This is a genomic window from Acidaminobacter hydrogenoformans DSM 2784 (genome assembly GCF_900103005.1).
Classification (GTDB): Bacteria; Bacillota; Clostridia; order Peptostreptococcales; family Acidaminobacteraceae; genus Acidaminobacter; species Acidaminobacter hydrogenoformans.
Genome location: NZ_FMWL01000010.1, coordinates 1 through 57,671, shown reverse-complemented (window position 1 = coordinate 57,671; position 57,671 = coordinate 1). Strand labels below are relative to the sequence as shown.

Sequence of the window (57,671 nt, the reverse complement as noted above, 5' to 3'; positions counted from 1 at the left end):
GTCAGTACTTTCCGATTCCGCATGATCACTTTTCCGTTGACCACCATATCCGCCACATCATTGGCACATACGGTCTCCAGAAGCGTGTGCGCGAGGTTGTTTGTCGGCATAATATGCGGCTGATTGAGGTCGATCGAAATCAGGTCCGCCACTTTTCCTTTGCCGATGGTCCCAAGACGGTCCACCATGCCCAAAGCGGCAGCGCCACCGGTTGTCGCCATTTTAAGTATAGATTTCGCCGGCAAAATGACGGGATTCGACTGCGTCGACCCTATGTGCGCGTTGATCACCGACCGCATAATTTTCATCTCATTCCACAAACTCAGTCCTCCGTGCGCAGCACCATCTGTGCCAAGAGCGACCGGAACCTTCTGCTGAAGCAGTCTTGGCGTCTGAGGCACCCCTTTGCCTGAATTGGAGAATGGACAGTGAACAACAGATACCCCACGTTCCCGAATCATATCAATTTCTTCGTCCGAGGTCAAAATGCAATGAGCCGCGTGAAAATTTTGCTGGAGCACACCCAAGTCATCCAAGTACTGAAACGGCCTCTTTCCATGATGTTCTAAGCTGAAATTCACTTCATTAGGATACTCATTCATGTGCATATGGAGTTTTGTGTCAGCTTCGAGCGCCGCTTCTGACGCCAATCGAATCAGGTCTTCCGAACAGGACAATATAGAACGGATGGAGAAATGGACTGATAATTGTCCATCTCCCGCACCGTGGTAGTTCTCATACAAAGCCATATTCTGTGAAATCGCTTCTTTCGCTGAGTGTGTCATGTTGCTGGGCATTACCTCTGAATCTATGGTCGAACAGGTCAGCGCACCTCGTAAGCCAGACTCAAGGATCTGCGCTGCAATCGCCTCCATATGCCTGCCGCCAGCTTCAACAAAGGATGTCGTCCCCGACTTGATCATTTCAAGCGAAGCAAGCTGTGCGCTCAGTTCTGCCATTTCTTTGGTTAAACCATTTTCATAGGGCAGCATGATCCGAGTCCAAATCATTGGCAGTTCATCCAGAATTTTTCCCCGAAGAAGCTGCTGCGTGATATGTGTGTGCGCGTCCACGAGACCGGGCATCCACAGCTTATCTTTGCCCTCTATGATCTCCTTGCCTTCTGAACTGTCAATCTGTTCCTCTGGTGCGACCTCTACAATGAGATTATTTTTGATCACAATGGAGTGATTCTTACAAATTTCAAGATGCTCATTCAATACCATTCCGCCACGAATTATCAAGTCATATTTTTTCTCCATAGTCATCCCCTAAATCACGTTGGTAAATTTCAATACATAGTGTGAAATAGTCGCAGAAGCGATAAACGTACCCGTCATGACAAGCAGACCAATGACAATCATCTTCCAGCCTTGCTTTGCGAAGGTCTTGACTTCATTGCCTATGGAAATGCCTGCGAAAGCGCCAACAATGGTCAGAGGTGCGGCGAAGTTGACCTTGGATGCGTAATTCAGAATTGCACCTGAAACTGGTGAAATTGGGCTGGCGAGCAGCATCCCGATCAAAGAGCAGTAGGCAACGACAGGCAGCTTGATTGGGATAATCTTGCTGGCGGCAACGGCCAGCAATGTGATGCCAAGCAATATCAGCACGCCAGGCAAAGACTCGATAAATGAGGTTTTATATCCGACGAAGTTTGCGGTTAGGATGCCTAAACCGACAATCGGCAAAAGTATAATCCATTCCCTGTACCTGATCATCATTTGACTGCCTCCTCTGCAGGAATTTGATTATGGGTATCCGTTGACTTTGAACGACCAAGCGCGAATTTTCCAAGTGTTGGCTCAAGCTTGTTATACAGCCAATTCGTGATTGGAAGCGCCAGAAAGAGTCCAATGTAAATGCCATCAATGCCGGATAAAGTTTCGCTGGTACCGGCAAAAGCCATGATCTGATCTGCCAATTCCGGATAGATGGCTGCGAGGCTTGCGGATGCGGACGCCATCATAATACCCGCACCGACTCCGGAAGCCATTGCCAAGGCAAAGGGATGCCATAGCCCTGTGGCGGCACACATTGTGGCCATGAAGCCAAAATAAATGGTTCCCACCATGCCCCCAACAACATAGATGGATAAGCTGCCTCGGGTCTCGGCAGAATCAGGGCCATAGACGTCATTGACTAAAGCCAGACTCGTTTCGCGGTTTATGGAGTGACAGGCACCAATAGACTCTCTTTTCAGGCCAAGCAAAATTGCGATAGGCAGCGCTATGAAAATTGTGCCCAGGTTGCCGAGCTCCTGCAGGAATAAAGCGGGACCCGCAGAAATGACCTTCATGATGTTGCCGCCCGCTGAGATGCCCAGCTTTGCTATGAATGGGCCAATTGCTACGAGCACCAATCCCGAAGCCGCTTTGACTTCCTTCTCCTTAAAAAACTTAACAGCGTGAGGCCCCATGACCACACCCATGATCAATGCATAGAAGATTGGGAATAAGATCAGCATTCCCGGGCCAACAGGAAATCTTTTCTGACCAATGAGATCAGCTATAATGACGAAAACAATTGCTACCAAATAAATACGCCACTCACTTTTAAAGCGTTCTCCAACCGATGTGTACCTGTACTGGTTTCTGTGATCCATGAATCCATACCTCCTTGTTATTAGGTTGAAATAAAAATAACACAGACCATCGTTTAAAAAAAAGGACAATTGTACATTTTTACTCAGGTTAAATGGATATATAATGATGGTGAGCGTTTGAGAAAAGGAGGGACCACGCTTTGAAATTCGAAGATATTGTAAATAAGTATCCCGAGCTTAGTCAATACGTTTCGCGGATACCTTCTGATCTGAAGACGGCTTTCACATTAAGAAGCTATCCCGCAGGCTGCGTCATCCATCAAAAGGATGATGCGCTGGATACCATCGGCATTCTATTAAACGGCACACTCAAAGTTATTAATGAATTCGACACTGGAAACGCTTATATGATCGAATATAATCACCCTATTGACTTCATTGGGGATGTCACCGTACTGGCTGAAAAATGCTGCACCTCCGTGACTATTGAAGCTGTTTCAAAGTGTACCGTCATTCATTTTTCGCGGTCTGATTTCGAGTCCTGGTTAGTTCAAGATCCTGAGCTCCTGAGAATACTCGCGAGAAATGTAGCTTGTAAATTGTATAATTCCTCATACCGGCATGGCACTGAGCTGTTCTATAAATCGCCCCGTCTGTTGCTCGAATTCATCAAGAGTTATGCGGAGGGGGCGACGCCAGATTCCGAGGGCGTCTATAGAATAACCGAAACACGGCAACAGCTGTCAGAGCAGCTTGGAATGATTCAAAAGACCCTCGACAGGACGGTCAACCGTCTCAAAGAAGATGGGCTCATTTACTTAAACAAAGGGAAAATTTGTTTTACTGAGAAACAGTTAAGTAAAATTCGAAATCAGATCTATTAAGATGAGACAGCTTGGTTGGGGACAGGCACCGCCAGACGTTCAGGCGGTGCCTGTCCCCAACCAAAAACTCAGGAAGTGCCTGTCCCCAACCAAACTGTAATCTTTTATAAACACCAAGCTAATATTTGTCTGATAAGATAGTCTTCGGTAAGATCTAAAGTCAACAAAAAAAAGGAGACTATTCCAATGATGCATGACATTCACATAAAAAATCGGTCAAACTATCTAAAAAGCACCCTAATCCTTTTATCGGCCTCAGGTTTTGTTTTCATTACGGGAACGGTACACCTGCTAAAACACCTCACAAACATCCTGAGAACTGTTTCATTATATAACGCGATTGGTTTAAGCCAAACTGAAGTCCTTGAGCATCTCGTGCACAGCTACAGCTTGTTGATCCTTGTCCAAACTTTAGCGGTCTACATAGGGCTCTCTTCCCTGTTGTTCGCCGCGGCAATAATCAACCAGAAGCTGGCCTCACCCGCCTTTGAAGCCACAGCTTCCGCACGGGCGGAAAAGGATGCCCTTGAGGCCGCGACCGTAATCCTGGCACTGGATAAATTTGAATAAAACGTGATCGCAAAACCTTAATTGTTAACAATAATAGAAGCGCCAATACCTCCATTTAGCTTGGAGATACTGGCGCTTTTGATATTTGAATAACAGACTCATCTCACGCTCAAAATATCACGACGCTTTTACAACAACGTTTTCGACATCTCATCCAACGCGTCCGGATTATTGACCTTTATCTCAATGGTGTAATAAGCTGAAAGGTGCTCCAGCAGCGCTTTATACGCATGGAAAATCCTTACGGATGGCACGCATTCCTGGACCTCAGCTACGCTAACGCCATTTTGCTCCAGAAGGATCATAAGCTCATTGGTGATATAGCCAAGATCCAATAGATATCTTCTATTAAGCAATAACAGTTCATCTGGTTTTACGGCTTTGATTATTTTACGTATGATTTCAGCAACTGTGTAAAACTCAATAGACTTAAGGCTGTCAACCTCAATAGTAATTTTTCGCTGTTGATTCTTTTGATCAGAGCTCTCTTTTGAAACCTGATCTGCAGAAGTCATGAGTCTCAGATAATATTTTTTCAGTGCCTCTTCTGGTGAAATATTTAAATTGCGTCTTAATTGAGCCTCGAATTGCTTGTAATAGTGTATCGCAGCAACGCGATTTCCCATTTTACAATATGTATCCAAAGTTTTAATGGCAAAGTGGTCATTGTAGGGTTCGATCACAGAAAGTTCATTCAGAATCTGAAGCATATTGGCATAATCTTTCATCTCTTCATACATTTCAAGCAGCGCTTTCAAAACCTCAAGCTGCCTGTTTTGACAAACCACGCGTTCAAAGAGAATCATTTCGTTAAACTCATTGCAATTTCTAAGATAAAGGCCCTCTAAAAAATCACCTCTAATGAGCTTTCGAAATTCAATCAGTTCATCCAGTGTATGGGCTTCCCTGGGGTTGAATTGGTCCAAACGGATGCGATCACAGTCAAATTCAATGCTTTCATTGAGCCTGCAATACTCTTTTTTTGACAAGATCAAGCCTTCGCCGGATTCCTTCAAGGACAGCATTTTGCCAATGGTCCACAGATTGTAGCGCAAATTATATTTAGCAGCTTCTTCACTGCTGTCTGGCCATAAATAGGACGCCAGTTTTTCTTTACTCATTTCATAGCCTTTGCTTAACATCAGCAGGCAGATTAGAGCCGTCTGCTTTGTGCTCATTTGATCCTCGAAATTTTCACCATTGAAAATGATATGGACTTTTCCAAGCAGCTGAATGGTCAACATTTGTCCTGACCTTCTGCGCTGAAAACGACGCGCCCTTTCTTAATGGTATTCCTTACTCGAATGTCTTTAATTTGAGCTTCTGAACAACGAATAATGTCCTGACTCAAAATCACCAAATCCGCAAGTTTACCAATTTCTATGGTGCCCTTTCGAGATTCCTCAAAAATTGCAAAAGCAGCATTTGTCGTGAACAATTTAATCGCTTCATAGACATTTAATCGATGCCGTTTTACAGGATGATTCACTGCAGCGTGAATCCCTTGAATTGGATCTGCGGGCGTTACGTCACAGTCTGATCCACCACAGATTAAAACCTCCTGATCCGTAATTTCTCGAAACGGATTTGTGATCAAGCAGCGTTGCCCCAGACGCGCTTCATACATTTTACCTTGACCACCCCAGATACTTTCATAGGATGGAGACATTGAAAAAATTATGCCCAGGTTTTTGGCGCGCTTAATCTGTTCCTCACTGGGAAGCTCAACATGTTCGAGCCTATGCCGCAATCCCAAAACCCCTGTTTTATGACTGGCAAACTCATGGGCTGTAATGGCCTGCTCAATAGCCCTTCCACCAACGGCATAAAGCGCAAGCTGCAGACGGTTCTGATAACACTCAAGGACAAACTGGTTCAGCTCCTCCTGAGTCACATTCAGGCTGCCACGATTACCTGGCGCGTCTGTGTAATCATGAAACAGCGCGGCTGTCCGGGCGTTAAAAGTCCCATCCAGATACATGCCGCCTGCGATCCGTTTTAAGCCAAGGGAGACGACCTTCTGGACATCCATGGTTTGATAGTATAAAACCAGATCAATATCAAAATGGTCTGCATACTCATAGATGAAGTCCGCATCCTTGTCGCTGTATAGTCGTCCGCCCTCCATAGCATGGATGGTGGTGATTCCATTTTTCAAAACACATTTCAAGAAATTTTCAACCGCTTTTACCCTGAGTGTACTTGGAATATCGTTCAAGATATTTTCTCTCAGCCGGGCGTTGGCGAAATGCGTTATGACACCTGTAGGCATTTTTTTCTGATCGAAATGTATCCCTTCAAGGGTAAAAGGAATCTTGTAATACAGCAGCGCATAGGTGTTCAACATACTCACTTGATAGTCAATGCTGTCAATCAGCAGGGGCACATCATTGCAAAGCTTATCCAGAACATTCCGGTCGGGAAACGCTTTTTCTCTAAGCCTATTTCTGTCCAGCTGGATCCCATGAATGGCTTTTCCCGGGTTAGCCCGGTTTTTTTCTTTTACAAGCTTCCCAATTTCCTCGAAGGAAGTCACTTCACTCAAATCCAGGCTCAATGCGTTAAGGGCAGCTTGAACCACATGGAAATGTGAATCGATAAACCCAGGAAGCACAGAACCACCCTGAGCGTCGATCTGAACAGTTGTTTTAGTGATGTGCTTTTTATAATCGTCTCCATTGCCGAGATCGTTGATTTTATCGCCAAGAATATGTACCCAATCATAAACACGCGTCTCCACCATTGTCAGGCAACGCGCATTATGAATCAGAAGGTCTTTGGTCATGCCTTACGCCCTCTTTCATAGCGGATTCTTATGGTTGACGGCCTTAGTGTCCTGCATCCGGTATGACCCCAGAGTCGAATACCCACTCTCCGGCAACCATGGTTCTTAAGATTTTAAGCTTTAAGATTTCCGGTGCTTCAATTTCAAAAGGATCACGGTCTATCACAACGAGATCACTGAATTTCCCCGTTTCAAGCGTCCCAAGCAACGCCTGTTCGCCATTGGCATAAGGGATATTTTTCGAAAAGAGGCAGAACGCATCATAAACCGACAGCTTTTCATGGGGCTGCCATCCTCCAGGCGGATAACCGCTTAGGTCCTGTCTGGCAACCGCCGCGAAGATTCCCGGAAGAGGGTCATAGGCTTCGACAGGACAGTCAGAACCACCCGTCATCATTATGCCCTCATCCCTCATACTTTTCCATCTGTATGCTATACCCAGCCGTTCGGAGCCCAATCTGTCTTCGATCCAGTATAAATCCGTAGAGAGGAAAATGGGTTGGATGTCCAAGACAATCGGCAAAGCTTTGAGTCTTTGTAAGTGTTCATTGGTCACCATTTGCGCGTGAATAATTCTGAATGGCGGTCTTTCAGGCGACGTTAAAAGCTCCGGGCAAACCTTGACCGCATTTTCAATCGCGTCCAGTGTGGCTTCCATTGCCCGGTCGCCAATGGCATGAATCGCTGGCTGCATCCCCCTGAGACAGGCATTCGCAACGGTTTCTTTCAGCACCTCAGGATCGCACAGAATCCCTGTGTTTCCGGGATCGTCTGAATAAGGCACTGTCAGCGCAGCAGTTCTGGCGCCCAGGGACCCATCCGTGAATATTTTGTAGGCGCCGTACATGGTTTTGTCACCCGGCTTCCTATCCTGAGGACCGATCTGAGCCTTTTCAAAGAATTCATCTTTACAGACCGTTACCCTGATTGGCAAGCGCCCCTCTTCTTCCAGCTCACGATAAAGATCAATGCTCTCCTCATAGCGCCACAGCTTGGCCGCATAGGTATGAATGGTGGTGATCCCTTTGGAGGCCATATCTTGCAGGACCTGAGCCATGACGCGCTTTTTTACGTCAGCGGTTTTAAGCGGGTCCGGCATTATATCGTCAAAGAGCTTTGCCGATTGTTCCCTAAACACACCCGTCAAATCTCCTTTTTCATCTCTCTCAATCATACCAGGGAATGCCTGATCGGTTTGGTCATTGATCTTCGCAAGCTCAATGGCCGCGGAGTTGGCCACGAGGACGTGCAGGCAACAGCGCCGCACGACAATTGGATGGTCCGTGCTGACCTGATCCAGGTCGTGGCGCGTTGGCATGCGATTCTCCACGAATTTTGTCTGATCGAACCCAGCGCCGCGAATCCACTCTCCAGGCTCTGTTTTTTTGGCTTTTTCGATCAATTTCGCTTTAAACGCTTCCATGCTCCTGGTCTCATCCAGGGCCACATAAGTTTGATTCTGACAATAGGCATAAAGGTGAAGGTGCGAATCCCCCAGCCCCGGAATAACTGTTTTCCCTTTAAGGTCACAGGTTTCTTTTATATCATGCTTTAACGCTTCCTCAAGACGTCCGGCGAAAACAATCCTGCCCGCCTTGATTCCCAAAGCTTCAACCGTATCGCCTTCTTCTTTGAAGGTGTAGATACGGCCCCCCATCAACAGTAAATCCATGGCTTCTCTCTGCATCTGTAATCCCCCTTATTTCAGCATAGAAAGCCAGGAGCATTTGCCCTGGCTTGTCTATCTCTATTCATTTGTGTATTTTTCAGCGTGAGTGAGCAAATCCACTCAATGGTCAATGGAAAGTGTATCCACCAGGTATTGATAAATGACCTGTGCGGTTTGGACAACAGACTCTATATCGACATATTCATCCGGTCCATGAAAATTTCCGCCTGAAGGCCCAAAGATGATGGTTGGCGCGTTGAGACGGGTGCCAAGATAGTTGAAGTCGCCAATGCTTTGGAAATAATCAATTTCATAATCGGTATCCAAAGTCTGTTTTATGGACTTTAGGAATTTCGCGACCATCGGCTGAGTCTCTGAAACGGTAAAGGGCATGAAGCCTTTTGACCCCTCGCTTGGCGCCTCCCGAAAGTTGATCTTCCAGGTTGAGCGGATGCTGGCCCTGTCTATGGCTTTCTCAATTTCTTCCCGGATGGTATCCTCATTCTCACCGACGACAATATGCCAGAAAAGCTTGATTTTCGCGTAATCCGGCACGCTGCAAGCGCCACCGTCACTTTCCAGACCGACGACACAGGCAGCCCCTGTCCCCAAATGTGGATCTACCCTGTACTCGACGTCTTCCAAAGCCGCGACGACTTTTGCCGCATCCAGAGCGGCGCTGACGCCTTCGCTGGGTAGCGCGGCATGAGCAGCTTTTCCGAAGAATTCGATTTCAAGCCCATAGCCGCCTCTCGCGCCCAAACAAACCACGGGAAACGGTTTATGGGTAAATCCAGCTGAGGGCTCAGTGACTATGGATATATCCACACCTTCAAGCAGGCCTTCTTCAATCAGGGCGTTGGTTCCCATCCCATAGGGGCCTTCCTCGACAGACACATAGGTGCTGATAATTTTCCCCTTGAAATCTTGGTGCTGGGCTTTAAAGGCTTTCAGGGCGATCATGGTCGCTGCACATCCGGATTTCATGTCCAAGGCGCCAAGCCCGTACAACCGGTCTCCCTCACGGTCTCCCGCATAGGGGTCTTTGGTCCAGCCGCTGCTGAGCTGGACTGAATCCAGGTGTCCGTTAAAGCAAATGGTTGGTCCCGGCTGACTGCCTTGCAGTGTCACAATTAAATTCTTTCCGTGAAAATCCGTCACTTGGTCTTCATGATAGTCATGAACGACAGGTTTAAAGCCATTTGAAATAAACCAGTCATTTACCAATGCCATGATCTGCTCTTCTTTGAAATATGGGCTTGGCACAGCGACAAGCGCCTGGAGCAATGTAATGACTTCATTTTGTTCCATTTTCATTCCGGCCTCTCCTATCGTTGTTAGCTCGTCAGGGAATTGTACTCCTTGTTAATTTCCTCCTGCTCCTCTTTGGTGTTATACCATATGAATTTTCCAGTCACGGCGTAAAGAATTGAGACCAAAGGCGTGAAAAGCGCCAGATAGGTAAATGGAAGGTAATCTAAGGTCGCCACACCCAAGGTGCCTGCGAAAAAGACACCACACAGGCCCCATGGAACAAGTGGAGAGGTAACTGTTCCAGAGTCTTCGCAAGTTCTTGACGCAACATACCTTTTTATGCCAAGTCGGTCATAGGATGACAAATACATTCTGCCCGGAATCAGAATGGCGACATATTGGCTGGCAGACAGCATATTGACGGCTATTGAAGAGAATACATGCGTGATAATAAGGTTTCTGGCATTCCTTGTGATGACAGCCATCTTGCCAAGCAGCGCATCCAGAGTGCCGGTTTTTTCAAGAATGCCGCCATAGCTGAGCCCCAAGTAGCCCAGCGAGACTGTCCACATCATAGACTGTAATCCGCCGCGGTTTAAAAGTCGGTTGACATCCGCAATCCCAGTATCAATTGAAAATCCGTAGTTCATATAGCCCATCATCTCATAAAGCGAATAGCCATTGATCACAATAGCCAAAACCATACCCACTAATGAAGCAATGACCATGGCGGCAATGGCGCTGACTTGCTTAAATGCCATTACGACAACGAGTACGAGCGGGATCAAGGTGACGAGGGCAATGCCTGGCGTCACATTAAAGTTCGCGGATAGTCCGGAAAGTATGGTCTCAACGGCTGTTGTGTCCACAGAGGTTGCATTGTAGCCCATCCCAAGAATAAAGTAGATTATCAGGGAGATTACAAATGCAGGAAGAGTCGTATACAGCATACTCTTGATGTGTTTAAATAAATCTGTTTCACACACACCTGCGGCGAGGTTCGTTGAATCTGAAAGCGGCGAAAGCTTGTCGCCAATAATTGCGCCTGATATTATTGCACCTGCAGCCATAGGGCCTGGGATGCCAAGTCCAAGGCCAATCCCCATGAAGGCAACGCCAAAGGTTGCGCCCGTCGTCCAGCTGCTTCCTGTAGACAGAGAAGCAATCGTGCAAATCAAAGCTGCCGTCACAAGAAACATAGAGGGTGAGATCAGCTGAAGTCCATAATACATTAGGACTGGAATTGTGCCTGAAGCAATCCAGGCAGGAATCAGCATACCAATAAACATCAAAATCAGCATTGGAATAGTCGCAATTTTACAGCCATGGACAATGCCGTCCTGGATCTGCGACCAAGGTGTTCCCGTTGCCATCAATAATATTGCAGCAAAGCTTATGGCAAAAACGAGTGTCATATGTATGTCCGGTGAGCCAATTTGCAAAACTTGAATAATGAGCAAGGCGAATAGGAACACGACAATTAATAGCGAAATGGCAAACGACGGTTGAGACTTGGATAATTTGTTTTTTTCCATAACACGACCTCCATAATAGAATGATAAGAACGATTTCTTTCGCGTCAAGCACGTTGCTTAATATCATTTTACACAGAAGCCGTTTAAAAAGTGTTTATAGATGTTTTATTTTCTGAATATTTTGAATATGTATGAGAATTTTTGTTTATTTTACTTTTCAAAAGTTCAAAGTACATACTCCAGCTGAAGGTCCCGTGGATCCCCGTCGAACAGCTCAGGATTAATTTCCACTGCGGCGACACACCCTACCGCATGGTAAAAAGCAATGGTCTCCTCCGCGGACCCAGCGCAAATGTAGAGCTTTTCTGCCCCAAGGCCCCTCGCGGTCTCAGCAGCGATCCCAAACAGCTGCCGTCCAAGCCCCTTTCCCCTGGCCTCCCGCGTGATGAAGAGCTGGTCCAGAAGCATGTAACGCGCCGTTTCACCAAATAACTGACCTTTCAGCGCGACAAACCCAAGCATTTTATCCTGCGGGTCAAAGGCCCCTACCGCGGCACCATCCCCTTCAACCGCTTCAAGCAAATTATTATAGTGGGTCTCATAGCCGTTAGGCCAGCTCGGATCCAAATAATCGATCTTAACAAGCTGCAGCTGCCCCTCTACTTTACGCCAGGCTCTGCCTATATACTGAGAGGCGTCAATGTCTTTAATTTTGCTGCAGTCCTTTTGTTCCAAGGTTCTATATTCGATCATTTTCCCTTCGCCCCCATCTTTTTGTCTCTTTTAATAATACCTTATTGATCCGTCCCTGTCCCCAACCAGATTTTTGGTCTGTCCCTGTCCCCCACCAGCGTCAATTCCCGTCACACACGAACAAAGGCCGCTCCCCCGCAGTTCAGGGGGAGCGGCCTTCCTTTTATTAAACTCTAACTGTAAGTTACCATCCTATCTTCATCCAGCATACACTAAAACTTAACCGGGAACACCGTCTGCTCGCGAACATCAGCAGTAAGAGCATCCAGGGCTACGCCAACCCTATGGTAGCGAAGCTTGTACTGGGCTTCCTTCGTCGTCGAAGGATCTCCAAGCGGATAAGGGATTGAAATCGTAGGAACGATTTTGTTACTGCCCACTGTCTTAGCGACCGGAATCAGGTTGCACATTTGAACAATTGGGAAACCGGCTTTTTCAATTTCTTTAACCATCGTTGCACCGCAACGTGTACAAGTGCCTCACGTCGAGGTGAGAATAACGCCATCCACGCCAGCTTCGCGAAGATACGGGATCATCTCTTTGGCCATTCTGGCCGCTTCAGCTTCAGTTGTACCTGTACCTACCGTGCTATAGAAGAATTCGTGAAGCTTGCCAATCTTGCCTTCCTTCTCATAAGCTCTGAGTGCGTCAATCGGAACTATGACATCCGGATCCGCATCTGCCGCTGCAGGGTCAAAGCCAGCGTGGATCGTCTTGAAGACGCCAGTTTCCAGATCAAGGAGTTCAGAAATGTCATAACGGCCCCAACGGGTTGCGGACGCAGACTGAATTCTGTCTGGGTTAGCAACCGGTACAATACCGCCGCTGGTGATGATCGCGATAGTCGCTTTGGAAAGATCTTCAATTGGAGGCGCTATGTCGACGCGATCTATCTTAGGAATTGGAAGCTCCGTCTGGAAAGGCTCTCCAGCAAGCTTTTTGATAAGCATCTCAACCACGCGATCCGCAGCTGGCTTTTGGTCTTCACGCCAGATCTGGTGACGGACGCCTCTTGGATAGAAGCCTTCCTCAGCTGCCAGGAACATAGGCTTTTCGCCTTCAGGAAGCGCGAGGAGCTTGTCGCCGAACGCCGCCATTTTCTGCGTATCCGCCTTCATAGCTGCAGCACTCTTGCCACCTGGGAAGATGTAAACTTCTTTCTTAAACATCTCGACACCAGGGTTTTCTTCATTCATGGAAGTGACGGCAACGACGCCATACTTGTCCTGGACAAATTTGCTGACAACGCCGCAGGCATTTCCGTAGCGGCCTGCCTGAAATGCCGGACCTGCGAAGAAAATGTCAAATTCCTTGTCTGCCAGGAAGCCTTCAATCGCTGCAATGGCTTCGTCTTGACGTGAGCCCATAAAGTTGTCGCCGCAAATGATCGTGTGTGTAATTTCGGCATTTTTGAGAGCTGCCGCCAGGGCAAGGCCTGGTCCGACCAAACCTTCACGAATTTCAGGCGCGTGGTCAGCCTTTTCCTCTCCGCCGATCCCTGCGAAAAACTGATTGATATACAAAATCGCTTTTTTCACGATGATCTCCCCCCTCTAAAATTCTGCCATGGTCTTTGGTGACCATCCGCATACCTGATCGCCGCAGAACATTGAGTTGTTCTCAAGGATGATGGAGCCATCCTCACGTACTGAAGGCCCGAGTTTTTCATCGTCCTCCCAGCCGCCGGACAAGCCATCTCTGCCAAGCGCTGCCAGTTCGCCAATGACTACGTCCATCGGCGGAAGCTTTATAAGCTCTGAAACGTTGCCGCAGGAAACAATGGCATTCGCCTTGTCATCCAGTGTAACGAGTGGCTGGGACTTGCCATCACGGCCGGTACACTCGTTGGTGATGCCGACGGTCTTAACGCCTGCATTTTCAAGTTCTACGAAGCACTCAATAAAGTCCGCATCCGGATTGCCGTAGCCTTCCTCCGCCAGGACAGCGCCATCAGCGCCCAGCAGCTTCGCCATTTTCGCCACGAATTGTGCCGAACGTCGCTTTTGCTCCAGGGAAACGTTGAGGTTGCTCATGATGACGCCAAGGAAGTTCAGGGACTTGCCATGCTCGTCATAAAGGCGTTTGATGGTTGGATTGTTCTGGAAGTCATAAGTCGCCCATTTAGAGGAACAAGGCATGAAAGAGCCTGAAATCAACGCGCCGTCAAGGACTTCATTTGGATGCATGAACGTAGGGATGAAGTGGTTGAGGTCCCAGCCATAGAGAAGGTCATTGTAGCCCATTTCTTCCATTTGGGATTGCGGCTGCATGACGTAGACTACCGACGGAAGCGCGTTCATTTCAGTGCTGCGCTTTGTAACAGGCTCGAGCTCAAAGACTTCAACGCTCTCAGGCGTCTGCTCCTTAACGGTATTTCCAAGGTATTCTGCAAGTCGATGGGCTGCCCAGCGAAGTGCGTGGTTCTTCTTTTGCTGCTCGTTTCTCTCAAAGGCTTCGTCCGTATCCGCGACGAGGCAAAGGTTGACCAATTGTGAATAATAAGTGAACTTAGCGCCTTCTCCAGCCATGTCGATCAAGCCATCCCCGAAGCTGCCCCAGTGTTTGCCTACAGCCAGAACGCTCATGCCTTTTAAAGCGTGGGTTCTGCCTTCGCCTACCTGGAAGACCTCGCCAGTGACGCCCGGGAAAACAGGGTGCTCAGCGCCAACGCGTGTTCTTGGCTCGATAGCCTCTTTGACCGGTACAATGCGTACAGATTCTCCTGGTCTTGCAACTTGAAGATCCACTTCTGTCAAATGCTCATCAGCATCCTTCAAAAATGCGATGGCCTCTTCCTTGTTGATGGTGAGGACGCCGTTCTCAAACACAGTGCTTGCGCCGAACTGGATGTCGCGTACTAAGAAATTTCCGATTTCCAATCTCACTTCAATTTCACCCCTTGTCAGAATGCGTGCCTTGGTTGATTGTTAATAATTTATTAATTACATATATAGTATATTCGAATGGATTTATTTTGTAAATAGATTTATTTAATAATCGCGTTTATATTTTTCGATCATTTAGAAGCTTTTGCCATTTCCTCTGTTGAGTTATACTAAGTTATTGTGCTATTATGATAACAACACAGACATAAATGAGGTGAAGTAATGACCCAATTCGCAATGGCCAAGAAGGATCTTCAGAAGAGTCGTATTATGAAATATTTCATAGAAGCTGCCCATAAGTTACTTATAGATGAAGGCATTGAAAAGATCACGGCCAGAAAAGTCGCAGATCTGGCCGGCTACAACAGTGCGACGCTTTACAACTACTTCAGCAATTTAGACCATCTGATCTGCTATGCTTCCATGACCTATTTGAAATCGTATTATGCTGAGCTGGATGATTTTGTGGCAGGTACAGATGTACCTCGAGAGATCTTTCTCAAAACATGGGAGCTTTTTTCAAAGCATTCCTTTGAGAATCCAAAGATCTTCAAACTGATCTTTTTCAGTCCTCATAAAAATGAGCTCAAGCAAATGATCGAAACCTATTTCGACATTTTTCCGGAAAACTTTGGGGAGCACAGGGTTGATTTGATTCCCATGCTGAGGGAGGGTGACCTGAAGAAGAGGAATATGGCTATTATGAGCAAGAAGCTTGGCTCGGAGATCCCTGAGGACCAGCTTGAAACGATCAATGAGATAATGATCAATCTCTACCGTGCAACCCTGGACGCCGTTATCTCAGGGGAATTTGAAAACGTGGATGACGCGGTCAGCTATAACATGAGGCTCATAGACTTTACGCTGGATTTGTCCTGTGCGTCTAAGAAATCCAGGAGAACGAAGAAAAAATTATAACTAACAATAAAGGAAGGCTCAGCGTATTGAGCCTTCCTTCTGTGTCTGTATGGTTTTTTATCTGTTTACAGTTGCCATCACCTGTTTATCTTCAAATGCTGACAGCGCTATAGCTTTTGACATTTCAAACAATAATAGATACTGCCCCCCAGGTACGCTTCTTTAGAAATAGTTCCGCCACACATCGCACAGCCTTCCGCTGCGTGTAGCTTGCTCATGTGTGTATAATATCCACCGTTTTTTCCAAATAGATCTTTTTCAGTATCCCTGCCGCCCAAAGATAACATTTGTCCAAGGACTTCTCTGATGCTGTGATACAAAAGATCTTTTTCAGAGAGGTCCAATGAATGAACTTTTCTTTTTGGATGAATATGGGCAGACCACAAGACATCCTGCAGCACACCATTCCCAAATCCCGGAACGCGTTGCTCAGTTGCCAGAAACGCTTTTACGCTTAACTTTTGAACGTTTTCAAGCCCGATCAGCGCTTGGAAATAATCTTTGCTGAAGGCAGAGGTCAAAGGTGATGGCTTTTCCAATGCCGCCTTTCTATACGCATTTTCAAAGGTGCTCTCCTTGAAACACCATAAACCACCATACATCTGTACAACACCACTCAAAGCGGTGCCATCAGAAAACTCAATAAGCATTTGATGCTTATGGGGTCTTTGAACACCCTTATCATGTAATCTAAGATTGGCGCCGTCAGAAAACACCATTCTGATATCATGTGACCTCAGTTCTACCATACCGCCATAGGCGAGCGCGGTCTCAAAGCGCTGACCTTTAAGCAAGCTTTGATAATGTATTGGATCTCCTGAATAGAATGCAAATTTATGTGGCGCGTTATTCATCACCACAGTTATGATTTCACGACCACAGACCGTTTCCCCAAGCTGCCTTGCTATTATCTTGGCTTCAGGCAGTTCCAGCATTATAAACACCTCCAAAATGGTTTAAAGAATTGCTTCCGCTGCGCTATTCTTACCCATTATTCCCTGAATATTTCAGGGCGGCCCAGTCCCCTCCTGCAGCATCGGATGGTCTCTAAGTTGATAGCCCTTCTTTCCCGGATGGTTCCGCCATGTCCAAACTATGCGCTTCCGTTATTTCTTGGATTTCCAACTCTACCCTAGGCGGATGGCCTTCATATGAAGTTTTCTGCAGCCGTTGTTTTTGACTTGAGGAATTCATCGGTATTCACCTCGCGGAGAACACCCTTGCTCTTGGCTAATGGTTGGCACTACCAGACCACGTATCGGACTTTCACCGACGAGCGTGCGCCCATGCCAGGCGCACCACAAAAACGGAAGGCTCGGCAAGCCTTCCGTTTTTTAGTGACATTCACTTGGAATTCGACTACTGCTCCTTTTTACTGCGCTACTGTCGCAAGCACTTCGTCTATGACCTCATCCCCGCAAAGGGCGCGCGCTTCGTCAAAGACCGGCTGAGCAGCTTCCTTCATCTTAGCGAAATCTTCTTCTGTAAATTCAATGATTTCAAGGCCTTCATTCACAAGGTTCTCTTCAAAAGCGACCAACGAGGTATCCGTTGTTTCACGGACCCACTTCTCAAGGTCAACCACAGTTTCTGTAATCAGCGTCTGATATTCAGGCGGCATGCTGGCCCAGATGTCCTTGTTGATGGTATAGGCATTGTAGAACATGACGTGATTGGACTTAACAATGTACTTCTGCTGCTCATAGATCTTGCTGTTGTAAATAGTATCAAGCGGGTTTTCCTGAGCATCTACGAGACCTTGCTGAAGCGCGACATAGAGCTCGCTGAACGCCAGTGGCGTTGGGTTGGCGTCAATCGCTTGCCAGAACATCATGTGAAGCGGATTTTCCATAGTTCTGATCTTGAGACCCGCGAAGTCTTCAAAGCTGCGAACCTCTTTATTGCTGCTGGTTACTCTGTATGTGATTGGCATGATGCTGAGAACTTTGACATTAAGATTGCCGTACTCCTGGTCGATCAGCGCGCGAGCCTTAGTGCCCTCTGCTACAACGGCCGTCGCTTTCTCTATATCTCCATAAAGCGCAGGGAGGTCCAGGAACGCAAGCGCTTTAGAAGTGGAGCCGCCAGCCGTACCCACCGTCATGGCAATTTGCCCTGATTTCTGGTTTTGAATCAACTCGCCAACGCTGCCAAGCTGGAACCCCGGATAAGACTCTACCGTGATTTTGCCGCCGGAACGTGCTTCAATGAGCTCTTTGAAGTAGAGTGTGCCTTTGTGGCCATCCGACTGCTCAGGCGCGCCATGTGCCAAAATCAGATTGAAAGTTGGACCATCCGCTGGGAGCACAGCTTCAGATTCAGGTGCTTCTGCCGATGGATTCTCAGCCGGCACCTCAGCAGCAGGGGCTTTAGCAGTTCCACCACATGCTGTAGCAGAAAAAGCGAGGATCAAAATTAATATTAAGCTCAGTAATTTCTTCATTCGTATGACCTCCTCATAATATTTATTCAAACGGCAAAGCCGCCTAAACACATTCCTTTGATTGATGCCAGTGCCTTACTAAATCAAAGTGCCGAGAATCAGTGAAATTTGAGGAATATAAGTGATCAACGCCAGCGCTATTATGTAAACTCCGCAAAAGGCGAGCGCTTTTTTGCCCAGAACACTGACGGACACCTCTGCCATAGGACTGGCCACAAACAGGTTGAGGCCAAAGGGCGGCGAAATGAATCCAATTGCCAGGTTGAAGACCATGACAATGCCAAAATGAACCGGATCAATGCCAAACTGTGTCAGGATGGCCATGAGCATAGGCGACAGGATCGCAACCGCAGGGCCTGCATCCATAAACATACCTATAATCAAGACTATGACGTTAAAGAGCATCAGGAACATGATGCCACTTGAAAAAGACGTCGTGAAATACTCAGCCAATATTTGAGGCGCCCTCAGTAACGTCAGCACCCTTGAAAACGCTATGGCGAATCCCAAGAGAAGGGCTATAGGTGCATAGGCTTGAACCGCGCCGTCCAGGAAGGACGGAATTTCCCGCACTTTAATAATCTTGTAAGCGAAGACGCTGACCAAAAGCGCGTAAAATACGGACAGGACTGCGGCTTCTGTCGGTGTTACAACCCCGGCATAGATACCGCCAAGAATAATCACCGGCGTCAGGAGCGCCCAGAAGCCTTCTTTCATAACGCCCAGGAAACCCTTTGCCTTAAGCTTTTCATAGTTGGCAGCAATCTTTTCTTTATCCTCACCCTTGACTTTACAGTAGATGTAAACATAGGTCATGAGCATGGCCGCGATCATAATCCCGGGAATAAAGCCTGCTGTAAAAAGCGCGCCAACAGAAGTGCCTGTCATCATGCCATACATAATGAAGGGAATACTTGGTGGAATAATAATGCCTATCCCGCCTGCAGCCGCAACCAGCGCTGCGGAAAAAACTTTGTCATAACCCAGGGAAACGAGGATTGGAATAGTCATTGCCCCCACAGCCGCAGTGGTTGCCGGGCCTGATCCACTGATAGCACCGTAGAATACAGCGGTGATGACCACGGCCATTGGAATGCCAGCAGTTCTTTTGCCCACGAGAAACGCAAACACATTAAACAGCCTCTCTGATATTCCACCGCGGGACATGATAATCCCTGAAAGCATGAACAGTGGGATCGCCAGAATGGGTGTGCTGTCGACCCCGCCTATCATAGATCTTAAAACATAAAGGGCGTTGGCCGGAAAAGCGGGATTGATCATGCCTGGCAGAAATGTTGTGAAGCCTATGGCCATGGCAATAGGAAAGCCTATGACCAGAAGTACGACAAATAAGATCAGGACAATAGACAACATCTCTATGCTCCTTTCGCGTCAGAAATTTCTTCGACGTCAGCTTCTCTTTGAATCTCAGGTTTTTGAACGATGATTCTGATCAGGTACTGGATGCTTCTATACATTGCGAGGGCCATACCAAGGGTTGCGAATGCATATATGTAACCCGTTTTGATTTCTAAAGCCGGACTAAACGTGTTGGATTCAAAGGCAAGCTGGGTCACTATGACCGAGTAATAAGTACAGTAAATGAAAAAGGCCACGGTCACTGTCCACATCAGAATATCCAGCCCTTTTCTCAATACCTTTGGCAAAAGGTTAAACAAGACATCAATCCTGAACAGCAAGTCCTTCTTTATGCAGTAGCCTATACACATATAAGCTGAAACTATAAAGCAATACCTGGCAAGCTCTTCGGCCCAGGCCAAAGCATTCCCGAAAACATAACGCATTATGATCTGATACATTAAAAGACACGACATCACGGCGAGCAGAAAAACCAACATGACGCGTTCAAAATTTTGATCCAGCCACTTCAAAGCTTTCATCATGCGTCCTCCCTTCTACAGCATTCCAAATTCTCGTTTAAAAGTCCTGTAGATCGCTTCTCGAATCCAGTCTGTCAACGGTGCTGAAATCAAATCAAAGCCGTGAGGCACGCGTGGCAAGGAATAAAGCTCCGTAGGCACTGCGAACGACATTAATCGCCTTGCGTAATCAATGCCTTCATCCCTTAGGGGATCATATTCATTGACGATCATACAGGTCGGCGGCAGTTCGGACAGGTCTCTGGCAAGTGCTGGAACCGCGTAGTACGATGGTATTTCGCCCTTGAAGCCTCCCAAATATAATTTCCATACGTTGGACAAACCATCACCCTGGACAAGCGGCGCGTCGTCATAAAACTGAAGGGCTGAAGTGGACGTCGCAAGATAATCCAGTGCCGGGAAATTGAGTACCTGCGCAGAAATTTTTGGTCCGCCATGGTCTCTGAGGTAAAGACATAGACCCGCTGAAATACAGCCCCCTGCGCTTGTACCAAACACACCAATCTTTTCAGGGTTGATACCGAGACTATCGGCATGGGTAATGGCGTACTCAAGTGCCGCCAGGGCATCCTCCAGCTGAGCTGGAAAAACTGCTTGCGGCGCCAGTCTATAACCCACTGAGACCACGGTACAACCTACATGCTTCGCAATTTTCGAAGCTCTGATGTTGTCATTGTCAAGGTCCCCGCTGACAAAACCGCCACCATGGATATTGAGCACCATAGGGACTTTTTTCTCATCCTTATTCCTGTAAACCCTGACAGGAACTTCAGGTGCACCGTTTTTACCAGGGACCTTGAAATCCAAAATCTCAATCCCCTCCGGAGCTTTAAAGTTCATCATCAATTCACGGATGATAGGAGCATTTTCAACAGGTTTATCCTGATCCACCGGTTCAAAATCCATCTTCACCTTCCAGAGGGATTCATAGCCTGGATGCGGCTTATAATTCATGCCTTCTCCTCCTCAAAATATTTTCGAGCATCCGCCATGTCAAAACTATGCGTCAACTTCAGCTCTGTTCAAATTAAGTCAAGTTGCAGGTCAATTCATTTTCGTGATCAATGTCATTGCACTTTTCATACTTTCGGTATTTTTCTGAAAAATACTCCGGGTATGTTTTATAATAAATGCATTTTAACTGAGTGTCAACGCCTTTTAACCAAGAAAAAAATATATTTCTTTTTGTCTAAATTTCTTGATGCCAAGCCTTGACGAATCTCAAAACATTTGCTCAAATGGAAAAAAGATGACCGATGGATTCATAATGATTCAAATTGATTCAAAGGAGGCAGCCCATGGAGATCCAAACTAATAAGCGCGTTCCTCGCGGTGCCAGGACAAAAAAGAAAATTTTTGACGCGGCTATAGAGCTGATCAAAACCAAAGGTTATCAAAATGTCACTATAGACGAAATCTGTGCTGCTTGCAATGTTACAAAGGGCGCATTTTATTACCACTTCAGCACGAAAGAGTCCGTCATTGAGCAGATTCATTTGGACACAGACCAAATCGTCGAAAGAAAAATTGCCCAGCTGTTAAAAATGCCGCCTTCGCTGAAAATTTTTCAGGATATGTCGTATTTTTACGGCGAAATTACTGTGGAAAGAGGCGTAGAAGTTATGCGGCACAAGCTCCACAGCAGTCTTGACTCAGATCCTTTATCAGGTGGATATCACAACTTTTTTGATCCGGAAAAGCGACCTGTACTTAAACTTTTCAAATCGATTTTTCAAGAAATTCAAAAAAACGGAGAGGTTATTCAAGAGGTCACTTTCGAATACTTTTTCAGACACTTGATCATCACTTACAACGGCGTCGTTTTGGATTGGTGTTGCAGTGACGGCAGCTACGATTTGCCCTCTGAAATTGAAATGGCCACCCAGCGGTACTTAAAATCCTTCCAGACAAAATATCAGGATTAAAAAACGCCAAAGGAGGATTAAATCAATGATGCTTGAAACGGACTTAATCATGACCTTAAAAGTGGACATTGGCGCGCATCAGATCGTCGGTGACACAGTTAAGGGACACCTGAAGGTCATCCCAATTACGGGCGGCTCCTTTGAAGGGCCAGGCATGAAGGGCAGAGTCATTCCAGGCGGCGCAGACTGGAACAGTCTGATTGGCGGCAAGCTCCGTCATGTCTTCGCTAAGTACACTATTGAAACGGATGACGGAGAGTTGATTTCTATTGAAAACGAAGGCTACGGTGAAGATACTGAACCAAAGCCATTTATTCGAACCGTCCCCCGTTTTACAGTTCGGGAAGGCAGCCCCTATGACTATCTCAGAAGCGGGGTCTTTGTTGGCAGTTTGAAAAAAGGAGACGGAGAGTTTGTTGAAATCCAGATTTTTAAACTTAGATGACAAGTTCAACGCACATAAAAACCGCCTCTTAATCGCCTTGTACAGGGCGAAAAAGAGGCGGTTTTTTTACGGATTAAATCAACGGTGTGTCCCAGTCCCCAATGGTGCGTCCCTGTCCCCTCCTGAATGTTGCGAGGAAAATGCAGGTATGGGACCATCGGCAAAAATCTTTGCTTTTTAAGTCGTCCACTCACCGTTGGCAATGCCTACAAGGTAGTAGTCGCCGTTGTAGAGCTCAAAGACGAGATAGAGGCTGCGCCAATCCATGCCGCCATACTGCGGGTCAATGCCGTTCAGATAGAGCTCCACGAAGATTCCGCTGGTGTAATAGTTCGGGATGTTGTTGATCATGTTGCCCCGGGAAACGACTGTGTTATAGACGGTCTGGTCCGGAGTGGTGAAATCCCGGGCGTTGACATAACGGTCAAAATAATCCTGCGGCGTCTCGTCAATGTTGAAGCCGCTCCCATCCTGAATGCCCCAGAAATAAACGGTGTTGTCAGCAAGAAGGCCGGGAAGCGCTGCCGCGGAAACCACTTTGTGGGTGTTGTCAATATAATAGTACGGCGAGAACCGGACACCCAGGACCGGGTGAACGTGGGTTGCCAGCTGAGTCATGTCCTCATCCTTAAGGATCTGGGCTATGGTCAGCGCCTTTGCCTGAAGCATGGTTGGAACTACGAAAGGTGGATGGATGGCTTTGGCCATAAATACAGAAAATTCAGCTCTGGTCATGGCGTTATTGGGCTTGAATGTCCCATCCGGGTAACCTTCCGTAATATAGCCGTCAACCAGTGCCATGATGGGACCGAATGCCCAGTGACTGGCGGTCACGTCACTAAACGGAGACGTCGCAGAGCTTTGGGTAAACCCGTAAGCACTTGACAGAACAGACGCGATTTCCGCCCGGTTCATAGCCTGATCCGGTTTAAAGGTGCCATCCAAATAACCGTTCATGGTACCATGTGCCGCAATTGCGCCTACCGCGCCGTTTGCCCAGTGGCTCGCGGGCACATCCGGGAAAGCTGCCGCTTGCGCTGTCAAGCCCAGCTCATTGGCCAGGATCGAGGCCACCTGAGCGCGGGTTATGATTTGGTTAGGCTTGAATGTCCCATCCGGGAAGCCGCTGATCAGATTGAGACCCAGCAAGTGTTCAATGTGGGGCTGGGCCCAGTGTCCGTTGATATCAGGAAAAGTTGAGGCCGCAAACGCGGGTGCCGGTGCCGCGGCCAGTAAAAACAGCGTCATAAGGATTAAAAGATATTTTTTCATTGAGTTTCACCTCCATTATCTTTATACCTTATTGTAGGTATAGCAAACGTGAACACTATAACCAAAATTGTTATCATTACACACAAAGAGGCAACGGATGTCGAAAGGTGGCACCCGCAGATCTCTCGTCCTACAGGAGAGGAGAAAAGCGGTGTCAGCGGATAGCACTCATCACGCCATTTCCCCTTGATCATTTGCAGCGCGGCCCAGTCGCCTCTGGTGTGTCCCTGTCCCCTATGGTATGTCCCTGTCCCCAACCAAGTTTTTCCCTTCAATTTCCGTTTTCGTCGGTCACATTCCACACATTTGTGATAGAATAGAATCCACTTGAACAAACACCGCCAATAATTGGCAGCATAGCACGCTTCACCATCTCACGATACGGAGTGACCTTTATGCAGAATTTTTTAATCCATCGATTCGTCAAGAACCATGAAAACACAAAAAGTCCTGACGTCAGGCAAGCTTATGGCACTATGACCAGCATTGTCGGCATAGTTGTCAATTTTTTTCTGTTTGCCATAAAATTTGTTGCGGGCACCTTGTCCGGCAGTATAGCGATTACGGGCGACGCCATCAACAACTTGTCTGACGCAGGGTCTTCTGTCATTTCGTTGATCAGCTTCAAACTATCGAATAAACCCGCTGACCTTGAGCATCCCTTTGGCCATGCGAGGATTGAATACATTGCTGCTTCCACGGTGGCTATCATCATACTGCTGATTGGCGTGGAGCTGATTCAGACCTCTATAGGCAAAATACGGCAGCCTTCAGAGGTGGATTTCACCTGGCTCACCGCGGGGATTCTGGTCTTCTCGATCTTTGTCAAGCTTTGGCTGACACGCTTCAATGCCAGCCTGGGCAAGCGCATTGGTTCCTCCGTGATGAAAGCCACCGCGGCAGACAGTCTCGCAGATGTCTTGGCGACTACGGTTGTCCTGATCTCAGCGGTCCTCAGCCCAGTGATTGGCTTTCAGCTGGATGGCTACATGGGGATCGCGGTGGCGCTGTTCATCATGAATTCCGGCCTGGGCATCCTTAAGGAAACGCTGGACAGCATTTTGGGACAGGGCCCAACCGAAGAACTCGCAGAGCAAATTGAGAATTATATCGACCGCTATCCAGGGATCAGCGGCATTCACGACCTCGTCGCCCACAACTATGGTCCTAACCGCTGGTTCGCCTCCGTCCACGTGGAGGTAGACGCCGCCGTGGACATCCTTGTCAGCCACGACCTGATAGATACCATTGAGCGGGATATCATGTCCGAGCTGGGGATCCACCTCGTGATCCACATGGACCCTGTGGTTAAAGATGATCCGCTGATCAACGAGTATTGCCAGCTGACAGAAGAAATTGTCACTGCAGTGGATGACTCTCTGACACTGCACGACTTCAGGCTGGTTCGGGGCTCTGCCTTCAAAAAAATCGTCTTTGACGTCACCGTGCCGTATAACTGCAAAAAAAGTGATCAGCGTATTTTGGATGAAATCGAAGCCGCAATGAAAGCGAGGCAAATCAATGCTGTTATCACTATTGACCGCTCGTTTCTGACAAAATCGAATTATAAAATAAAAAAGAGCAGGACTCTTTAAAGCCCTGCAGTTTGCGACATGACGTGATGTGACTTCAGATGACCATTGGCAAAGTCTTAAGAGAGGACTTGATGCCGATGGTCATTTCTATTTTCAAAGCAACAGCACTTGAAATTCAACTTAGAACCCCCGGGTCTGCCCCTCCCAAGGCGGCTGAACGCCATGAGCGAATTCGTGAGCGCCTGGCCCGCCGAGCTGATGGAGCCGCCTGAGGCCGTAAAGGTAGCTGATGACAAGCACCGTCAGCGTCACAGGCGTACCCAGCAAAAGATTTGCCCAGGCCATCCGGGCGAGATCCGCGCTGAAATAAAGATTGATTTGAATCACAAGGCGCATCAGAAAGAGCGCTGCCCAAAGCCAAGTGACCTCTCTATAGGCTGGCTTAACATCCGCACGCCAGTACCAGTCGAGATTCCACCCCCGGGACAAGTGACTGGCCAGAGCGGCCAGGGGCTTGCCGGCAATGAGACTCACCAGGGAAACAGCCAGCATGGCTGCGCTGCTTAGAATTCTGGGGAGAAAATAGTTTTCCGCACGGCCCGCAAAGAGCGCGAAGCCCGAGGCAACGAGGACACCGGCGAGACCGCCAAAAGCATATTTCAGCGGCTGCCTGCGAAGGGCCCTGACAAGGCTGAGCAACAGCGCGGCCGCCACAGAGATGATGACTGCCGTCGTTAAACCCGCCGCACCATTAACTACGACAAAAATAAGCGGTGGAAGCAAAGCATCCAAAGTCTTTGACGAGACCACCAGTTTGAGCTCCTCCATAATTTCCGCGCTTCGATTATGCATGGGCTTTCACCTCGATTCGTTGATGTAGGCTGACTGCAGAAATTGACTGCAAAAGTCGACTTCAGCAGCCAGTCACAGCTGCTGCTTTTTTGTAACAAAGGATCCTGTGCGCCAGAGCTTAACGCTTCGCCATTTCCATCAGCTTCGCCTTATGGTGCCCAAGGTAAAAGTCCAGCCAGCTGCCTTTGGATTGATAGAGCGCCAGAAGGACATAAAGGGCACCAGCGAAAAATCCCAGGATCATCATAAGGATGACCCAAACAGCAGCCAGGACCTTGCTGCTTTCCCTGAACACAATCCACATGGAAAAGAGGACAAAGCCTGTGTAGAGGTCCACCATGGAGACAATGCCCCATGGGTTCGCCAGAAGCTTCGAGCCATCTGCGAAAAAATCTCCGTTGGTAAAGCCGTGAAAAAGTGCAGCGGTCATGGCGAAAAGACCAAGCCATGCTATGACTTTGGCAAGTTTCATTTTGACACCTCCAGCAGAAACGTGTATACCGTTTTTGGTTGTGTTTTCTGGCTATATTTACCCCGAATTGAAAACAACTATCACTTAGCCAATAATCAGCGAATTAATGTTTCTACCGAAAAGTTAAAAGTCCTTCAGCACCGCTTAGGCTTCCTGGATTCTGCGCGTCAGCAGCCAGCAAAGCCCAAGCGCCAGGATGCCAATCCCAATCAGCACATAAAAGCTGGTCTGGTAACTGCCGGTGCTGCTTTGAAGGCTCGCCGCCACCGTAGGCCCAATCAGCGCCGCAAAAAGCAGGTTTGTGACTGCAACGCTGAAATTGCCCGAAAAGTTTTGATGTCCAAAGAGCTTGTGAACCACAGCGGAGGTCGACACCGGACTGCCGCCATAGCTGATCCCCATAAAAGCGCAGCCAAGAAGCAGGAGACCAATGTTAGAGATACTCACCGCAAACGACAGCAGCAGCCCTGCTGTCAGCAAGCAAAAATTGATCAGCCACAGCGTCTTTTTCATGCCAATCCGGTCAAAACCGAGACCAAATACAACACGCCCAACGCCATTCGAAACGGAAACCACACCCACAGCCATTGCCGCCGTGGCAGGCTCAGCACCGAGCTCAAGAATACTTGGCGCGACGTGACCAATAATCATCAGGCCTGCTGAGCTAAGGAGCACCAGCCAGGCGAACAGGATCAAAAAAGATGGACTTTTCATCATTTCACTGACGGCGTACTCCTTAGCGGAAATTTCTTTTTCTGACTTACCGCCGCCCGCCACAGCATGAACAGGCAGCTGAGATGAAAGCTTTTTCCCGGCTATGTCGATCACGACAGACCCTACAATCACAATCAAACCTATCAGAATTCCAATGATTTTAAATGTACTCCGCCAGCCCAAACTGATCAGCAGCGAGGCGCACAGAGATCCCAGCACCAGTCCGCCAAAACCAAAGCTCATCATGAGAATGCCTGAAATAAAGCCTTGCTTTCCCGGAAACAATTTTGTGACAGCACTGATCAGCAAGTTATAGCTCACACCTACACCAAAGCCGCAAAACACGCCATAAAATATGTAAAAATGCGCCAGCTGCTCTGAGTAGCTTGCGGCATAAAACCCGCCCAGAAGCAACACGCCGGCAGAAACCATCAAATAACTTCTCTTGACGCCCCGCATCAGCAGCATCCCAGCGGCCAGCCCACCAATACAAAACATAGCCATGGAAATTGTAAACGTCAATGACGTCTGAGCTCTGACCCAGCCAAACTCCGCTTCAAGGGGCGCGACAAAGATAGACCATCCGTAAATAAGGCCAAGGCACAGCAGCATCAGCATGCTGGTTAGTACAGTCAATGTTCTTGCAATTTTCAAGTTCAACCACGTCCTCTCTCTTAATAAGCCTTAAGCATATTTCGTATAGTGTATCCTATATGCAAAAGACTTGTCTATGCACAGTTTATTGAACCTTTACACAATTTGAACTATTCATTGTGAACATGCCAACAAAGAAGAAATCCACTGACAGCCTTCTCAGACACCATCAGTGGATTTGGACCCATCAGTTATTGGTATTTCACGTCAGCCGGTGAAGCAAGTCTTATTCACGAATGACAAACACCGGTACACTGGAATGATGGACGACCTTATTCGTTACAGAACCAATCAATAGTCTCTTTGCCGCGCCCATTCCATGGGTACACATCATGATCATGTGAAATCCGCCTGATTCCGCAATTTTGACTATGCTTTCTGCAGGATCTCCAGTCACAGTCATAGTTGTAATGGCATCAATTCCTGCCGCCCTTAGCTTTTCTTCAAAGCCAGCCAGCATTTCTTTGGATGGTGTTTCAAGATCCAGTGGCGGCACAGCATACACAACGCCAGCTTCATTATTGTTTCTGACGCGATCTGCAGAAATGACATTAAGGAGTGTGACCTCATAATTCATTTCTGGCACAAAATCCTTCAAATAGCTTATCACTTTCTCCGGAACAGTCTTTGAATCTATAGGTAGCAGCATTTTCCTCATAATATCTCATCTCCTTGACAGATGGATCCAAGAATAGGTTCTATACAGGCATGTTTAATGGACATGCTTCCTGTTTTACTCTTACCCTGTTTTAAGACAACTATTGGCCAATGTGAAAACATAAGCCCATAAATATTTCACCCCATATTGATGAAATTATGACGTCAGTAGTCAATTTCCTTATCCTCATCCAACAGCTTCTCCAGTAAAGCCTCATTAAGTGGCTTATCCCCTGTTCTGATGAGCATGCCATTGACGATCAGGGATAAAACAAGCAGATAGGGGATCCAGCCGTAGTTCCCCGTCAGCTCCGCCGCCAGCAGCGCCCCAGTGAACGGTCTTCTCAGAATTACCGTACTGACAAGGGCAATGCCAAGGACTATGTAAGCATTATACGCCAGCGCAGCTTCACTAAAATACTCTATTGAAACAAGCGCCGTCACACTGCCTAAAATCCCGCCTATGGCCAAAGTCGGAAGGAACACACCTGCAGGAACACCAGAACTGAGACAAAATAACGAGAAGATAATCTTTCCTGCCAATAATGCAACTGCCGTCCCAAGTAGAAGCGTCGCCCCACGCTCAGCCATTAAATCAAACAGAAGAATACCGCCACCCAAAATTTTGGGCATTGCTTTGCTGAAATAAAACGTCATTAAGAACGGCAAAAAAATCAGCGGACGCCATCTGTAAAGTCTCCCCAGCCACAACTGGGTAATTTTATAGGTCAGCCCAACCAGCAGTGATGCCGCAATTAGAAATCCCAAGCCCTGCCAGGAAGGATAAGTCTCCATCTTAAACCTCAGCGTTGGTGCAGTACCAAACAGCCAAAGCCGAATGCCCAGTGCCGTGGCCATCATAAACGTCAAACTAAAGAGCCTCTCAGCCTTGAGCTTCATCTGATACTCCTCAATCCCAAAGGCAATGGCCGCCATGGGAACGCCATACAAAACAGCGAACGCGGTCATGGCGCAGCTGAGAAGAAAATCATTGTTCTTCTTCCCCTTCAGAATAAGTTGCCCAAAATAGGCCCCCAGCTGAATTGCCGGTCCTGCGCTCCCGGCAGATAAGCCGAGGCCATTCATTAAAACAACTGAGCTGAATTTCAGTGGCAGCTCGGCAGCGGGCTTCATTTCCAGCTGATTTAAAAGGACGCCTTTAAGCTGAGGGCAACCGGAGCCACGAATCATAGGGTATTTAAGCTTAAAGTATTGCATCAAAACCGCTGAAGCCAGAAGGACGCCAACATAAAAAACTGGATCCCCCGTCGTCAAACGGGTAAAGACATCCCAATCCAGCAATAGAATCTTAAAAAGACTGATGCTCAGACCAATAAAAATGCCTGCGAGCAAACATTGATGCCACGGCTTATACGCGATCCTCATTGCCCTCACCCCATGCGAAACTGCATGTCATATTTTGAAGATTCATACCCAAATATTGTCTCTTACACACCGCCCCCAATACCCGTGGGGGGTAGACAAATTTGCAAGGATCGTGGTATGATAGCGTTTGTGAAGCATATTTACAACTGGTCATGAAAATTAGAATAAAAAGACCCATACTCATAAATTTCTTTCAGTAAAGGAGAACATTATGCCCAATCTCATGATCCCCATAGAATCCAAAGCCCATCTGACGCAGCTTCTGGAGAGTGAAGAGATCCTCGTCGTTTATTTCAGCTCAGTGGACTGTAGTGTCTGTCACTCCGTCCGACCAAAGCTTGAGGCTCTTTTATCAGAGGTTCCCGTAAAAATTGCCCAGGTAGAATCCACCAAATTTGTAGACATTGCCGGACAGCATCTCATCTTTGCCATGCCTACGGTGCTCATTTTTCAAGAAGGCAAAGAAATCCTTCGGGAAAGCCGCTTTATCGACTTTCAAAAGATCGAGCGTTTAATGAGCCTGGCTTTTGATTAGGACAATGGGGGCGACCGGCGCACGTTCCATTTCCTCAGCTCTGTACATTAGGAAGACCATCGGCAAAAAATATGCCGATGGTCTTTTTCACTTCCACTCTGCAAATGTGGGACTATTTTAAACGCTCTAACCTGATTTCAGTGCCTTCACCGTTTTTCGGATCATCACCCTAATCACATCAGACCACTCTGACCGCTTTCTTGATCGTCATCCGCTGCACGTGGCCAATCCCACCGGCCAAGGAAATGATTTTAAACAATTCGTCCTTTTGCGCCGCATCCCACCAGGCCCCTGCCAGCACCGAAACGCCCGTGCCCCGGTAGGCCTCAGGATACATGGGCGCTGAAGCGCCAACAAGAATGATGTCCCTGGCATTTGTACACATGGATAACAGCGCGTCCAGACTCTGATTGATCAGCGTCGTTCCGCTGATAATGACAATGTCGCATTTAGGCAGCAGCTCGGCCTGCTGTTCCATAGGCGCAACTTCAGCGTCGCCTTTTTCATACATGGAGATGGCCTGATCAAATACAATGAGTGACTTGGCCTGCTGGGCAAAACGCTTGGCGATGCCTGGAATCATCCCAATCATGCCAACCGTGTCCTCCGCTGTAACCTCCAGGCCAAAGAACGGATGACGGTCATTGTCAACGGGCAGACCAAGCTGACGGGAACCCGCTGTCAAAACCGCAACGCCCACACCGCGCTGTACATCATTTTGGCCCTCTTTGGCCATCAAGGCAACCTCATAGGCGTTCTTGCCAATAATCTCCTGCGCAAAGCCAAACGCTGAACAGCCAGGAGGCAGGGATTCCCTTAAAGTGTAAGCGAGGCCCAAGTCACCGTTGTCAAGCTCAATGGCCATCAAGGCAAGGCCTATGACCGCGTCTTTAATCGTGCGCATTTCGAGATAGGGCTGCGCGACTGCGAGGAGGTGGTCTATGACCATCGGCATCACATTTTTGGGGTTTTCCTCCCCAATCGAAGCCATCAGCGCCTGATGGAGCGCTTCAGCAGGCACCTGGTATTCCTCTGGCACCTCAACATGGCCCCAGCCCATGGTCATCTGGTATAAGCCGTCAAATACCAGGCTGCCGTGGTCGACAACCGTATGGGGAATGCCTTCTTCTTCGAGGATGGCCGCGAAACGGTCCGCCTCAAAGGGATTATTCAGGAAAATTTTGTGCACCCTGTACACCTCCAGTTTTCTTTATGCTGTACTGTGAACCGGCGAAGCACCACGGCTGCTAAACAGGCGTGATCAGCACCTTCATGGTACCGCCGCAGACCATGCCCTCGTCTTCGGCCACCTGACCGGTCATGTCTATGTCCAGGTATCTGAACCTGCCGTCCCGGATCACGTCCCGGGCGGTCTGAATGGCTTCTCCTTCACTGCAGCCACCGCCTATGCTGCCAATGGTTCTGCCGTCCATCCATACCACCATCTTTGCCCCTTCTCTTCGAGGAACGGAGCCTTTGGTCTCCACCACCGTCACCAATGCCCTGGTCTCCTGATCCGGTTTTGCGAGCTCACGCAGCACCGTCAAATCCAGTTCCGGCCAGTTATTGGCTTTTCTGTTCGCTTTATCACCTTTTCGCTTGTACTGAATCACCTGAGCCAGGATTGAAATTGCTATTTCCTCCGGTGTCACCGCCCCAATTTCGAGTCCAATTGGCGTGCAGACCGACGCGAGCTTATCCGGAGCCTGCCCTTCTGAAAGGAGCAAGTCCTTCAGACCGGTGACTCTGCGCCTGGAACCAATCATCCCAACATAAGCGGTTTCGTATTTGAGAACGTTTTCCAGACACACTTTGTCATAGCGGTGTCCACGGGTAACAATGACTACAAAGGTTGCTTTGTTGAGCTTAAGGCTGTCAAAGCTATTGTCGAAGCTGTCACAAATAACTTTATCCGCCGCTGGAAACCTGAAATTATTCGCGAAAAACGGCCGGTCATCTACAACAGTGACCTTAAAGCCGGCTTTGGCGCCAAATTCCGCCAAAGGGACAGCAATGTGCCCGCCGCCCAGAATCACCAGCTGCGCCTCCGGGAAATAGGGCTCTACAAGGGTTGCAGTCCCATCTTCAGCCTGCTCAAAGGTAAATTCGCCGCGCTGGAGACCGCCTTCAATGAAGGCGGAAAGTTCCAGCGCATCATCAGACAGCGCCTCACTTTCGTTAGGCTCGCTATTCGTAAAAAGTTTTTTCGCGAGAACATTCCCCTCTGACGCCTGGTTTAAAGTCGTCGCCAGGACAGCTCTGTGTCCTGATTCCAGCGCGTCCATAAGCGTCTTGAACAGCTGACAGTCATTTGCAGATGCACCGTGCGCTCCAGCTGCACCAGTTTTACCATGTGTACCAACAGTACTTTCCGAGGTCATTTATTTCAGCACCTTTCTCAGAAGCTTCAGCTGCTTCTCATTATATTTGGGGTACGCCAGCGTCACATTAAACCGCCCTTTTTTGAGGACGCTCTTACAATGGGAAAACGTCAAAAAGCTTTGTTTTCCGTGATAGCGTCCAATGCCAGACTGTCCCACGCCGCCAAACGGCAGATTGGGGTGCGCCACATGAGTAATCGTGTCATTGATCGCGACACCTCCGGATGAAATGCTTTCAAGCACCAGACGCTCCACCTTCTTATCTGTCGTGAACAGATAAAGGGCCAGAGGTTTTGGATGATGGTTGATGTCGTCAATCACCTGCCCCAGATCCCTGTAGGTCATAATGGGCAGGAGCGGCCCAAAGATTTCCTCCTGCATCACGGCGGCCTCCCGCCCGGGCACATGCAGCAAGGTCGGCTCAATATGTCTGTGCGCTTCGTCGTGGCCACCGCCCCAGATCACATGAGGCTGATCTTTTGCCATCATTTCTGTAAGCCGCTTAAAATGCCTGTGATTTACAATTTTCCCATAGCCATTTCTTTTGTAATGCTCATGACCCCACATAGCCTGCAAGCTGTCCTTCATGGCAAGGACGAGGGCCGCTTTGACATCCTCATGTACATAAATGTAGTCCGGCGCCACACAAGTCTGGCCGGCGTTTATGGTCTTCCCCCACATAATCCTTTGGGCAGCTTCTTTAATATGGGCCGTCTTGTCCACGATCACGGGACTCTTTCCGCCCAGCTCCAGAGTCACCGGCGTCAGATGCTTCGCAGCCGCCTCCATGACTATTTTCCCCACTTTTGCGCTTCCGGTGAAAAAAATGTAGTCAAAAGTCGATTGCAGCAGCGCCGTGTTGGTCTCCTGCCCACCCTCCACACACGCGACGTACTTTCTGTCAAAAGCGCCCTCAATCACCTTCTTGATGACGCTTGAAACAGCCGGTGTCAGCTCAGAGGGCTTCACCACCGCGCAGTTTCCAGCCGCCAGAGCGCCAATCAGCGGTTCGATCACCAGCTGAAACGGATAATTGAATGGCCCAATGACCAGCACGCTGCCATAGGGCTCACGAACAATAAAGCCCCTGGACGGCTGAAGATACAGCGGCGTCCGCACCTTTTGCGGCTTTGCCCAGCGTTTCAAATGCTTTATATAGTCTGAAAGACTCTTGTAGATGAAGCCAATTTCAGTGGCGTAGGCCTCAACCGGACTTTTGCCGAGGTCTTCTGCCAGCGCCGCCATCAATTCAGCTTCGTGCTTCTCAATGGATGCCCTCAGCCGCTTCAGCTGCCTGACCCTGAAGTCTGACGGCCTGGTCTCCAAGGTACCAAAGTACTGTCTCTGAGCTTCAAGAAGCAGTCCTACTTCTTTGCCAGTCATTTCAAGATCTGTCACGCGCCTCACTCCCCAAAGTGCTTTGCCGATGGTCACCATTACCCCAGCCTCTCCATCAGCCAAATACCATAGTCATCAACAATCATTTTTCATTCTCTCACGATTTAACTTCCTTTCAATTTTATCACGTTCTCCCAGCCTTTGTCCTTCACATGATGCGCAATAGTTGCGAAATAGTTAGAATGTTCAGATTCTCATTGCTAACAAGATTTTAACATTGTATAATTATTCCTGTACAGAGAGATAAGGGTTAGGGGAAGCTTTGTCACACAAAAACACACTTTGGAGGGATTTTAAATGAAGAAGGCAACAACACTGTTACTTATTTTAGTCATGATTTTGTCGCTCTTTACCGGCTGTGCAGGTGAGCCGGCAGCAGACGCAGAAAAGGTCATCAAGATTGGCGTTTTCGAGCCTCAAACAGGTGAAAACGGCGGCGGTGGCTTCCAGGAAGTTCTGGGAATCCGCTATGCCAACACCGTTTACCCAACCGTGGACATCAACGGTGAAACTTACAAAGTTGAGCTCGTCGAAGTCGACAACAAATCAGACAAAACTGAGGGCGTTACGGCTGCCCAAAGCCTCGTCAGCGCTGGCGTATCCGCTGTCATAGGCTCTTATGGCTCCGGTGTTTCCATTGCTGCCGGCCCAATTTTCGCAGATGCTCAAATTCCTGCTGTTGCACCTTCAGCTACGAACCCACAGGTTACAGAAGGCAACGAATACTACTTCCGCGTTTGCTTCCTGGATCCATTCCAAGGTACAGTCATGGCGAACTACGCGATCAAAAACGGCGCTAAAACCGCAGCCGTCATCACGCAGCTCGGTGACGACTATTCTTCCGGTCTCGGCTCCTTCTTCGTCACAGCTTTCAACGAGCTTGGCGGCGCTGGCTCAGTCATCGCTGAAGAGCAGTTCCAGACTAATCAGACAGACTTCAAAGCAATCCTGACGAACATCAAAGCTAAAAACCCTGATGTCATCTTCGCCCCTTCCTCTATCACCACCGCACCGCTCCTGATCAAGCAAGCCCGCGAACTTGGCATCACAGTGCCAATCATGGGCGGCGACACTTGGGAAAACGCTACTATCATTGAGAATGCAGGCGCTGACGCTGAAGGCATCGTTCTCTCCACTTTCTTCGACGAAGCTGAACCCGCAACGGACGAAGCAGCCTCCTTCATCACAGGCTTCAAAGAGTATCTCAAGGCTAACAATCAAGGCGAAATCATCCCTGCGGTTTCCGCACTTGGCTATGATGCCTACATTACAGTTCTCGAAGCCGTTAAAGCTGCAAACTCCACTGAAGGTCCTGCCATTAAGGACGCACTTAAAGGCGTCAGCGTTGTTGGCGTCACAGGCTCCATTACCTTCAATGAAACCGGCGACGCCAACAAGGACATGGCTTTCATCAAAATTGTTGAAAATGGCCAGTTCAAGTTCCTCGAAACTGTCACTGTAGAGTAATAGTCCATTTATAACACTTGCGCCTTGAGTGGGGGTATATGCCCCCACTCATTTACATCTTTATTTGTAATCATGCGTCTTGAGGAGGCATCTTTTAATGGACTTTGCTGTTTTTCTGCAACACTGTTTGACGGGAATCTCGCTCGGGGGTGCCTACGCGCTGATCGCGGTAGGTTATACCATGGTTTACGGTATTCTTCGCCTGATCAACTTCGCCCACGGCGACATTTTCATGATGGCAGGCTACTTCATGGTCTTTGCGTCGGCTACTATGCCATGGTACGTCGCGACCCCCCTCGTCCTTATCGCTACCGTTGCTTTAGGTGTCGTCATTGAACGCGCTGCCTATAAGCCCCTTCGGAATGCCCCGCGAATGTCCATCATGATTTCTGCGATTGGTGTTTCATATCTGCTTCAGAATTTGGCCACTTATCTCTTTACGGCTCTGCCAAGGGGTTACCCAACCCTGACTGCACTCAAGAGAATTTTTCAGATTGGGCCTTTGTCGGCTTCACTGGTGACTTTTATTACCCCAATCCTGACACTTGCTCTCGTCTATGTCCTGATCCTGCTCATCAATCACAGTAAAATAGGCATGGCTATGCGCGCTGTCTCCAAAGACTTTGAAACTGCACAGCTTATGGGCATCAAGATCAACCGGGTCATCAGCTTCACTTTTGCAATTGGCTCACTTCTGGCGGCGATAGGTTCCATTCTGTACTTTACGGACAGAATGACAGTGTTTCCATTCAGCGGAGCGCTGCCTGGCCTCAAGTGCTTTGTTGCCGCAGTTCTGGGCGGCATTGGAAGCATCCCGGGCGCCATGGTAGGTGGCTTCATCCTGGGACTTGGGGAAACAGCCCTGGTCGCCATGGGGTATTCCACTTTCAGTGATGCCTTTACTTTCGTATTGCTGATCATAATGCTTATCATACGCCCAACAGGTATTTTCGGCGAGAAAGTGACGGACAAGGTATGATGAAGATGAATAAGAAACTAAAAGTCGTTTTTTCGGTGCTCCTGCTTTTAATTGCGCTTGCTGCTCTGTGGTATCTGGACGCCAACCGGAATCAGTACAGCTACGCGATCTCGATCCTGCAAAGAAGCGCCATTTACGCCATAGCGGCGGTGGCCATGAACATGCTGACTGGCTTTACAGGCCTGTTTTCCCTGGGACAAGCGGGTTTTATGGCTATAGGGGCATACACCGTAGCCATTCTCACCATTCCCGTTGAAATGCGGGCTAATGTTTACTACATAAACGGGATTGCGGACACACTGGCGAATCTGTCACTGCCTTTCTGGGCAGCGCTGATTCTGGGGGGCGTCCTGGCGGCACTGGTCGGGTTCCTCGTTGGAATCCCTGTCCTGAGACTTAAAAGTGATTATCTGGCAATCGCGACACTGGGATTTTCTGAAATTATTCGCGCCATTATTGCGGCGCCGCAAATGGACAGAATCACTAACGGGTCCTACGGACTCAAGAGCATCCCTGCTTTTGGCTCTATTTTCGAAGTCTTTTTTATTGCAGGGCTTTGTATTTTGCTGATGATTCTGATCATCAACTCCTCCTACGGCCGTGCGTTCAAGGCGATCAAAGAAGACGAAACCGCAGCTCAAGCTATGGGGATCAACCTGTTTAAGCACAAGAGCATGTCCTTTATCATCAGCTGCTTTTTCACGGGCGTCGCCGGGGGACTGCTGGCAGTCTTTATGAGATCCATAGACTCCAAAACGTTCCAAATAGCACTAACCTATGATATCCTTCTGATTGTGGTTCTCGGAGGCCTGGGCAGTATCACAGGCAGCGTCATAGGCGCCTTCCTGATGACCGCAGGCAGAGAATGGCTGAGGTTCTTTGACAATCCCCTCATGATTGGCGGATTCCAGGTGCCACTCTTTAGAACAGGCTTCAGGATGGTCATTTTCTCTTTGATCCTCATGGCAGTGGTCCTCTACTATCGGAAAGGGCTCTTTGGAGATAAGGAGTTCACCTGGGACAGGGTCTACAATTATTACCTTCGGTTGAGGAATCGAATACGTAGGAAGACGCCGGGAAGGGAGGACAAAGGCAATGTCTGATCGAGTTTTGAGCCTTGAAAACGTGACCATGCAGTTTGGCGGCGTCGTCGCGGTCAACAACCTCTCCCTGGAGGTCAACAAAGGTGAAATTGTGGCTCTTATAGGTCCAAACGGCGCCGGCAAAACCACTGCGTTCAACGTGATCACCGGTGTTTACGCCCCAACCAACGGCATGGTGTATTTTAAAGAGAAACCCATCATCAGCAACTTTCCGCAAGGAAAGATGAAAAAGCTGTATTCGGGCGAAAATATGGGGAAATATAGCGAGGTCATTCGAAAGACGCCGGATGTCATCACCAAGCTGGGCGTCGCCAGGACCTTTCAAAATATTCGTCTCTTTAAAAACCTGACGGTCTTTGACAACGTTCTGATCGCCAAGCACATGAACATCCAGTCAAATGTCTTCTCCGCGACCCTGAGACTGAATCGAAAAGAAGAAGCCAACATGCGCAAAGAATCCATGGAGCTCCTGGAGATTCTGGGTCTTGCGCACCTTAAGGATGAGATCTCCTCTTCACTGCCCTATGGACAGCAAAGAAAGCTTGAGATCGCCCGGGCGCTGGCGACCAAGCCAAGTCTGCTTCTCCTTGACGAACCTGCAGCCGGCATGAACCCACATGAGACACACGACCTCACTCAGTTCATTCGGCTGCTGAAAGATGATTTCAACCTGACCGTACTGATGATTGAGCATCACATGAACCTGGTCATGGAAATCTCTGACCGGATTTATGTCCTCGACTTTGGCAAGCTGATTGCCTCGGGCACACCAGCAGACATCCAGAGCAATCAGAGAGTTATAGACGCTTATTTGGGGGTGGCTGATGATGAGTAATGACATCCATCTTAAAATTTCCAACTTGAGCGTCGCCTACGGCGGCATTCAGGCCGTCAAGAATATTTCCATTGACGTACCCCGTGGGAAAATCGTGACATTGATTGGCTCCAACGGCGCTGGAAAGAGCACGACACTGCGGACAATCGCAGGCGTCGTAAAACCTAAGGAAGGCTCTATCCTCTTCAACGGGGAGGAGATCCTGGGCAAATCGCCGGATGATATCGTCACCCGGGGGATTACGCTGGTGCCTGAAGGTCGAAAAGTCTTTAGCGATCTCACAGTCTTCGAAAATCTTAAGATTGGCGCTTATGTCCACAAGCATAAGCTGGACGACGACATTGCAAAGGTCTACAAACTTTTTCCACGGCTGGAGGAGCGGGCCTGGCAGTATGCCGGCACCTTGTCCGGCGGAGAGCAGCAGATGCTCGCCGTAGGGCGGGCGCTGATGAGCCGTCCAAAGCTGATCATGATGGATGAGCCGTCTCTGGGCCTGGCCCCACTGATCGTCAAAGATATTTTCAACATCATCAAAACGGTCAATGCCGAGGGCATTACGGTTCTGCTGATCGAGCAAAATGCCAACCTGGCGCTGAAAATCGCAGACATGGCCTATGTCATGGAAACGGGTGTCATCACTATGGAAGGTACCGGTGCTGCGTTGTTGGCAGATGAAAGCGTTAAAGAAGCTTATCTTGGAAAGAGAAAAGAATAATTCCAAATTTGAGAGCCACATTAGTGGCTCTTGTTTTGTAATAAAGTTATAGTGAAAGCTATTAATTGATCCGCATCTCTGAGGATCACAAATTTAGGAGCTGAATACCAATGCCTAACGTCGCCGCATTTTTATCTTATTCCATCATTACAATTTTTACACCTGGTCCAAATAACATTATGTCCATGTCCAACGCAAGCCGCTATGGCTTTAAGAAAAGTCTGCCCTTTAACGTGGGTGTTTTCTTTGGGTTTCTTGTGATCTTAGGCCTGAGCAGTCTCTTCAGTGTCACCTTGTTTGCCCTCATTCCCAATCTCAAGCCTTTCGTCACAGTCATAGGTGCTGCGTATATTCTCTGGTTGGCCTGGAAAACCTATCACAGCAAGCCGATTGATGCTGCAAAAGACGTGAAGCACACCAGCACAGTAGGCACAGGGATCCTTCTTCAATTTGTGAATCCAAAGGCCATCCTCTTCTGCTTGACGACGCTGTCGACGTTCATTGTGCCCTATTATAATTCTTTCTATGTGGTGATGCTCTTCGCACTTTTCCTCGCCTCACTGACCTTTGTGTCGACATGCTGCTGGTCGTTGTTTGGCTCGGTATTTCAACGGGTTCTGAAGAACCACCAAAAGCTGATCAATACAGTCATGGCACTGCTTTTAGTCTATTGTGCCGCTTCGCTTTTTTTATAGTCTTTCAGGACGGGACAGGGGCGCACCATGCGGGACTGGGCCGCACCAAATTGGTCTGGGCAAAGACCATCGGCAAAATCCTCAAAAAATAACGAAGGGAGCACTCGCGTGCTCCCTCTTTCTTTGAAATTGTCGCGCCACCTTCTCGCGGATCGCCTTCGAAAACTCCTATGTGGCCGGTCGCCTAAAGCTCGAAGTCACCAGACGCCTCTGGCTGATACAGGACTTTTTCTATGCGCAACCGCACGGTCCCGGCAGGGACTTGCCATTCGACCTCATCACCCTCCTGATAGCCCAGCATAGCGGTGCCAATGGGCGCCATGACGGAAATCTTGTTTTCAAGGAAATCCGCATCCTCAGGGTAAACGAGGCTATACTCAGTAACCTCCTCTGAATCCAGATGCTTTAAAAGAAACTTGGAATTCATGGTGATGGTTCCCGCTGGGATGTGTTCCGGGGAAACCACCTGCGCGCGCTCAAGCTCCATCTGCAGGTCCTTCAGCTCTTTGGATTCTCTCGCTTTTCCGAATTCACGTTCATGGGCTGCCAGTTTTATTAAACGTTCCTGGTCTATTTTTGTCAACACGATTGCTCGACTCATGGTCTCCAGTTCCTTCCTTTCCGGATAAAATACAGGGGAGCCCCGTTAGGACTCCCTTTTTCTTTAGTATAGCTGATGTTTCTAATTTTGTAAATGGTTGGGTGTTTTTGTTTAAGCTGAGCGACGCGTCACCGTCTTAGTTTACAACGCTCCAAGTCTATTGTTTTTCATCCCCTGGCATCAGCGCAAAGGAAAACTTACGCAGCCGCCCTTCCGACTTAGCATTTGGACCAAGATATTTAACCAAAAGATCGCTAAAATCCTTAAGAAAATCATCACAAACTTCGTCCGTCATATAAATGGGATAGCTTCTGAAGCCAACGCGGTCGTTGACCAAATCATAGTTCGGCCCCGCAATATAATTTGAGAAATCCATAAGCATAGACATGGCAAAGGTGTAAAACAATTCGTAGTGGGCGTCCCTGTCTCCGGAAGCCACAGCTTCTTCTATAGCTTCAAAGGGCTGAGATCTCACTCTGTAGGTTTTTTCCACAGTTCCGCGGACGGGTGTTTCTGATATAACCTCAAGTATGCCTATTTCAAATAGCTTTTTAATATGTCGATATAGGCTGGCAATAGGCACACCGGGAACCGCCTCAGCAATTTCCTTTGACGTCGCTGTGCCCTTTTCTGAGATAACTTGAACAATTTTCATCCGTACAGGGTTCAATAATTCACTGAGTACCTTCATAGCGATCCCTCCCCGTTGGTATATTCTTTACAAGAAAAGCGGCATCAGGACGAGTTGATTGAAAACATGCGCCATGATATGCGCAAGCATGGCATAAATCAGCCCTTTCTTCCAATAGAGCCATCCAAATCCAATGCCAGCAAAACCATTCAAAAGCAGCGATCTGATCACAATGGGCACAGAAAGTCCTATCATTTGAGCCGTCGCAGGCAAATGCCCCAGTGCGAAGAGCAGCGCAGAAACCGAAATGGCAATCCAAGCCTGGAGGTCACTGACATGACGTTTTGCAGGCTCCAGCCCCTCTGCTGCATTTTGTTTTTTCTGGGATCTGGTCAGAAGCCATAGAATGACTGTCATAAGCCCCAGCCGCAAAAGGACCTCCTCAATGATACCGCCATAGAGTACAGCTGCTGCAAGATATAAAGGCGAAAAGCTGAAGCTTTCCATTGCATCAGGAAGATACTGCATAAAAACAAATTTTTCAGCTAACGTTATAACCAGTGAAGAGGCAAAGCCAATCGCCAAAGCAGCCAAAATGCCACTTTTGTCCGGGAGCTTTGCTTCAGGGAGCTCCAGCTTTGTTCTGAGCTTGAATCCAATTGCGGCTGCGACTGCCGTCAACACAGCTGTTTGAAGACCAGAGACCACAAAGAGCATTCCCAAAGAACCCAACTGGTCCATAAGAGCACTGGCCAACTCAGGCGCCATGGTCAAATACTGATAATAAGCGATCAGTATACCGGAAGCAGCGCCAATCAGGGCTAACCACACTACTTTAGTCATAGCTTTCATAACTGTACCTCCATTTTCCTGTTTCAGTATGCAGCAGCAGTTTCATTTTCATATGAGATATTATTATCATTTATGATAATAATATCTCACGAAAATTTAACAAAGTCAACTCAAAAAGTTCAAATTTTACACCTATTCATTGATTAAATCACGGCGCACACCCGTGACTTCAGTCGTGGTTCTTCAATCTTAACAACCAACGTTCATTTTTCATTATGGATTTTCGTAAGTTTAGGGTATAATACTAATAATTTACGAATATTGGAGGGAACTCTATGTCTAATACAACTGAGATCAATACGCCGCTCTACTTTAGCATAAATGAAGTAGCCCAGATCCTGGGCGTCGTCCCAGCCACTATTCGAAACTGGGAAAAACAGGGTTATTTTGTGGCGCAACGCAGCGCCAACAGCTACAGGATTTATAGTCTTGATGATATTGAACTTCTAAAAAAAATCAAACAGTACTCTATAGATGACAGGATGGGTTCAAAAGCCATAAAAAGCCTGCTGGCCTCGCAAGTCGCAACACCGCCTACCCTGTCAGGCTTTGAAGCCGCCGGAACCTCAAACCAGCCAGACAGAAAACTCATCGGCAGCAAATGGCGCCAATACCGTGACAATCAAAAGCTGACACTTGAGGATGTCGCCCGGCAGGTCGGCATTTCCATTTCCTACCTCAGCAAAATCGAAAACGGCCAAGCCAACATTTCCTACAATATTCTCGAAAGACTCGCTTCCTTCTACGGAAAAAGCGTCCTGCATTTTTTCGAACCGGAAGAAGCCCAGAGACATTTGATTGAGCATGATACCGGGGAGCCTATTCAAGCGGGAATTCCCGGGGTAACGCTGAAGTCTTTGATTTCCCAAAAAGAACATGTGCTGTTTCCGGTCATGTTCTATGTGGAGCCAGGCGCGGGCGCGCCTGAAACACATCAGCATAATGGAGAGGAATTTATTTATGTCGTCCAGGGACAGTTCAGAGTCACTCTGAACCATACCGAGGTTTACAACATGAAAGCCGGAGACGCCATGTATTTTAAATCAAGTGATTTCCATAGCTGGACCAACCCGGGAAAAAAAGTCAGCCAGGTTCTATGGGTCCACTGTCCGGTAGAGAGATAGTACATTAGTAACAATAAAACGACAAAGAGGAAGGCGTGAGCCTTCCTCTTTGTCGTTTCTATTTCTTCATTCCTTTTCCACTATCCACCTAAATCACTTGTTCAATGTATCATCAGATAGTCTTTTTCAACTTAGAATTCAGCTTATCCATAATGACGGGTTTGATTTTCGAAATTGGTTCCTTAGTCAAGTCACCCTCTTCACTATGGCTACTCATATTTTCATTCTTGGTAAACCAAAAATGACCCCAATCACTTACGCTGTGTATGGTGTAAGGAATCCCCAAAGCTTTGAGTTTATTTGAAAAAGCGATGGTTTGCTTTTCAGGTATTACAATGTCATCTTTTTCACCATATATTAGCAAAAATTCAGTGTCAAATTTATGATATCTGCTTACTTTTTCAATTTGAACCATTGGATTTGCTTCTTGGTACAAGTCAAATCCTAAAAATGAGCTTGTTCCAAACAGTTTACCAACAACAAAGTCTGTTCGCGTCCTATTTGTATATTCTTCCCACTCAACAATATCGAAAACGCCATATAACGATACAATCAGCTTTACCCTATAACTTGATATGCCACTTTTTAACGCTGCCAAAGTACTCAAATAAGCACCTGCAGAATCGCCTACAAAAGCCACATTCATTGGATCAAGCTCCCATTCATTTGCCTTGGCAACCAAATAGTTAATAGATTTTGACACATCCTCCAAAACACCCGGATATGAAGGATAGTCTGGACCAGAAAGACGGTAATTAATTGACATCGCACAAAATCCATTTTGAGCCAAATACGCGCCCCAATTTTCATACATTTCCTTTGATCCAGCCTGAAAGGCGCCACCATGAATTAGTATAACAATAGGAATACTTTTTCTGTTTAACGGCAAATAGATGTCTGCAGTCAAGTTTTCCCGTTCTGTTTCACCATATACAATGTTTTTTAGTACTTTAACAGTCTCCATATGTGTAACCACCTTCTTGCAATGAATGTTTTTCTTTATTGTACAGATAACATGCTGCTGTAATTGCATTTACTTTATTTTTTAACTTATCAGTTCTTGATGTCATGATCACAGGTGATTTAGTACCCACCAGTACTGATGCACATTCAACATTTGCATAATACATCAATGCTTTACTGAAAGTATTGGAAACCGTCAGCTCAGAAGCAACAAGTATATGTGCTTTACCCGCCACAGGAGAGGCAATTTTTTTGCGGTTTGCCGCTTCCAAACATATAGCGTTGTCAAGTGATAATGGCCCATCAACAATACAGTTCTTTATTTGTCCACGACGGTTCATTTGAGTTAATACAGCACTCTCTAATGTATCAGGCATCGATTCACTTATTGTTTCAACAGAACCGAGCAGAGCCACTAATGGTATTTCATAACCAAAATCCCTTGCAAGCTCAACCGCATTTTCAATAATGAGCTTCTTGCTCATTAAATCAGGCTTAATATTGATTGCGCAATCTGTTAAAAACTGCAGTTCACCATTGTAACCATCGAAAACCGTCACTTGTGTCATTCTTTTATTTGATCGCAAACCAATGTCCTTATCAAGCACTGCTTTCAAAAAAACCTCCGTATGCATCAGGCCTTTCATTGGAATATGCGCTTTTTTATCCTTTACCAATGTCATAGCTTGAAAAGCTGCTTGTTGGTGATCCTTCTCATTTACAATTTCAATTGAATTAAGATCAACACCATGCTTCACAATTGCTTCCCGAATTATATTTTCGTCTCCAATAAAAATGAATTTTGCAATTTCAAGATCAATCGCTTTTTTTGCTACTGCCACTTCATCTTCATCTGCACAAGCGACTACAACTGTCAATTTATCTTCATTTTTTACTTCTTCATAAATTTGATTGATACTAATAATCATCATTTCACCATCCATTTTGGATTAGTATTCTATCAGCGCCTCTTCATTGTTCAGAGCTCGTAATGCCCCCTCAGCAAGAGCCAACATTTCATCTTCGCCTGCAAATACAAAAATATTAGCAATCCAGCTAAGCTTGCATTTCAGTTTTTCAATAAAGTAATCTGAATTCGCCAATCCACCAGTAAAAATGATGGCATCTGGTTTAGATCCAAATATACTTGAAGCTGCTCCAACGCCCTTTATAACATTAAAAGCCATAGCATCATAGACTTCTTCAGCTTTTTTGTCCCCATCTTTAATCATTTTTTCAACCTCGATTGCGGAATTCGTGCCAAGATGTGCCATCATTCCACCACCGCCATTTAATATTCGCTCAAGATCAGTCCTCGTATGCTCACCGGATAAACAGAATCTCATCCAATCTCCCGCAGGCAAAGTTCCTACCCTGTCTAATCCAAATGGCGCATCTCCATCAAGTCCATTCGTAACATCAATCACTCTTCCAAAAGAATGTGATGCAACAGATATGCCGCTTCCCAAATGACAGACTACAATATTCATCTCTTCATATTTTCTATCTAATTGCATCGCTAATCTTTTCGCTACAGCTTTATGATTCAATGCTTGAAAAAAACTATGTCTCTTTATGGAGGGTAATCCGGTATATCTTGCAGCAGGGATCATTTCATCCACACAAGGTGGATCCACAGTCAATGCTAAAATTCTATTGTTTGAAATTTCCATGGCCATTTTACATCCCAATCCGCATGGATGCGTTCCGTATTTATTGCTTTCCGCATCTCTTACCATATCCTCACTAATTTTGTAGACCCCTGATTTAATTGGTTTCACAGAAGGTCCTCTTGAAACTATTGCGCCAAGGTTTTCAATATCAATTTGATTTTTCTTGCAATAGTCTAATACAGATGCTTTTCTGAACTCATACTGATCCCATATATCCTTAAATAACTTTAGCTCATCTACAGAATGCCTTATGGTATGGGCTTTTATCATCTCTTTATTATTAAACAATGCAATTTTTGTAGAAGATCCACCAATATTTATAACCAATAAATCCATTATCTGAAGCCTCCTCCGTCAGAGATTAAGACAGTTGCTATTGTCTATGAAAATAGCGGGAGGGATAACATAACCCGCTCCCGCCAGATTCATGAGTGTAATTCAAACTAAATTTTTAGGATTCCAAGATTCGAAAGGAAAATCAGTACAATAACGATCGGCACAACATACTTGACTACCGGGAACCAGATTTTAACTATGCTGCCCTGGATTGTGCCATTATTGGATACTTCAGCAACGGCCTCTTTTTCACCCCAGAACCAACCTACCAGGATTGCAGCTGCCAGACCGCCGAGCGGCAGGGAAATGTTGGAGCCAAAATAGTCGAAAAGGTCGAAGATGCCTTTTCCAAAGAAAGTGACGTCACCCCATATGCCAAAGCTGAAAGAAACAGCGATTCCAAGAACATAGGCAATGGCACCCACTAAAAGCGAAGCATTCATACGCGACAATTTAAATTTTTCAATCAAATAGGAAACTGGCATTTCCAAGATGGAGATCGAAGAGGTCAGACACGCAATAGCCAACAGTACAAAGAACATAAATGAAAATAGTGAGCCAAGCGGCATTTGCGCGAAGACAGCAGGTAGTGTGATAAAGACGAGACCAGGTCCGGCGCCTGGCTCCATGCCAAAGGAGAACACTGCCGGGAAGATGATGAGACCGGCTAACAGCGCGACTGCAGAATCCATCAATGAAACAATGAGAGAGGTCTTTGGAAGATTTTCTTTTTCATTCAGATAGCTGGCATAAGTTACCATGCCCGACATGCCAACACTTAGGCTGAAGAACACCTGGCCTAGTGCAGCAATCCAGACCCCCGCAGTCACTTTTGAAAGGTCAGGTGTCAGGTACCACTTTATGCCCTCCCATGCATTTGGAAGTGTCATCGAGCGGCCCACAAGCACAATCAGAAGGACAAATAGCATGGGCATCATGATTTTTGTGTACTTTTCAATGCCCTGAGAAATCCCTTTAATAATGATGAAGACCGTCAAGGCCATGAAAACGCCGTGATAGAGCAGGGGTTTTACTGGATCTGAGATAAACGCTCCAAAGAAATTACCCATTTGATCCGGCGCTAATCCATTAAGTCCAAAGAAAGACTGGATGGAATAGAACACCGTCCAACCGCTGACGACTGAATAGTACGATAAGAAAATAAACGCTGAGAAGAAGCCGAGAAATCCAATCCATTTTGCCCATTTTCTTATCTTTCTATAACTGTCAATAGCATTGGATTTCCCACTGCGACCAATCGTAAACTCCACCAGCAAGAGACTGACACCTATTAACAGCATGCAAATGAGATAGACCAGAACAAAAGCGCCCCCGCCATTTGTTCCTGTGATGTAAGGAAAACGCCAGATGTTCCCGAGGCCGACCGCCGAGCCAGCTGCAGCGAAGATAAATCCCAATTGAGACTTAAATTGATCTCTTGGATTTTGATCTTTTATACGTTCTGCTGTTACATTGGATTCTACCGCCATGGTTAGATCCTCCCTATTTGGAATAGTATGTTTCAAAAGGGTTCTTTACTTCCCTAAAACCGCTTCTATTCTGTCAAACGCTTCTGCCATTTGTTCAGTAGGAATTGTACAGGAAATTCGAATAAAATTGTCGCTGTTCGGTCCAAAGGAGATCCCTGGAATTGTGATAACCTTAGCTTCTTCCAACAACTTCATGCCTAGTTCAACAGATTTCATTCCTGTTTTTTCAATGTTTGCAAATATATAGAACGCACCCTTCGGCTTTATGCAGGACAAGCCTTTTATCTGGTTGATGCGTTTGTGCGCATACGCAACGCGATCCTTATAGATTTCCACCATTTCTTTGACCTGAGGTTCACAATTTTTAAGCGCGTAAAGGGCTGCTTTCTGAGATACGGAATTCATGCACATGGTGGTGCCAATATTGATGATTTTCATGGTGTCTATGACTTTTTTCGGACCTATGGCATAACCTATTCTCCAGCCACACATCGCATAAGTTTTAGAAAAACCTGCAATTGTAAAGGTACGCTCTTTCATGTCCGGCAGCGTCGCGAAGCAGATGTGCTCACCCTCATAAATAAAGGCCTCATAAATTTCATCTGAGATCAAAATAAGGTCATGTTTTTTTATGACATCACAGATTTTTAATGCCTCTTCCATCCCAATGACGGCACCCGTCGGATTGCCTGGAGAATTGAGCATGACGATTTTTGTTTTAGGGGTGATGCAAGACTCCAGAAGCTCTGCGGTCATATTGAACGCGTCATCTTCTTTAAGAGGTACAGGCACCGGGACACCATATACATAGTCGATCGCTTGCATGTAAGGCGTAAAGCATGGATCCGGTACAATAACTTCATCCCCTGGATTAACTAAAGCTTGCAGGATCATATAAATGGCTTGTGTGGCTCCTGCGCCGATGATGACTTCCTCCGGCGTAGAGTCAAGGGCGTACTTCTCCCTCCAATATTCCGAAATGGCTATACGCAGATCCTGAAATCCGTTTACTGGTGGATAATGCGTAAACCCGGCCTTGGCAGCTTCCGCCGCTGCGTCTACAATACTGGGATGCGTATGGGCGTCTGGTTCCCCAATACCAAGGCTGATCAGCCCTGTGTGCTTTGACGCTGCTTCGAACATTTGAAGCATAGGTGAAGGCTGAACAGATTTAAACAAATTAGATAATGCAATATCCTTCATGTCACTACCTCCTAAAGGCTCTTTGTCAGTTCAATGAATTCATCCGGTGTCAAGTCGCGTTTTAAAGATAAAGAGAGATCCTTTACTTTCCCTAATAATTCTTGTTCCTGATCGCCAGTCAATACGACATTATTTTCCTGGATCCAAGTTTTAACATTGTCTTTGCCGCTCTTTTTGCCCAGGTAAAGCTTAGGCTCGGATTGACCCGTCAAGCTCCAGTGATAAGGAAGCATGGCAAGCGGTTCATCATTTTTGCAGTTGACCCAAAGACTTGAAGGCATTCCCGTCTCCCAGCCAAAAATTCTATCCCCAACAACAGGCCTTGTTGGCGGTACAGCGAACCTGGTATATTCTGCAACTGCATTTGACAGTGATTTAAGCTGGTCAAGCTCAATACCCGTGTCATAGCCATACAGAACTTTTAATGAAAGCGCGAGGGGCTCAAGCGCGACACTGCCCGAACGCTCACCAATACCATTAACAGTGACGTGAGCTACCTCTGCGCCAGCGGCAAGCCCAGCAATTGTAGAAGCGACACCAAGACCAAAATCATCATGGAAGTGGACTTCTATTGGCACACGGAATTCACTTTTTAGCTTCCTTACCGTATATGCAGCACCTTCAGGAGAAAAACATCCAAAAGTATCAACAAGCGCTAGCGAGTCCATATGCCCCCCCTCAGAAATCTGATGTACAGCGTCAATTAAAAATTCCAAGCTCGCTCTGGATGAGTCTGCTGGAAAAAAGGTGACATAAAGTCCCTCTTCACGGGCTGCCTGTGTTGCTTCAATGGCGGCTTTAATCGCTCTTTCAGCCGTCCAGCGCTTCCCGTACTTAAGCAAATGCTCGCTGCCAGGAATTTCTGCCAAAACATGAGTGACGCCACACTCTCTGGCGAGCTTCATGTCCTCAGGGGTGTTTCTGACAAAAGCAAAAATTTTTGGCCCGAGATTCAATGAAGCAATCTCTTTTATGGCATCTGCGTCTTCCTTTGAAGCCGCCGGCGTACCTGCTTCAATTCTGTGAACACCTGCACGTGCAAGCTTCTTGGCTATTTCAACTTTTTCCTTACGCGTCAGTATGATCCCAGGCTGCTGCTCTCCATCTCTTAACGTCGTATCTAAAATTTCAATTTTTTTGGGGAATTCATATCCCTTTAAGACATCCGCCGCGAAGTTCGATTGACTAACCCACCATTTTCCATCTTCTTTGTAACCCATAAGATCCTCCTTGTAATGTACATTTCTCGTTCAGGCCAACAGCATTTTTGTTTCTCATCATTATAATATCAATTGTTAATCTTTAGAAATAAATGTATCATCATTGCACTATCTTTGTCAATAGTTTTTTTATAGTTGGTAGATCGCTATTATACCTTATCAATTTTCTGTTTGTTGTTGTATAATACAACTACATAATGAGTGTTGGAGGATTTGCATGACAAATAAGTCTGAGAATAATGCTGAGCTCTTTTTCAGCATCAATGAGGTTGCCAAGCTTCTGGGCGTCGTTCCTGCCACTGTACGCAACTGGGAAAAACAAGGATTTTTTATAGCCAAGCGCAGTTCGAACACCTATAGAATCTATAGTTTGGAAGATATCGAGACATTAAAAAAAATTAAGCAATACTCTATAGATGACAAGATGGGTTCCAAAGCCATCAAAAGTCTTCTTATGACTCAGTCGACATTGCCACCTTTAATTGGTGGCATAGATATTTATGACGCAGCCACGCCGCCCAGCCGCAAGCTCATAGGCAGTAAGTGGAAATTATACCGGGACAAGCTTGCTCTGACTCTGGAAGAGGTCGCCAAACAAGTTGGCATTTCAACGTCTTATCTCAGTAAAATTGAAAACGGTCAGGCAAATATTTCTTATGAGATCTTGGAACGCCTTGCGGCCTTTTATGGCGAAAGTGTTCTGCATTTCTTTGAACCTGAAGAAGAAAACAGAAACCTCGTCGAGAAAGGAACCGGGGAACCTGTCCAGAGCGGTATTCCGGGTGTTACCCTTGAATCTTTGATTTCACAGAAAGAGTATGTCCTTTTCCCTATGATGTTTTACGTAGAGCCGGGAGCAGGCGCTCCCGAAACTCATCAGCATCATGGCGAGGAATTCATTTATGTTGTTTGTGGAAATTTCAGGGTTACCTTGAATCACACTGATGTTTACGAAATGTATACCGGAGATTCCATGTACTTCAAATCCACTGAATTTCACAGTTGGATGAATCCAGGCAAAAAAACAGCCCAGGTCCTTTGGGTCCACTCACCCGTTGAGCGGTAGCCTGTACAAAACAAAAAGCGTTAGAAAACTCAAGCCGTTTAACATTTGGCTCAAATTTTCCAACGCTTTTTTATATTTTGTCACTTATAGTCTCAAAGGTTATAGCTTCACATTCTCCCCTGTCTTCATCAGGATCACCCGCTCACAAATATTCGTGGCATGGTCCGCGATCCGCTCAAGATAACGCCCCACCAGGATCAACCCAATAATCTGATCCTCGAGGTTTTCCCGTTCTTTAATAAGAAGCAGCAGGTCTCTGTAGATTTCCTCGTACAGCGCGTCCACCTCGTCGTCCCTGCGGGCGGTCTCATAAGCCAGCTCGACGTTCTGCTGAAAATAGGCCCTGAGGCTGGCATCCAGCATCTCCCGCACCTTGCGCTCCATAACAGGCAGCCGCTCGAGAGGCTTGACCAGCTCGTATTTGCCAAGGTTTATAACGACCTCAGCGATATTGCAGCTATAGTCGCCAATCCGCTCCAGATCCGTCACAATCTTGATGATGCTCACCATATGCCTCAAATCAGATGCCAGGGGACTCTGGGTCGCCGCCAGCGTGATGCACAAATTCTCAATATCTTTCTCAAGCCTGTTGATTTCCGGGTCCTGGGCCAGGATCTGCTTCGCGACATGGACGTCCTGCTTTACAAAGGCTTCCATAGCCTGACCAATACTCCCTGCCGATAGTCGACTCATATACTCAACTTTGCTGTGAATCTCCTTGATTCTATCTTCCATCTGCTCTCTCATGAGCGCCTCCTCTATTGCCGCATTCTGCGCACCCTGCGAGAAATGCGGCACCGATCAACTGACTGCAATACATTAACCGAAACGGCCCGTAATGTAGTCCTCAGTCCGCTTGTCCCTTGGGTTGGAAAAGATCGCTTCCGTCTTGTCGTACTCAATGAGATCCCCCATGAGGAAAAAAGCGGTTTTGTCCGAAATTCTCGCGGCCTGCTGCATGGAGTGCGTCACAATGGCAATGGTGTACTCGTTTTTCAGGCTGTCCATCAGCTCTTCTATCTTCAAGGTTGCTATAGGGTCAAGTGCGGAGGTTGGCTCGTCCATCAGGATGACATCCGGCTGTACCGCAAGGCATCTCGCTATGCAAAGGCGTTGCTGCTGACCGCCGGAAAGACCGTAGGCGTTGTCGTTCAAACGGTCCTTGACCTCATCCCAAAGCGCTGCGCTCTTAAGGCTGTTTTCAGCGATCTCCATCAGGAGTTTCTTGTCCTTGATCCCGTGGATTTTTGGTCCATAGACCACGTTTTCAAAAATAGACTTTGGAAACGGATTTGGTTTTTGGAACACCATACCCACCTTGGTCCTAAGCTCCTCTACCTGCATGGATTTATCAAAAATGTCTTTGCCGTGATAAAGGATTTCTCCGGAAGTCCGGACAATGGGTACATTTTCGATCATTCGGTTCAGGGTCTTGATGAAAGTCGATTTTCCACAACCGGATGGACCAATGATCGCCGTGATTTTGTTTTTCTCTATTTGCATATTGATGTTCTTCAGGGCCTGGTCGTTGCCATACCAGAGGTTTAAGTCCCTGACATCAAAGACATTGTTTTCGTTTTCAAGGTTTTGCGTCATCAAATGAATCTCCTCCATATTAAAAGCGCTTCTGGAATTTGTTTCGGATGATAATGGCGACGGAATTCAGGACAAACAATACCGCCAGGAGGACGACAATGGTCGCCGCGGCAAGGTTCGCGTACTCCGGCGTCAGCACGGTATCCAGTGTCCAGTAGTAAATCTGGATGGGAAGCGCGGTAAAGTCATCTAAAAGACTGTTTGGAACTTTCAGAATGAGGGTCGGGATGCCAAGGACGACAAGGGGGGCTGTTTCTCCAATGGCTCTGGACATGGCGAGGATGGAGCCGGTCAGGATGCCCGGCAGCGCGACTGGGAGCACGACTTTGCGGATGGTCGTCCACTTGTCCGCGCCCATGCCGTAGGAGGCTTCACGAAGGAAGCCTGGCACAGCTTTGATGGCTTCCTGGCTGGCGACGACGACCGTCGGCAGAACCAGCAGGGACATAGTGAGGCCGCCTGCCAATATGCTGGAGCCTAAATTGAACATCCGTCCAAAGACTGCCAGGCCTAAAAGGCCAAAGATCACGGATGGCACGCTGGCGAGGTTGGAAATGTTGACTTTGATGAAGCGCTGGATGCGGCCTTTTGTGGCGTATTCTTCAAGATAAATGGCCGTGGATACCCCAAGGACAAGGGTTACCGGGACCACAATCAGCATCAGGTAGACGGTGCCCAGTATAGCCCCGTAAATACCGGCTTTTTCCGCGAATCTGGAAAGGTTTGAGGTCAGGAACTGAAGGTCCAGCCACCCCATGCTTTGAACTCCAATCCTGTATAACAGGATGGCCAAAACGACGAGTGCGAAGACCGTCGACAGAGAAAACAGATGCTTCAGGCCGTTATTGAGCCTGACCCGCCGCTCTATGCGACTGCTGTCAATTTTAACTTTATAGCGCTCTGCGACGCTGGCTTGTTCGATCTCAAGCATGCTCTCTCCCCTGCCTTCACTTAATAAATTAACGTTCAAGCCTCGCATCAATATTCCTCCCTGTATTTATGAGAGATATGCTGGGCAATCAGATTCATAACCAAAGTAAACAGGAACAGCAGCAGTCCAACGGCATACAGGCTGTAGTAGCCTACCGTCCCGCTGCCGGCGTCACCGCTGGTAAACTCGACAATATAGGCGGTCATGGTTTGCATGGACTGGGTGATATCCAGGGTAAAATTCTTGGAGCTTCCGCTGGCTATGGTCACAATCATGGTCTCGCCAATCGCTCTGGACACCGCCAATACTATGGAGGACATGATGCCGGAAATGGCCGCCGGTATGACGACCTTAAACGTCACTTCGAGGCGTGTGGACCCGAGGCCCAAAGCGCCCTCCCTCATGATGTTCGGGACAGCGTTCATGGCGTCTTCAGATAAGGACGCCACCAGTGGAATGATCATAATCCCCATGACGAGTCCGGGGCTGAGGGCGTTTTTGGCGCCCAAGGTCGGAATCAGCTTCATCAGCAGCGGCGTCACGAAGGAATAGGCGAAGAAGCCGTAGACAATTGTAGGGATCCCCGCCAGTACTTCCATGATAGGTTTGAGCGTGCGTCGCACGCGCTCAGACGCGAACTGGCTCAAATAGATGGCCGCAGTCAGCCCCACCGGCACAGCAACAAGCATAGCGATGAGCGACGTGATGATCGTTCCGCTGATCAGGGGCAGGATGCCAAAAGACGGCTCCGCCGCCAGGGGCGCGAGCTTGGTGCTGAAGACCTGCGCCAGGGGCACCTGGCTGAAGAACTTGTAGGCATCCGTCACCAGCGTCAGGATGATCCCCACTGTCGTGAATACGGACACAAAGGCCATGACGAAAAAGAATTTTGGCATGAACCGGTCAGAAATATGCTTTTTATTTAGAATGTTGCTTTGAATCAATTGTCTTACCTGGGTATCTTGACTCATCTTTTTCACTCCAATTGTTGTTCAGACAAAACTTCAAGATGGGCAGCCCCCGCCCCCACCTTGAAGTTTCAATTTAGTTTCGATTTTCAGCGCCTCAGCGATTATTGAATCGCCTCGAGCTGCGTCATGTACTCTGCGTAGGTTGCTGCCGGAAGTGGCGCGAAGCCATTTTCGCCGGCGAGTCTCTCTGCGCCTTCTGGTGAGACGACATACTTCGCGTAGTCAAGAACCTGTGGTTTGTCCTTAGCGTAGTCGAGGTTCAGGTAAGTGTAGACCAGTCTCGTAAAGCCAGCGTAGTCGAGGTCTTCGCCGATGGTCTCAAGGGTCGGCTCTACCGGACCGCTTCCAAAGTCAACTTTTACCGCCACAAGCTTGTCTGTGTTCGTAACATAGTAGCCAAATCCAAAGAATGCGATGGCATTTTTATCCTTAGAGACGAGGTCCACCAGCGTGGAATATTCCTGTTGGAGGTTTGCGGTAGCGACCATAGGCTGCTTATCCAGGATTTCTTCCGCGAAGAATTCGTAGGTACCGTGGTTCTCGTTCGGGCCATAGAACTTGATTTCTTCTGCCGGCCAGTCAGCACGGATATCCGACCAGAGAACTTTGTCGTCAGCTTTGAAGCTGCCGGAGAGGTACATTTTAACGATCTCTTCCTGAGTCATTTCTGTTGCCCAAGTATTTTCAGGATTGATGACCATGGTCAAGCCGTCGTAGGCGAGTTTGATTTCCATGACATTTTCGCCCATTTTGAGGCCTTTTTCTTCGAGCTGAGCGACTTCTTCGTCTTTAATCTTTCTGGAAGCATCTGAGAAGTCCGTCTCACCTGGGATGAATTTCTTAAATCCAGCAGAGGAACCAGCGCGACCTACTTGGACGCTGACTTCGTTTTGTTCATTGACCATGTATTCTTCCGCAATGTGCGCCATGAGCGGGTAAACCGTACCGGAGCCGTCCACAATAACATCTCCGCTAAGGGCTTCAGCTTGCTCCGCCGGTGCAGCGGCCTGATCCACTGGGGCTTCCGCCGCGGGCTGTGAGCATGCCGCGAAAGAACCGACCATTCCAAGTGCCAGCATAAGTGCGAGTGCTTTTTTCTTTAACATTGAGTAGTCCTCCTAAGTATCGTTTTAATTTTTAGTTTCAGTTTTCAATTTGGGTTGGGGGCGAAATATTAGTCTTGCTGTTTGACTTTCATGGCGCATTGCATTTTAATTGCTTCGTGATTTTATTGTTGTTGCCTCAACCTCACAAACAGAGTTTAACATGGCACATTTCTCTTTGTGTTTTGTCGAAGTTAAACAAATGTTAAATCCATGTTGAATCTCAGGTTTGTGAAATAAAATTCAAATAACACTTGAACATGTTTATTATTTAACTATAATTAAATTGTCGGACAATTATTTGACTACGTCCGCTTTCTTTCTATTTGTCCTTAGCAGTTCGACATTCACCAACGTCGCATCTCCAAAAAAATTCAGGAGGTTGAACTATGGAACAGCATTATGATGTCGTTATTATCGGCGCAGGCCCGGCTGGCCTGTCAGCGGGGCTCTATGCGGCCCGCGCAAAACTGAAAACCGTTATACTTGAAAAGGAAAAAGCCGGCGGTCAAATCGCGACAACCGACGAGGTCGCCAATTACCCGGGCTCCATTGAACACGCTACTGGCCCTAGTCTCGTCGAGCGCATGGTGGCCCAATGTGACGAGTTCGGTGCTGAGCGCGTCAAAGATTCTGTAAAGAGCTTTGATTTCAACGCGAATCCCAAGGTGATTCAAACCGAAAGCGGCAATTTATATTATGCGAAAGCTGTCATTGTCGCAACGGGCGCGACGCCTAAGAAAATTGGCTGTCCAGGTGAACCAGAGCTGACTGGCAAAGGCGTCTCCTACTGCGCGACTTGTGACGCGGACTTCTTTACAGATCTTGAAGTGTTCTGCGTTGGGGGCGGCGATACCGCTGTTGAAGAGGCCATGTACCTCACCAAGTTTGCCCGCAAAGTCACTCTGGTCCATAGACGCGATGAGTTCAGGGCCGCGAAGTCAATTATAGATAAGGTCAGGAAAAATTCAAAGGTTGAATATTTGATGGACTCTGTCGTCGAAGAAATTTACGGCGATGGGATTCTCGAAGGGATTAAGGTTAAAAATGTCAAGACAGGTGAGATAACGGATCTACCGGCACCGGAAGAAGACGGCACCATGGGTGTCTTTGTCTTCATTGGCTATGATCCTGCGACCGCGCTGTTTAAAGGCTGCCTTGATATGGATCAGACAGGCTACCTGATTACAGATGAGAACATGAGAACCAACCTCCCTGGCGTTTTCGCCGCGGGGGATGTCCGTCAAAAACAGCTGAGACAGGTGGTGACGGCCACGGCGGATGGCGCTATTGCTGCTGTCATGGCTGAAAAGTACATTGATGCTTTGTAAAACGTCGTAAGCTCTTTTTAAAACTATATTCAAACAGGAGGGTTACTATGATTATTTTGGACAAAGACAATTTCGAGCAAGAGGTGCTTAATTCTGAAGGCTTAGTGTTGGTCGATTACTGGAATGAAGGCTGTGAGCCTTGCAAAGCATTGATGCCGGATATCGAAGCGCTTTCCCAGGCCTATGGGGAGAAAATTAAGTTTTGCAAGCTAAACACATCCAGCGCGCGTCGTCTCGCTATTTCCCAAAAGGTTCTTGGGCTGCCAACGATCACACTTTACAAGGGCGGCGCCAAAATTGACGAGGCAACTAAAGAAGCTGCAACGAAATCCGGTGTTCAGGCAATGCTGGATGCGGCGCTGACGGCACACGCAGAGGAGGCATAAAATGTCCTACGCAGTATTGAAAGCGGCGGGTTATGTGCTCGTACACACGCCTGATATGATCTTGCAGAATGGTACCACGCAAACGGTTGAAA

56 protein-coding genes (1 of these 56 running past the window's edge) are annotated in these 57,671 nt (G+C 47.4%); 17 read left to right on the top strand and 39 right to left on the bottom strand.

Annotated elements, in window-relative coordinates:
- The 3 genes in view from BLP63_RS10270 to BLP63_RS10260 are tightly spaced (at most 9 nt apart) and all read right to left on the bottom strand, a layout consistent with a single transcriptional unit that may run on beyond the window.
- On the bottom strand, positions 1–1,262 hold the 5' portion of the coding sequence (locus tag BLP63_RS10270) for an amidohydrolase family protein (protein WP_170829400.1). It extends 55 nt beyond the left edge of the window; only the first 1,262 of its 1,317 coding nucleotides appear in the window; the start codon lies at positions 1,260–1,262; its stop codon lies off the left edge, out of view.
- Positions 1,263–1,271: 9 nt separating this feature from the next.
- Positions 1,272–1,724 (bottom strand): hypothetical protein, encoded by a 453-nt coding sequence (locus BLP63_RS10265; protein WP_242870873.1) that lies wholly within the window; start codon positions 1,722–1,724, stop codon positions 1,272–1,274.
- Positions 1,721–2,605: a DUF3100 domain-containing protein gene (locus BLP63_RS10260; RefSeq protein ID WP_092591214.1), complete on the bottom strand. Its 885-nt coding sequence runs from the start codon at positions 2,603–2,605 to the stop codon at positions 1,721–1,723. The genes BLP63_RS10265 and BLP63_RS10260 overlap by 4 nt, the downstream gene beginning before the upstream one ends.
- A gap of 140 nt (positions 2,606–2,745) precedes the next feature.
- Here BLP63_RS10260 and BLP63_RS10255 point away from each other — a divergent pair, with 140 nt between their 5' ends.
- On the top strand, positions 2,746–3,429 hold the full coding sequence (locus tag BLP63_RS10255; RefSeq protein WP_092591212.1) for a Crp/Fnr family transcriptional regulator: 684 nt from the start codon (positions 2,746–2,748) through the stop codon (positions 3,427–3,429).
- A gap of 186 nt (positions 3,430–3,615) precedes the next feature.
- Complete coding sequence (locus BLP63_RS10250) at positions 3,616–3,999, top strand: hypothetical protein (protein WP_092591210.1); 384 nt, start codon at positions 3,616–3,618, stop codon at positions 3,997–3,999.
- A 128-nt stretch (positions 4,000–4,127) separates the two neighbouring features.
- Here the strand turns inward: BLP63_RS10250 and BLP63_RS10245 are convergent, their stop codons facing one another.
- The 8 genes from BLP63_RS10245 to BLP63_RS10210 form a co-directional block, all read right to left on the bottom strand.
- The gene (locus BLP63_RS10245; protein WP_092591208.1) at positions 4,128–5,243 is read right to left on the bottom strand and encodes an AfsR/SARP family transcriptional regulator; all 1,116 of its coding nucleotides are present in this window, start codon (positions 5,241–5,243) and stop codon (positions 4,128–4,130) included.
- Positions 5,237–6,784 (bottom strand): amidohydrolase, encoded by a 1,548-nt coding sequence (locus BLP63_RS10240; RefSeq protein WP_092591206.1) that lies wholly within the window; start codon positions 6,782–6,784, stop codon positions 5,237–5,239. Before BLP63_RS10240 ends, BLP63_RS10245 begins: the two co-directional genes overlap by 7 nt.
- Before the next feature lie 43 nt (positions 6,785–6,827).
- On the bottom strand, positions 6,828–8,471 hold the full coding sequence (locus BLP63_RS10235) for an amidohydrolase (protein ID WP_207646450.1): 1,644 nt from the start codon (positions 8,469–8,471) through the stop codon (positions 6,828–6,830).
- A gap of 102 nt (positions 8,472–8,573) precedes the next feature.
- A complete protein-coding gene (locus tag BLP63_RS10230) occupies positions 8,574–9,770 on the bottom strand; it encodes a M20 family metallopeptidase (RefSeq protein ID WP_092591204.1) in 1,197 nt (398 codons plus the stop codon).
- 20 nt (positions 9,771–9,790) lie between these two features.
- Positions 9,791–11,242, bottom strand: coding sequence for a Na+/H+ antiporter NhaC (nhaC, locus tag BLP63_RS10225; RefSeq protein WP_092591202.1), 1,452 nt, complete (start codon positions 11,240–11,242; stop codon positions 9,791–9,793).
- A 165-nt stretch (positions 11,243–11,407) separates the two neighbouring features.
- Entirely contained in the window at positions 11,408–11,935 is a 528-nt protein-coding gene (locus BLP63_RS10220; RefSeq protein WP_092591200.1) for a GNAT family N-acetyltransferase, read from the bottom strand.
- A 212-nt stretch (positions 11,936–12,147) separates the two neighbouring features.
- Entirely contained in the window at positions 12,148–13,473 is a 1,326-nt protein-coding gene (gene grdH, locus BLP63_RS10215; protein ID WP_092591198.1) for a betaine reductase selenoprotein B, read from the bottom strand.
- Between the two features lie 15 nt (positions 13,474–13,488).
- The gene (locus BLP63_RS10210) at positions 13,489–14,820 is read right to left on the bottom strand and encodes a glycine/sarcosine/betaine reductase component B subunit (RefSeq protein ID WP_092591196.1); all 1,332 of its coding nucleotides are present in this window, start codon (positions 14,818–14,820) and stop codon (positions 13,489–13,491) included.
- Between the two features lie 222 nt (positions 14,821–15,042).
- Here BLP63_RS10210 and BLP63_RS10205 point away from each other — a divergent pair, with 222 nt between their 5' ends.
- The gene (locus tag BLP63_RS10205) at positions 15,043–15,738 is read left to right on the top strand and encodes a TetR/AcrR family transcriptional regulator (RefSeq protein ID WP_092591194.1); all 696 of its coding nucleotides are present in this window, start codon (positions 15,043–15,045) and stop codon (positions 15,736–15,738) included.
- 107 nt (positions 15,739–15,845) lie between these two features.
- On the opposite strand, the gene BLP63_RS10200 is transcribed toward BLP63_RS10205, so the two are convergent.
- From BLP63_RS10200 to BLP63_RS10180, 5 genes are all read right to left on the bottom strand, one after another.
- The gene (locus BLP63_RS10200; protein ID WP_092591192.1) at positions 15,846–16,673 is read right to left on the bottom strand and encodes an endonuclease VIII; all 828 of its coding nucleotides are present in this window, start codon (positions 16,671–16,673) and stop codon (positions 15,846–15,848) included.
- Between the two features lie 437 nt (positions 16,674–17,110).
- The gene (locus BLP63_RS10195; RefSeq protein WP_092591190.1) at positions 17,111–18,181 is read right to left on the bottom strand and encodes a TRAP transporter substrate-binding protein; all 1,071 of its coding nucleotides are present in this window, start codon (positions 18,179–18,181) and stop codon (positions 17,111–17,113) included.
- Positions 18,182–18,259: 78 nt separating this feature from the next.
- Positions 18,260–19,555: a TRAP transporter large permease gene (locus tag BLP63_RS10190; RefSeq protein WP_092591188.1), complete on the bottom strand. Its 1,296-nt coding sequence runs from the start codon at positions 19,553–19,555 to the stop codon at positions 18,260–18,262.
- A 2-nt stretch (positions 19,556–19,557) separates the two neighbouring features.
- Positions 19,558–20,082 carry a TRAP transporter small permease gene (locus BLP63_RS10185; protein ID WP_170829399.1) on the bottom strand — a complete coding sequence of 175 codons (525 nt, stop codon included), beginning with the start codon at positions 20,080–20,082 and terminating at the stop codon, positions 19,558–19,560.
- Between the two features lie 15 nt (positions 20,083–20,097).
- The gene (locus BLP63_RS10180) at positions 20,098–21,036 is read right to left on the bottom strand and encodes an alpha/beta hydrolase (protein ID WP_092591184.1); all 939 of its coding nucleotides are present in this window, start codon (positions 21,034–21,036) and stop codon (positions 20,098–20,100) included.
- Between the two features lie 344 nt (positions 21,037–21,380).
- Here BLP63_RS10180 and BLP63_RS10175 point away from each other — a divergent pair, with 344 nt between their 5' ends.
- Complete coding sequence (locus BLP63_RS10175) at positions 21,381–22,007, top strand: TetR/AcrR family transcriptional regulator (protein ID WP_092591182.1); 627 nt, start codon at positions 21,381–21,383, stop codon at positions 22,005–22,007.
- 25 nt (positions 22,008–22,032) lie between these two features.
- Positions 22,033–22,452 (top strand): DUF3237 domain-containing protein, encoded by a 420-nt coding sequence (locus tag BLP63_RS10170; protein ID WP_092591180.1) that lies wholly within the window; start codon positions 22,033–22,035, stop codon positions 22,450–22,452.
- A gap of 177 nt (positions 22,453–22,629) precedes the next feature.
- Here the strand turns inward: BLP63_RS10170 and BLP63_RS10165 are convergent, their stop codons facing one another.
- Complete coding sequence (locus BLP63_RS10165) at positions 22,630–23,724, bottom strand: S-layer homology domain-containing protein (RefSeq protein WP_092591178.1); 1,095 nt, start codon at positions 23,722–23,724, stop codon at positions 22,630–22,632.
- Between the two features lie 395 nt (positions 23,725–24,119).
- Between BLP63_RS10165 and BLP63_RS10160 the strand changes: the two genes are divergently transcribed.
- The gene (locus BLP63_RS10160) at positions 24,120–25,319 is read left to right on the top strand and encodes a cation diffusion facilitator family transporter (RefSeq protein WP_092591176.1); all 1,200 of its coding nucleotides are present in this window, start codon (positions 24,120–24,122) and stop codon (positions 25,317–25,319) included.
- Between the two features lie 120 nt (positions 25,320–25,439).
- On the opposite strand, the gene BLP63_RS10155 is transcribed toward BLP63_RS10160, so the two are convergent.
- From BLP63_RS10155 to BLP63_RS10135, 5 genes are all read right to left on the bottom strand, one after another.
- On the bottom strand, positions 25,440–26,111 hold the full coding sequence (locus BLP63_RS10155) for a DUF3159 domain-containing protein (protein WP_092591174.1): 672 nt from the start codon (positions 26,109–26,111) through the stop codon (positions 25,440–25,442).
- Between the two features lie 118 nt (positions 26,112–26,229).
- Entirely contained in the window at positions 26,230–26,583 is a 354-nt protein-coding gene (locus tag BLP63_RS10150) for a DUF1475 family protein (RefSeq protein ID WP_092591172.1), read from the bottom strand.
- Positions 26,584–26,727: 144 nt separating this feature from the next.
- Positions 26,728–27,957 (bottom strand): MFS transporter, encoded by a 1,230-nt coding sequence (locus tag BLP63_RS10145; protein WP_092591170.1) that lies wholly within the window; start codon positions 27,955–27,957, stop codon positions 26,728–26,730.
- Between the two features lie 220 nt (positions 27,958–28,177).
- A complete protein-coding gene (locus BLP63_RS10140) occupies positions 28,178–28,609 on the bottom strand; it encodes a universal stress protein (protein WP_092591168.1) in 432 nt (143 codons plus the stop codon).
- Between the two features lie 164 nt (positions 28,610–28,773).
- A complete protein-coding gene (locus tag BLP63_RS10135; protein ID WP_092591166.1) occupies positions 28,774–29,994 on the bottom strand; it encodes a chloride channel protein in 1,221 nt (406 codons plus the stop codon).
- Between the two features lie 211 nt (positions 29,995–30,205).
- Here BLP63_RS10135 and BLP63_RS10130 point away from each other — a divergent pair, with 211 nt between their 5' ends.
- A complete protein-coding gene (locus tag BLP63_RS10130) occupies positions 30,206–30,529 on the top strand; it encodes a thioredoxin family protein (protein WP_092591164.1) in 324 nt (107 codons plus the stop codon).
- 178 nt (positions 30,530–30,707) lie between these two features.
- Here the strand turns inward: BLP63_RS10130 and BLP63_RS10125 are convergent, their stop codons facing one another.
- The 3 genes from BLP63_RS10125 to BLP63_RS10115 are packed head-to-tail and all read right to left on the bottom strand — an operon-like array spanning position 30,708 to position 34,308.
- The gene (locus BLP63_RS10125; protein ID WP_092591162.1) at positions 30,708–31,718 is read right to left on the bottom strand and encodes a DUF364 domain-containing protein; all 1,011 of its coding nucleotides are present in this window, start codon (positions 31,716–31,718) and stop codon (positions 30,708–30,710) included.
- A 58-nt stretch (positions 31,719–31,776) separates the two neighbouring features.
- Positions 31,777–32,910 (bottom strand): XdhC/CoxI family protein, encoded by a 1,134-nt coding sequence (locus tag BLP63_RS10120; protein ID WP_092591160.1) that lies wholly within the window; start codon positions 32,908–32,910, stop codon positions 31,777–31,779.
- Positions 32,911–34,308 (bottom strand): aldehyde dehydrogenase, encoded by a 1,398-nt coding sequence (locus BLP63_RS10115; protein ID WP_242870872.1) that lies wholly within the window; start codon positions 34,306–34,308, stop codon positions 32,911–32,913.
- 297 nt (positions 34,309–34,605) lie between these two features.
- On the opposite strand from BLP63_RS10115, the gene BLP63_RS10110 reads away from it, so the two are divergent.
- The 6 genes from BLP63_RS10110 to BLP63_RS10085 all read left to right on the top strand — a co-directional run bounded on the left by BLP63_RS10110 (position 34,606) and on the right by BLP63_RS10085 (position 40,102).
- The gene (locus BLP63_RS10110) at positions 34,606–35,775 is read left to right on the top strand and encodes an ABC transporter substrate-binding protein (protein ID WP_092591158.1); all 1,170 of its coding nucleotides are present in this window, start codon (positions 34,606–34,608) and stop codon (positions 35,773–35,775) included.
- Between the two features lie 97 nt (positions 35,776–35,872).
- A complete protein-coding gene (locus BLP63_RS10105) occupies positions 35,873–36,754 on the top strand; it encodes a branched-chain amino acid ABC transporter permease (protein WP_092591156.1) in 882 nt (293 codons plus the stop codon).
- Positions 36,751–37,857 carry a branched-chain amino acid ABC transporter permease gene (locus BLP63_RS10100; protein WP_330387137.1) on the top strand — a complete coding sequence of 369 codons (1,107 nt, stop codon included), beginning with the start codon at positions 36,751–36,753 and terminating at the stop codon, positions 37,855–37,857. Before BLP63_RS10105 ends, BLP63_RS10100 begins: the two co-directional genes overlap by 4 nt.
- Entirely contained in the window at positions 37,850–38,692 is an 843-nt protein-coding gene (locus BLP63_RS10095; RefSeq protein ID WP_092591154.1) for an ABC transporter ATP-binding protein, read from the top strand. The genes BLP63_RS10100 and BLP63_RS10095 overlap by 8 nt, the downstream gene beginning before the upstream one ends.
- Positions 38,682–39,407, top strand: a complete 726-nt coding sequence (locus BLP63_RS10090; protein ID WP_456297594.1) for an ABC transporter ATP-binding protein — start codon at positions 38,682–38,684, stop codon at positions 39,405–39,407. The genes BLP63_RS10095 and BLP63_RS10090 overlap by 11 nt, the downstream gene beginning before the upstream one ends.
- Positions 39,408–39,517: 110 nt before the next feature.
- Positions 39,518–40,102 (top strand): LysE family transporter, encoded by a 585-nt coding sequence (locus BLP63_RS10085; protein WP_092591152.1) that lies wholly within the window; start codon positions 39,518–39,520, stop codon positions 40,100–40,102.
- Between the two features lie 184 nt (positions 40,103–40,286).
- Here the strand turns inward: BLP63_RS10085 and rnk are convergent, their stop codons facing one another.
- The 3 genes from rnk to BLP63_RS10070 all read right to left on the bottom strand — a co-directional run bounded on the left by rnk (position 40,287) and on the right by BLP63_RS10070 (position 42,186).
- A complete protein-coding gene (gene rnk / locus BLP63_RS10080; protein ID WP_092591150.1) occupies positions 40,287–40,703 on the bottom strand; it encodes a nucleoside diphosphate kinase regulator in 417 nt (138 codons plus the stop codon).
- Positions 40,704–40,860: 157 nt separating this feature from the next.
- The gene (locus tag BLP63_RS10075) at positions 40,861–41,394 is read right to left on the bottom strand and encodes a helix-turn-helix domain-containing protein (protein ID WP_242870871.1); all 534 of its coding nucleotides are present in this window, start codon (positions 41,392–41,394) and stop codon (positions 40,861–40,863) included.
- Between the two features lie 27 nt (positions 41,395–41,421).
- Positions 41,422–42,186, bottom strand: coding sequence for a CPBP family intramembrane glutamic endopeptidase (locus BLP63_RS10070; protein ID WP_092591146.1), 765 nt, complete (start codon positions 42,184–42,186; stop codon positions 41,422–41,424).
- A 275-nt stretch (positions 42,187–42,461) separates the two neighbouring features.
- Here BLP63_RS10070 and BLP63_RS10065 point away from each other — a divergent pair, with 275 nt between their 5' ends.
- Positions 42,462–43,310 carry a helix-turn-helix domain-containing protein gene (locus tag BLP63_RS10065; RefSeq protein WP_092591144.1) on the top strand — a complete coding sequence of 283 codons (849 nt, stop codon included), beginning with the start codon at positions 42,462–42,464 and terminating at the stop codon, positions 43,308–43,310.
- Positions 43,311–43,422: 112 nt separating this feature from the next.
- Here the strand turns inward: BLP63_RS10065 and BLP63_RS10060 are convergent, their stop codons facing one another.
- The 6 genes from BLP63_RS10060 to BLP63_RS10035 form a co-directional block, all read right to left on the bottom strand.
- A complete protein-coding gene (locus BLP63_RS10060) occupies positions 43,423–44,274 on the bottom strand; it encodes an alpha/beta hydrolase (protein ID WP_170829398.1) in 852 nt (283 codons plus the stop codon).
- On the bottom strand, positions 44,261–45,205 hold the full coding sequence (locus BLP63_RS10055; RefSeq protein ID WP_170829397.1) for a phosphate acyltransferase: 945 nt from the start codon (positions 45,203–45,205) through the stop codon (positions 44,261–44,263). Before BLP63_RS10055 ends, BLP63_RS10060 begins: the two co-directional genes overlap by 14 nt.
- 18 nt (positions 45,206–45,223) lie before the next feature.
- The gene (buk, locus tag BLP63_RS10050) at positions 45,224–46,282 is read right to left on the bottom strand and encodes a butyrate kinase (protein WP_092591138.1); all 1,059 of its coding nucleotides are present in this window, start codon (positions 46,280–46,282) and stop codon (positions 45,224–45,226) included.
- A 107-nt stretch (positions 46,283–46,389) separates the two neighbouring features.
- A complete protein-coding gene (locus tag BLP63_RS10045) occupies positions 46,390–47,772 on the bottom strand; it encodes a sodium-dependent transporter (protein ID WP_092591137.1) in 1,383 nt (460 codons plus the stop codon).
- A 45-nt stretch (positions 47,773–47,817) separates the two neighbouring features.
- On the bottom strand, positions 47,818–48,975 hold the full coding sequence (locus BLP63_RS10040; RefSeq protein WP_092591136.1) for a pyridoxal phosphate-dependent aminotransferase: 1,158 nt from the start codon (positions 48,973–48,975) through the stop codon (positions 47,818–47,820).
- An 11-nt stretch (positions 48,976–48,986) separates the two neighbouring features.
- The gene (locus BLP63_RS10035; protein WP_092591134.1) at positions 48,987–50,195 is read right to left on the bottom strand and encodes a LeuA family protein; all 1,209 of its coding nucleotides are present in this window, start codon (positions 50,193–50,195) and stop codon (positions 48,987–48,989) included.
- Positions 50,196–50,412: 217 nt separating this feature from the next.
- On the opposite strand from BLP63_RS10035, the gene BLP63_RS10030 reads away from it, so the two are divergent.
- A complete protein-coding gene (locus tag BLP63_RS10030) occupies positions 50,413–51,261 on the top strand; it encodes a helix-turn-helix domain-containing protein (protein ID WP_092591132.1) in 849 nt (282 codons plus the stop codon).
- 99 nt (positions 51,262–51,360) lie between these two features.
- Here the strand turns inward: BLP63_RS10030 and phoU are convergent, their stop codons facing one another.
- The 5 genes from phoU to BLP63_RS10005 form a co-directional block, all read right to left on the bottom strand.
- A complete protein-coding gene (gene phoU, locus BLP63_RS10025; protein ID WP_092591130.1) occupies positions 51,361–52,008 on the bottom strand; it encodes a phosphate signaling complex protein PhoU in 648 nt (215 codons plus the stop codon).
- 72 nt (positions 52,009–52,080) lie between these two features.
- Positions 52,081–52,857 (bottom strand): phosphate ABC transporter ATP-binding protein PstB, encoded by a 777-nt coding sequence (gene pstB, locus BLP63_RS10020; RefSeq protein WP_242870875.1) that lies wholly within the window; start codon positions 52,855–52,857, stop codon positions 52,081–52,083.
- Positions 52,858–52,876: 19 nt separating this feature from the next.
- Entirely contained in the window at positions 52,877–53,836 is a 960-nt protein-coding gene (pstA, locus tag BLP63_RS10015; RefSeq protein WP_330387136.1) for a phosphate ABC transporter permease PstA, read from the bottom strand.
- Positions 53,836–54,759: a phosphate ABC transporter permease subunit PstC gene (gene pstC, locus BLP63_RS10010; protein ID WP_092591126.1), complete on the bottom strand. Its 924-nt coding sequence runs from the start codon at positions 54,757–54,759 to the stop codon at positions 53,836–53,838. Before pstC ends, pstA begins: the two co-directional genes overlap by 1 nt.
- Positions 54,760–54,860: 101 nt before the next feature.
- A complete protein-coding gene (locus BLP63_RS10005; RefSeq protein ID WP_092591124.1) occupies positions 54,861–55,865 on the bottom strand; it encodes a PstS family phosphate ABC transporter substrate-binding protein in 1,005 nt (334 codons plus the stop codon).
- A gap of 386 nt (positions 55,866–56,251) precedes the next feature.
- On the opposite strand from BLP63_RS10005, the gene trxB reads away from it, so the two are divergent.
- Complete coding sequence (gene trxB / locus BLP63_RS10000) at positions 56,252–57,193, top strand: thioredoxin-disulfide reductase (RefSeq protein WP_092591122.1); 942 nt, start codon at positions 56,252–56,254, stop codon at positions 57,191–57,193.
- A gap of 47 nt (positions 57,194–57,240) precedes the next feature.
- Positions 57,241–57,579 (top strand): thioredoxin TrxA, encoded by a 339-nt coding sequence (trxA, locus tag BLP63_RS09995; protein WP_092591120.1) that lies wholly within the window; start codon positions 57,241–57,243, stop codon positions 57,577–57,579.
- Positions 57,580–57,671 lie beyond the last annotated feature (92 nt).

Excerpts from the sequence above, each read along its gene's own strand:
- pstC (WP_092591126.1), bottom strand. The coding sequence starts at position 54,759 with ATGAGTCAAGATACCCAGGTAAGACAATTGATTCAAAGCAACATTCTA.
- BLP63_RS10085 (WP_092591152.1), top strand. The coding sequence starts at position 39,518 with ATGCCTAACGTCGCCGCATTTTTATCTTATTCCATCATTACAATTTTT.
- BLP63_RS10250 (WP_092591210.1), top strand. The coding sequence starts at position 3,616 with ATGATGCATGACATTCACATAAAAAATCGGTCAAACTATCTAAAAAGC.
- BLP63_RS10045 (WP_092591137.1), bottom strand. The coding sequence starts at position 47,772 with ATGGCGGTAGAATCCAATGTAACAGCAGAACGTATAAAAGATCAAAAT.
- BLP63_RS10240 (WP_092591206.1), bottom strand. The coding sequence starts at position 6,784 with ATGACCAAAGACCTTCTGATTCATAATGCGCGTTGCCTGACAATGGTG.
- phoU (WP_092591130.1), bottom strand. The coding sequence starts at position 52,008 with ATGAGAGAGCAGATGGAAGATAGAATCAAGGAGATTCACAGCAAAGTT.
- BLP63_RS10110 (WP_092591158.1), top strand. The coding sequence starts at position 34,606 with ATGAAGAAGGCAACAACACTGTTACTTATTTTAGTCATGATTTTGTCG.
- BLP63_RS10030 (WP_092591132.1), top strand. The coding sequence starts at position 50,413 with ATGACAAATAAGTCTGAGAATAATGCTGAGCTCTTTTTCAGCATCAAT.
- BLP63_RS10205 (WP_092591194.1), top strand. The coding sequence starts at position 15,043 with ATGACCCAATTCGCAATGGCCAAGAAGGATCTTCAGAAGAGTCGTATT.
- BLP63_RS10200 (WP_092591192.1), bottom strand. The coding sequence starts at position 16,673 with ATGCTGGAACTGCCTGAAGCCAAGATAATAGCAAGGCAGCTTGGGGAA.
- BLP63_RS10220 (WP_092591200.1), bottom strand. The coding sequence starts at position 11,935 with ATGATCGAATATAGAACCTTGGAACAAAAGGACTGCAGCAAAATTAAA.
- trxA (WP_092591120.1), top strand. The coding sequence starts at position 57,241 with ATGATTATTTTGGACAAAGACAATTTCGAGCAAGAGGTGCTTAATTCT.
- BLP63_RS10195 (WP_092591190.1), bottom strand. The coding sequence starts at position 18,181 with ATGAAGAAATTACTGAGCTTAATATTAATTTTGATCCTCGCTTTTTCT.
- BLP63_RS10090 (WP_456297594.1), top strand. The coding sequence starts at position 38,682 with ATGATGAGTAATGACATCCATCTTAAAATTTCCAACTTGAGCGTCGCC.
- trxB (WP_092591122.1), top strand. The coding sequence starts at position 56,252 with ATGGAACAGCATTATGATGTCGTTATTATCGGCGCAGGCCCGGCTGGC.
- BLP63_RS10120 (WP_092591160.1), bottom strand. The coding sequence starts at position 32,910 with ATGACCTCGGAAAGTACTGTTGGTACACATGGTAAAACTGGTGCAGCT.
- BLP63_RS10140 (WP_092591168.1), bottom strand. The coding sequence starts at position 28,609 with ATGAGGAAAATGCTGCTACCTATAGATTCAAAGACTGTTCCGGAGAAA.
- BLP63_RS10065 (WP_092591144.1), top strand. The coding sequence starts at position 42,462 with ATGTCTAATACAACTGAGATCAATACGCCGCTCTACTTTAGCATAAAT.
- BLP63_RS10170 (WP_092591180.1), top strand. The coding sequence starts at position 22,033 with ATGATGCTTGAAACGGACTTAATCATGACCTTAAAAGTGGACATTGGC.
- BLP63_RS10260 (WP_092591214.1), bottom strand. The coding sequence starts at position 2,605 with ATGGATCACAGAAACCAGTACAGGTACACATCGGTTGGAGAACGCTTT.
- BLP63_RS10190 (WP_092591188.1), bottom strand. The coding sequence starts at position 19,555 with ATGTTGTCTATTGTCCTGATCTTATTTGTCGTACTTCTGGTCATAGGC.
- BLP63_RS10095 (WP_092591154.1), top strand. The coding sequence starts at position 37,850 with ATGTCTGATCGAGTTTTGAGCCTTGAAAACGTGACCATGCAGTTTGGC.
- BLP63_RS10165 (WP_092591178.1), bottom strand. The coding sequence starts at position 23,724 with ATGAAAAAATATCTTTTAATCCTTATGACGCTGTTTTTACTGGCCGCG.
- BLP63_RS10100 (WP_330387137.1), top strand. The coding sequence starts at position 36,751 with ATGATGAAGATGAATAAGAAACTAAAAGTCGTTTTTTCGGTGCTCCTG.
- BLP63_RS10155 (WP_092591174.1), bottom strand. The coding sequence starts at position 26,111 with ATGCATAATCGAAGCGCGGAAATTATGGAGGAGCTCAAACTGGTGGTC.
- BLP63_RS10005 (WP_092591124.1), bottom strand. The coding sequence starts at position 55,865 with ATGTTAAAGAAAAAAGCACTCGCACTTATGCTGGCACTTGGAATGGTC.
- BLP63_RS10160 (WP_092591176.1), top strand. The coding sequence starts at position 24,120 with ATGCAGAATTTTTTAATCCATCGATTCGTCAAGAACCATGAAAACACA.
- nhaC (WP_092591202.1), bottom strand. The coding sequence starts at position 11,242 with ATGGAAAAAAACAAATTATCCAAGTCTCAACCGTCGTTTGCCATTTCG.
- BLP63_RS10040 (WP_092591136.1), bottom strand. The coding sequence starts at position 48,975 with ATGAAGGATATTGCATTATCTAATTTGTTTAAATCTGTTCAGCCTTCA.
- BLP63_RS10235 (WP_207646450.1), bottom strand. The coding sequence starts at position 8,471 with ATGCAGAGAGAAGCCATGGATTTACTGTTGATGGGGGGCCGTATCTAC.
- BLP63_RS10105 (WP_092591156.1), top strand. The coding sequence starts at position 35,873 with ATGGACTTTGCTGTTTTTCTGCAACACTGTTTGACGGGAATCTCGCTC.
- pstA (WP_330387136.1), bottom strand. The coding sequence starts at position 53,836 with ATGCGAGGCTTGAACGTTAATTTATTAAGTGAAGGCAGGGGAGAGAGC.
- BLP63_RS10265 (WP_242870873.1), bottom strand. The coding sequence starts at position 1,724 with ATGATGATCAGGTACAGGGAATGGATTATACTTTTGCCGATTGTCGGT.
- BLP63_RS10135 (WP_092591166.1), bottom strand. The coding sequence starts at position 29,994 with ATGAGGATCGCGTATAAGCCGTGGCATCAATGTTTGCTCGCAGGCATT.
- BLP63_RS10035 (WP_092591134.1), bottom strand. The coding sequence starts at position 50,195 with ATGGGTTACAAAGAAGATGGAAAATGGTGGGTTAGTCAATCGAACTTC.
- BLP63_RS10060 (WP_170829398.1), bottom strand. The coding sequence starts at position 44,274 with ATGGAGACTGTTAAAGTACTAAAAAACATTGTATATGGTGAAACAGAA.
- BLP63_RS10245 (WP_092591208.1), bottom strand. The coding sequence starts at position 5,243 with ATGTTGACCATTCAGCTGCTTGGAAAAGTCCATATCATTTTCAATGGT.
- BLP63_RS10070 (WP_092591146.1), bottom strand. The coding sequence starts at position 42,186 with ATGAAAGCTATGACTAAAGTAGTGTGGTTAGCCCTGATTGGCGCTGCT.
- BLP63_RS10180 (WP_092591184.1), bottom strand. The coding sequence starts at position 21,036 with ATGAATTATAAGCCGCATCCAGGCTATGAATCCCTCTGGAAGGTGAAG.
- BLP63_RS10130 (WP_092591164.1), top strand. The coding sequence starts at position 30,206 with ATGCCCAATCTCATGATCCCCATAGAATCCAAAGCCCATCTGACGCAG.
- rnk (WP_092591150.1), bottom strand. The coding sequence starts at position 40,703 with ATGAGTCGAGCAATCGTGTTGACAAAAATAGACCAGGAACGTTTAATA.
- BLP63_RS10075 (WP_242870871.1), bottom strand. The coding sequence starts at position 41,394 with ATGAAGGTACTCAGTGAATTATTGAACCCTGTACGGATGAAAATTGTT.
- pstB (WP_242870875.1), bottom strand. The coding sequence starts at position 52,857 with ATGACGCAAAACCTTGAAAACGAAAACAATGTCTTTGATGTCAGGGAC.
- buk (WP_092591138.1), bottom strand. The coding sequence starts at position 46,282 with ATGGATTTATTGGTTATAAATATTGGTGGATCTTCTACAAAAATTGCA.
- BLP63_RS10055 (WP_170829397.1), bottom strand. The coding sequence starts at position 45,205 with ATGATGATTATTAGTATCAATCAAATTTATGAAGAAGTAAAAAATGAA.
- BLP63_RS10185 (WP_170829399.1), bottom strand. The coding sequence starts at position 20,082 with ATGAAAGCTTTGAAGTGGCTGGATCAAAATTTTGAACGCGTCATGTTG.
- BLP63_RS10230 (WP_092591204.1), bottom strand. The coding sequence starts at position 9,770 with ATGAAAATGGAACAAAATGAAGTCATTACATTGCTCCAGGCGCTTGTC.
- BLP63_RS10175 (WP_092591182.1), top strand. The coding sequence starts at position 21,381 with ATGGAGATCCAAACTAATAAGCGCGTTCCTCGCGGTGCCAGGACAAAA.
- BLP63_RS10150 (WP_092591172.1), bottom strand. The coding sequence starts at position 26,583 with ATGAAACTTGCCAAAGTCATAGCATGGCTTGGTCTTTTCGCCATGACC.